Annotated in this window: 51 protein-coding genes, 2 pseudogenes and 1 riboswitch (1 of these 54 cut by a window edge); of the genes and pseudogenes, 38 read left to right on the forward strand and 15 right to left on the reverse strand. The window is 69.4% G+C overall.

Translation table 11 applies throughout. The annotated features are described in order from the left end of the window. Positions 1–40 precede the first annotated feature (40 nt). Positions 41–1,474 (reverse strand): argininosuccinate synthase, encoded by a 1,434-nt coding sequence (gene argG, locus JOF29_RS40345; protein ID WP_209699564.1) that lies wholly within the window; start codon positions 1,472–1,474, stop codon positions 41–43. 207 nt (positions 1,475–1,681) lie between these two features. On the opposite strand from argG, the pseudogene JOF29_RS45055 reads away from it, so the two are divergent. The 5 genes and pseudogenes from JOF29_RS45055 to JOF29_RS40365 form a co-directional block, all read left to right on the forward strand. Further along, positions 1,682–1,912, forward strand: a pseudogene (locus JOF29_RS45055) (metal-dependent hydrolase); the annotation flags it as partial. Between the two features lie 133 nt (positions 1,913–2,045). Next, the gene (locus tag JOF29_RS45060) at positions 2,046–2,474 is read left to right on the forward strand and encodes a metal-dependent hydrolase (RefSeq protein ID WP_307863943.1); all 429 of its coding nucleotides are present in this window, start codon (positions 2,046–2,048) and stop codon (positions 2,472–2,474) included. A 194-nt stretch (positions 2,475–2,668) separates the two neighbouring features. Further along, complete coding sequence (gene dapA, locus JOF29_RS40355; RefSeq protein ID WP_209699565.1) at positions 2,669–3,607, forward strand: 4-hydroxy-tetrahydrodipicolinate synthase; 939 nt, start codon at positions 2,669–2,671, stop codon at positions 3,605–3,607. Further along, positions 3,604–5,298 (forward strand): ribonuclease J, encoded by a 1,695-nt coding sequence (locus JOF29_RS40360; protein WP_209699566.1) that lies wholly within the window; start codon positions 3,604–3,606, stop codon positions 5,296–5,298. Before dapA ends, JOF29_RS40360 begins: the two co-directional genes overlap by 4 nt. A 36-nt stretch (positions 5,299–5,334) precedes the next feature. Then, positions 5,335–6,366: a LacI family DNA-binding transcriptional regulator gene (locus JOF29_RS40365; RefSeq protein WP_209699567.1), complete on the forward strand. Its 1,032-nt coding sequence runs from the start codon at positions 5,335–5,337 to the stop codon at positions 6,364–6,366. Here the strand turns inward: JOF29_RS40365 and JOF29_RS40370 are convergent. The 3 genes from JOF29_RS40370 to JOF29_RS40380 form a co-directional block, all read right to left on the reverse strand. Further along, on the reverse strand, positions 6,320–7,171 hold the full coding sequence (locus JOF29_RS40370; protein WP_209699568.1) for a DMT family transporter: 852 nt from the start codon (positions 7,169–7,171) through the stop codon (positions 6,320–6,322). The two genes, JOF29_RS40365 and JOF29_RS40370, sit on opposite strands and share 47 nt — an antisense overlap. A 21-nt stretch (positions 7,172–7,192) precedes the next feature. After that, on the reverse strand, positions 7,193–8,239 hold the full coding sequence (locus JOF29_RS40375) for a fatty acid desaturase family protein (protein ID WP_307863944.1): 1,047 nt from the start codon (positions 8,237–8,239) through the stop codon (positions 7,193–7,195). A 75-nt stretch (positions 8,240–8,314) separates the two neighbouring features. Continuing rightward, the gene (locus tag JOF29_RS40380) at positions 8,315–9,394 is read right to left on the reverse strand and encodes a fatty acid desaturase family protein (protein WP_209699569.1); all 1,080 of its coding nucleotides are present in this window, start codon (positions 9,392–9,394) and stop codon (positions 8,315–8,317) included. Between the two features lie 195 nt (positions 9,395–9,589). Here JOF29_RS40380 and JOF29_RS40385 point away from each other — a divergent pair, with 195 nt between their 5' ends. Both JOF29_RS40385 and JOF29_RS40390 read left to right on the forward strand, forming a co-directional pair. Then, positions 9,590–11,110: an alkaline phosphatase D family protein gene (locus tag JOF29_RS40385; protein ID WP_209699570.1), complete on the forward strand. Its 1,521-nt coding sequence runs from the start codon at positions 9,590–9,592 to the stop codon at positions 11,108–11,110. Between the two features lie 98 nt (positions 11,111–11,208). Then, positions 11,209–13,257: a prolyl oligopeptidase family serine peptidase gene (locus JOF29_RS40390; RefSeq protein WP_209699571.1), complete on the forward strand. Its 2,049-nt coding sequence runs from the start codon at positions 11,209–11,211 to the stop codon at positions 13,255–13,257. A gap of 27 nt (positions 13,258–13,284) precedes the next feature. On the opposite strand, the gene JOF29_RS40395 is transcribed toward JOF29_RS40390, so the two are convergent. Continuing rightward, positions 13,285–14,649, reverse strand: a complete 1,365-nt coding sequence (locus tag JOF29_RS40395; RefSeq protein WP_209699572.1) for an aminotransferase class V-fold PLP-dependent enzyme — start codon at positions 14,647–14,649, stop codon at positions 13,285–13,287. A 17-nt stretch (positions 14,650–14,666) separates the two neighbouring features. Continuing rightward, a riboswitch (SAM riboswitch) is annotated at positions 14,667–14,780 on the reverse strand. A gap of 96 nt (positions 14,781–14,876) precedes the next feature. Between JOF29_RS40395 and JOF29_RS40400 the strand changes: the two genes are divergently transcribed. From JOF29_RS40400 to pgsA, 8 genes are all read left to right on the forward strand, one after another. Further along, positions 14,877–15,392 (forward strand): DinB family protein, encoded by a 516-nt coding sequence (locus tag JOF29_RS40400; protein ID WP_209699573.1) that lies wholly within the window; start codon positions 14,877–14,879, stop codon positions 15,390–15,392. Between the two features lie 74 nt (positions 15,393–15,466). Then, positions 15,467–17,560, forward strand: a complete 2,094-nt coding sequence (locus tag JOF29_RS40405; protein ID WP_209699574.1) for a DUF6351 family protein — start codon at positions 15,467–15,469, stop codon at positions 17,558–17,560. Between the two features lie 18 nt (positions 17,561–17,578). Next, positions 17,579–18,352: a DUF4184 family protein gene (locus JOF29_RS40410; protein ID WP_209699575.1), complete on the forward strand. Its 774-nt coding sequence runs from the start codon at positions 17,579–17,581 to the stop codon at positions 18,350–18,352. 596 nt (positions 18,353–18,948) lie between these two features. After that, on the forward strand, positions 18,949–21,048 hold the full coding sequence (locus tag JOF29_RS40415) for a DNA translocase FtsK (RefSeq protein WP_443667604.1): 2,100 nt from the start codon (positions 18,949–18,951) through the stop codon (positions 21,046–21,048). Positions 21,049–21,052: 4 nt separating this feature from the next. Then, positions 21,053–21,619, forward strand: coding sequence for a hypothetical protein (locus JOF29_RS40420; RefSeq protein WP_209699576.1), 567 nt, complete (start codon positions 21,053–21,055; stop codon positions 21,617–21,619). A 109-nt stretch (positions 21,620–21,728) separates the two neighbouring features. Next, complete coding sequence (locus tag JOF29_RS40425; RefSeq protein WP_307863945.1) at positions 21,729–22,496, forward strand: helix-turn-helix domain-containing protein; 768 nt, start codon at positions 21,729–21,731, stop codon at positions 22,494–22,496. A 151-nt stretch (positions 22,497–22,647) separates the two neighbouring features. Further along, on the forward strand, positions 22,648–24,579 hold the full coding sequence (locus JOF29_RS40430; protein WP_245359899.1) for a MiaB/RimO family radical SAM methylthiotransferase: 1,932 nt from the start codon (positions 22,648–22,650) through the stop codon (positions 24,577–24,579). Next, positions 24,576–25,199, forward strand: coding sequence for a CDP-diacylglycerol--glycerol-3-phosphate 3-phosphatidyltransferase (gene pgsA / locus JOF29_RS40435; protein WP_209699577.1), 624 nt, complete (start codon positions 24,576–24,578; stop codon positions 25,197–25,199). Before JOF29_RS40430 ends, pgsA begins: the two co-directional genes overlap by 4 nt. 210 nt (positions 25,200–25,409) lie before the next feature. Here the strand turns inward: pgsA and JOF29_RS40440 are convergent, their stop codons facing one another. Beyond that, entirely contained in the window at positions 25,410–26,624 is a 1,215-nt protein-coding gene (locus JOF29_RS40440; protein WP_209699578.1) for a DUF2332 domain-containing protein, read from the reverse strand. Between the two features lie 228 nt (positions 26,625–26,852). On the opposite strand from JOF29_RS40440, the gene JOF29_RS40445 reads away from it, so the two are divergent. Beyond that, positions 26,853–27,347: a CinA family protein gene (locus JOF29_RS40445; RefSeq protein WP_209699579.1), complete on the forward strand. Its 495-nt coding sequence runs from the start codon at positions 26,853–26,855 to the stop codon at positions 27,345–27,347. A 163-nt stretch (positions 27,348–27,510) separates the two neighbouring features. Further along, a complete protein-coding gene (locus tag JOF29_RS40450; RefSeq protein ID WP_209699580.1) occupies positions 27,511–27,801 on the forward strand; it encodes a helix-turn-helix domain-containing protein in 291 nt (96 codons plus the stop codon). A gap of 8 nt (positions 27,802–27,809) precedes the next feature. On the opposite strand, the gene JOF29_RS40455 is transcribed toward JOF29_RS40450, so the two are convergent. From JOF29_RS40455 to JOF29_RS40465, 3 genes are all read right to left on the reverse strand, one after another. Continuing rightward, positions 27,810–28,295, reverse strand: a complete 486-nt coding sequence (locus JOF29_RS40455; RefSeq protein WP_209699581.1) for a DUF4262 domain-containing protein — start codon at positions 28,293–28,295, stop codon at positions 27,810–27,812. 74 nt (positions 28,296–28,369) lie between these two features. Further along, on the reverse strand, positions 28,370–29,155 hold the full coding sequence (locus JOF29_RS40460) for an Fpg/Nei family DNA glycosylase (protein ID WP_209699582.1): 786 nt from the start codon (positions 29,153–29,155) through the stop codon (positions 28,370–28,372). A gap of 4 nt (positions 29,156–29,159) precedes the next feature. Next, positions 29,160–33,782 carry an ATP-dependent helicase gene (locus JOF29_RS40465; protein WP_209699583.1) on the reverse strand — a complete coding sequence of 1,541 codons (4,623 nt, stop codon included), beginning with the start codon at positions 33,780–33,782 and terminating at the stop codon, positions 29,160–29,162. A 148-nt stretch (positions 33,783–33,930) separates the two neighbouring features. Between JOF29_RS40465 and JOF29_RS40470 the strand changes: the two genes are divergently transcribed. Together JOF29_RS40470 and JOF29_RS40475 are read left to right on the forward strand one after the other, a co-directional pair. After that, positions 33,931–35,025: an LppM family (lipo)protein gene (locus tag JOF29_RS40470; protein WP_209699584.1), complete on the forward strand. Its 1,095-nt coding sequence runs from the start codon at positions 33,931–33,933 to the stop codon at positions 35,023–35,025. Next, positions 35,022–35,216 carry a DUF3046 domain-containing protein gene (locus JOF29_RS40475; protein ID WP_209699585.1) on the forward strand — a complete coding sequence of 65 codons (195 nt, stop codon included), beginning with the start codon at positions 35,022–35,024 and terminating at the stop codon, positions 35,214–35,216. The genes JOF29_RS40470 and JOF29_RS40475 overlap by 4 nt, the downstream gene beginning before the upstream one ends. Positions 35,217–35,244: 28 nt before the next feature. On the opposite strand, the gene JOF29_RS40480 is transcribed toward JOF29_RS40475, so the two are convergent. Then, a complete protein-coding gene (locus tag JOF29_RS40480) occupies positions 35,245–35,805 on the reverse strand; it encodes a GrpB family protein (RefSeq protein ID WP_209699586.1) in 561 nt (186 codons plus the stop codon). 39 nt (positions 35,806–35,844) lie between these two features. Continuing rightward, positions 35,845–36,636 (reverse strand): hypothetical protein, encoded by a 792-nt coding sequence (locus JOF29_RS40485; RefSeq protein ID WP_209699587.1) that lies wholly within the window; start codon positions 36,634–36,636, stop codon positions 35,845–35,847. A 249-nt stretch (positions 36,637–36,885) separates the two neighbouring features. Here JOF29_RS40485 and recA point away from each other — a divergent pair, with 249 nt between their 5' ends. The 6 genes from recA (at position 36,886) to rny (ending at position 44,906) form a co-directional block, all read left to right on the forward strand. Then, positions 36,886–37,965 (forward strand): recombinase RecA, encoded by a 1,080-nt coding sequence (recA, locus tag JOF29_RS40490; RefSeq protein ID WP_209699588.1) that lies wholly within the window; start codon positions 36,886–36,888, stop codon positions 37,963–37,965. A 1,615-nt stretch (positions 37,966–39,580) separates the two neighbouring features. Then, a complete protein-coding gene (locus JOF29_RS40495) occupies positions 39,581–40,075 on the forward strand; it encodes a regulatory protein RecX (protein WP_307863947.1) in 495 nt (164 codons plus the stop codon). Positions 40,076–40,367: 292 nt separating this feature from the next. Then, a complete protein-coding gene (locus tag JOF29_RS40500) occupies positions 40,368–40,805 on the forward strand; it encodes a GNAT family N-acetyltransferase (RefSeq protein ID WP_209699589.1) in 438 nt (145 codons plus the stop codon). 9 nt (positions 40,806–40,814) lie between these two features. Beyond that, entirely contained in the window at positions 40,815–41,219 is a 405-nt protein-coding gene (locus tag JOF29_RS40505) for an MmcQ/YjbR family DNA-binding protein (RefSeq protein WP_209699590.1), read from the forward strand. Positions 41,220–42,015: 796 nt separating this feature from the next. After that, positions 42,016–42,675 carry an antitoxin gene (locus JOF29_RS40510; protein WP_209699591.1) on the forward strand — a complete coding sequence of 220 codons (660 nt, stop codon included), beginning with the start codon at positions 42,016–42,018 and terminating at the stop codon, positions 42,673–42,675. 590 nt (positions 42,676–43,265) lie between these two features. Beyond that, positions 43,266–44,906 carry a ribonuclease Y gene (rny, locus tag JOF29_RS40515; RefSeq protein ID WP_209699592.1) on the forward strand — a complete coding sequence of 547 codons (1,641 nt, stop codon included), beginning with the start codon at positions 43,266–43,268 and terminating at the stop codon, positions 44,904–44,906. 6 nt (positions 44,907–44,912) lie between these two features. Here the strand turns inward: rny and JOF29_RS40520 are convergent. The 3 genes and pseudogenes from JOF29_RS40520 to JOF29_RS40530 form a co-directional block, all read right to left on the reverse strand. Next, positions 44,913–46,089: pseudogene (locus JOF29_RS40520) on the reverse strand (acyl-CoA dehydrogenase family protein). A 45-nt stretch (positions 46,090–46,134) separates the two neighbouring features. Further along, positions 46,135–46,710 (reverse strand): DUF1707 SHOCT-like domain-containing protein, encoded by a 576-nt coding sequence (locus JOF29_RS40525; protein WP_209699593.1) that lies wholly within the window; start codon positions 46,708–46,710, stop codon positions 46,135–46,137. Between the two features lie 21 nt (positions 46,711–46,731). After that, a complete protein-coding gene (locus tag JOF29_RS40530) occupies positions 46,732–47,424 on the reverse strand; it encodes a type 1 glutamine amidotransferase (RefSeq protein WP_209699594.1) in 693 nt (230 codons plus the stop codon). Positions 47,425–47,504: 80 nt separating this feature from the next. On the opposite strand from JOF29_RS40530, the gene JOF29_RS40535 reads away from it, so the two are divergent. From JOF29_RS40535 to trxA, 7 genes are read left to right on the forward strand one after another with little or no spacing between them, the layout of a single operon-like run. Beyond that, positions 47,505–48,338, forward strand: a complete 834-nt coding sequence (locus JOF29_RS40535; protein WP_209699595.1) for an FHA domain-containing protein — start codon at positions 47,505–47,507, stop codon at positions 48,336–48,338. Positions 48,339–48,366: 28 nt separating this feature from the next. After that, on the forward strand, positions 48,367–49,587 hold the full coding sequence (gene dxr, locus JOF29_RS40540) for a 1-deoxy-D-xylulose-5-phosphate reductoisomerase (protein WP_209699596.1): 1,221 nt from the start codon (positions 48,367–48,369) through the stop codon (positions 49,585–49,587). A gap of 2 nt (positions 49,588–49,589) precedes the next feature. Continuing rightward, positions 49,590–50,897: a M50 family metallopeptidase gene (locus JOF29_RS40545; RefSeq protein ID WP_209699597.1), complete on the forward strand. Its 1,308-nt coding sequence runs from the start codon at positions 49,590–49,592 to the stop codon at positions 50,895–50,897. Positions 50,898–50,940: 43 nt separating this feature from the next. Continuing rightward, positions 50,941–52,083: a flavodoxin-dependent (E)-4-hydroxy-3-methylbut-2-enyl-diphosphate synthase gene (ispG, locus tag JOF29_RS40550; RefSeq protein WP_209699598.1), complete on the forward strand. Its 1,143-nt coding sequence runs from the start codon at positions 50,941–50,943 to the stop codon at positions 52,081–52,083. Beyond that, positions 52,080–52,628 (forward strand): nucleosidase, encoded by a 549-nt coding sequence (locus JOF29_RS40555; RefSeq protein ID WP_209699599.1) that lies wholly within the window; start codon positions 52,080–52,082, stop codon positions 52,626–52,628. The genes ispG and JOF29_RS40555 overlap by 4 nt, the downstream gene beginning before the upstream one ends. Before the next feature lie 56 nt (positions 52,629–52,684). Continuing rightward, positions 52,685–53,050, forward strand: coding sequence for a MerR family transcriptional regulator (locus tag JOF29_RS40560; protein WP_209699600.1), 366 nt, complete (start codon positions 52,685–52,687; stop codon positions 53,048–53,050). Beyond that, the gene (gene trxA, locus JOF29_RS40565; protein ID WP_209699601.1) at positions 53,047–53,382 is read left to right on the forward strand and encodes a thioredoxin; all 336 of its coding nucleotides are present in this window, start codon (positions 53,047–53,049) and stop codon (positions 53,380–53,382) included. The genes JOF29_RS40560 and trxA overlap by 4 nt, the downstream gene beginning before the upstream one ends. Here trxA and JOF29_RS40570 read toward each other — a convergent pair. Next, entirely contained in the window at positions 53,365–53,742 is a 378-nt protein-coding gene (locus JOF29_RS40570) for a nuclear transport factor 2 family protein (RefSeq protein WP_209699602.1), read from the reverse strand. The two genes, trxA and JOF29_RS40570, sit on opposite strands and share 18 nt — an antisense overlap. Positions 53,743–53,823: 81 nt before the next feature. Here JOF29_RS40570 and JOF29_RS40575 point away from each other — a divergent pair, with 81 nt between their 5' ends. From JOF29_RS40575 to JOF29_RS40600, 6 genes are all read left to right on the forward strand, one after another. Beyond that, a complete protein-coding gene (locus JOF29_RS40575) occupies positions 53,824–53,988 on the forward strand; it encodes a ribbon-helix-helix domain-containing protein (protein WP_209699603.1) in 165 nt (54 codons plus the stop codon). Continuing rightward, entirely contained in the window at positions 53,985–54,617 is a 633-nt protein-coding gene (locus JOF29_RS40580; protein ID WP_209699604.1) for a VOC family protein, read from the forward strand. Before JOF29_RS40575 ends, JOF29_RS40580 begins: the two co-directional genes overlap by 4 nt. After that, entirely contained in the window at positions 54,614–55,090 is a 477-nt protein-coding gene (locus JOF29_RS40585) for a GNAT family N-acetyltransferase (protein ID WP_209699605.1), read from the forward strand. The genes JOF29_RS40580 and JOF29_RS40585 overlap by 4 nt, the downstream gene beginning before the upstream one ends. A gap of 185 nt (positions 55,091–55,275) precedes the next feature. Continuing rightward, complete coding sequence (locus JOF29_RS40590) at positions 55,276–56,100, forward strand: GNAT family N-acetyltransferase (protein WP_209699606.1); 825 nt, start codon at positions 55,276–55,278, stop codon at positions 56,098–56,100. A gap of 10 nt (positions 56,101–56,110) precedes the next feature. Next, positions 56,111–56,470, forward strand: coding sequence for a DoxX family protein (locus tag JOF29_RS40595; RefSeq protein ID WP_209699607.1), 360 nt, complete (start codon positions 56,111–56,113; stop codon positions 56,468–56,470). Between the two features lie 88 nt (positions 56,471–56,558). Next, positions 56,559–57,671 carry the 5' portion of a proline--tRNA ligase gene (locus JOF29_RS40600; RefSeq protein WP_209699608.1) on the forward strand. It continues 651 nt past the right edge of the window, so 1,113 of the gene's 1,764 nt are visible here — the first part of the coding sequence; the start codon lies at positions 56,559–56,561; the stop codon falls past the right edge of the window.

Here is a 57,671-nt window from a genome sequence, read left to right on the forward strand (position 1 = left end):
GTGCCGGGCTGTGGCTGGGGTCCGGGTGGGGGCGCTGGGTTTAGTCGGTGCCGGATTCCATGGCGGCGCGGTCGAGGAGGGCTTCCTCCTCGGGGGCCTCGCCGCGGGAGGCGATCGCTTCGGCGCCGCCCGTCGAGAGTTCGCCGATCAGGTCGGTGGACGACGCGAGCGCGGCGTTCGACGAGCCGAACATGCCGAGACCGGCGTACTGCTCGAGCTTCGCGCGCGAGTCCGCGATGTCCAGGTTCCGCATCGTCAGCTGGCCGATCCGGTCGACCGGGCCGAACGCCGAGTCCACGATCCGCTCCATCGACAGCTTGTCCGGGTGGTAGCTGAGCGCCGGGCCGGTGGTGTCCAGGATCGAGTAGTCCTCACCGCGCCGGAGCCGGAGCGTGACGGTGCCGGTGACCGCCGTACCGACCCACCGCTGCAGCGACTCGCGGAGCATCAGCGACTGTGGGTCGAGCCAACGACCTTCGTACATCAGCCGGCCGAGCTTGCGGCCCTCGTTGTGGTAGCTCGCGATGGTGTCCTCGTTGTGGATCGCGTTCACCAGCCGCTCGTACGCCGCGTGCAGCAGCGCCATCCCGGGCGCCTCGTAGATCCCGCGGGACTTGGCCTCGATGACCCGGTTCTCGATCTGGTCGGACATGCCGAGCCCGTGCCGGCCGCCGATCGCGTTCGCCTCCAGGACCAGGTCGACCGCAGTACCGAACTCCTTGCCGTTGATCGTCACCGGCCGGCCCTGCTCGAAGCCGATCGTGACGTCCTCGGTGTCGATCACCGCGGCCGGGTCCCAGTGCGCCATGCCCATGATCGGGTCGACGGTCTCCACCCCGGTGTCGAGGTGTTCGAGGGTCTTCGCCTCGTGGGTGGCACCCCAGATGTTCGCGTCGGTGGAGTACGCCTTCTCGGTGGAGTCGCGGTACGGCAGGCCGTGCGCGACGAGCCACTCGGACATCTCCTTCCGGCCGCCGAGCTCGTGCACGAACTGCGCGTCCAGCCACGGCTTGTAGATCCGCAGCTGCGGGTTCGCGAGCAGGCCGTAGCGGTAGAACCGCTCGATGTCGTTGCCCTTGAAGGTCGACCCGTCGCCCCAGATCTGCACGTTGTCGCCGAGCATCGACTTCACCAGCAGCGTGCCGGTCACCGCCCGGCCGATCGGGGTGGTGTTGAAGTACGTCCGGCCGCCGGAGCGGATGTGGAACGCCCCGCAGGCGAGCGCCGCGAGCCCTTCCTCGACGAGCGCCGCGCGGCAGTCCACCAGCCGGGTGATCTGCGCACCGTACGCCGTCGCTCGCTCGGGCACGGAGGCGATGTCGGGCTCGTCGTACTGCCCGATATCCGCCGTGTACGTGCACGGGACGGCTCCCTTGTCCCGCATCCACGCAACCGCAACCGACGTGTCGAGACCACCCGAGAAGGCAATCCCGACCCGCTCACCGACCGGCAAAGAAGTAAGCACCTTGGACACAGGAATAGTATGCACCACCCTGAATGATTATGCAAAGCGCCACCGCCGCCACCCCGGCTGAGACTCTCTTTGGGACCCCACCAGCCGGATCCCGCGGCGGATTTTGGTTGGTGCGTGCTCAAAGACGGCCGGGGTGGTGCGTGGGGGTGATGGGGTTGATGGGGGAGGATGGGCGGGAGTGAGCGGAGGGGGGTGAGGCGCGGGATGATGGGGCGGTCGCATGCCTTGTCGGGGTGGTGCGCCGGGTTGGCGGTGGCGCCGTTGGTCGGGCTGACGTCGGTGGCCGAGGTGGTGCCGTTCGCGGCCGCGACTGCTGGGTACACGTTGCTGCCCGACCTGGATCACCCCGGCGCCAGCGCATCCCGGTTGCTGGGTCCGGTGACACGGTTGGTTTCAGGCGCCGTACGGGCGTTCTCCGGCGTGCTCTACAACCTGACCAAGGGCCCGCGGGACGAGGACGGCACCGGGAAGCACCGCCACGCGACCCACACCCTCGTGGCCGCCGTACTCCTCGGCTTCCTCGCCGCCGGCCCTCGGCGACCGCGGCAAGTGGGCCGTCCTCGCGGTCGCGGTGACCGGCCTGGTACTGGCCGCCGACGCGCTCGGAGACTGGATCGTCCTCGCGGTCCTCGCCGCAGCCGGCTGGTCGGTTGTAGGTGCCGGACCCGGCTCGGCGGCCGCCGACGCCGTACAAGCCGGCCTCACTCAGATCGGCGGCTGGATCGGCGCCGCAGTAGGCGTAGGTATGTTCGTGCACTGCCTCGGCGACAGCCTCACCCGCTCCGGCTGCCCGTGGCTCTGGCCGCTCCCGATCCGCGGTGAGACCTGGTACGAGATCCGCCTCCCGAGGCCCCTGCGCTTCAGCACCGGCCACTGGTTCGAGCATGCGGTGATCGTCCCGGTCCTCACGATCGGCGGCGTACTGCTGCTCCCCGGCGCCGTCGAGGTCGTGCAGCGGCTCTTCGACGCGACCTCCGTCTGGCTCGCCGGTCGGTCCTGAACATCGACAGAATGCGTTCATCTGCTCACGCAGAGTATCCGCAGAAGTTTTTCCGGACTTTTTCGCCAGAAGCTGTAACGACTACCTGGGTGGCCCCGATAGGACGAGTGAGCCTGGTGGCTGCCCGGACCCCCGAGCGGACAGCCACCAGGCCTACCCATTTCTTCAGGGTCGGGAGCGGTAATCTGAGGCCTATGTCCTCGCCAGCATCCACGCCCTCGTCGGCATCGTCCACGGCAGCCGCTGAAGCGCTGCCGTTCGGCCGCCTGACGACCGCGATGATCACCCCGTTCCGGCCCGATGGCTCCCTCGACCTGGCCGCCGTCCAGAAGGTCGCGACGTACCTCGTCGACGGCGGTAACGACGCCCTGGTGCTGAACGGGACCACCGGCGAGGCGCCGACCACGTCGGACCAGGAGAAGGTGCAGATCATCCAGGCGGTCCGCGAGGCCGTCGGTGACCGCGCCAAGATTGTCGCCGGGGTCGGCACCAACGACACCGCACACACCGTCGAGTGCGCCCAGCAGGCCGAGGCCGCGGGCGCCGACGGCCTGCTGGTCGTCACGCCGTACTACAACAAGCCTCCGCAGGCCGGGCTGCGCGCGCACTTCACCGCGGTCGCCGACGCCACCGGCCTGCCGAACATGCTGTACGACATCCCGGCCCGCGCCGGGGTGGAGATCACGACCGACACGCTGATCGAGCTCGCCACGCACCCGCGGATCGTCGCGGTGAAGGACGCCAAGGGCGACCTCGCCGGGACCACCAAGGTGCTGGCGAACACCGATCTGTTCTACTACTGCGGTGCCGACGAGCTGAATCTCGCCTCGCTGGCGATCGGCGCGGTCGGGATCGCGAGCGTGGTAGCCCATGTCGCGAGCCGGGAGTACCGGCAGCTGATCGACGCCGTGGTGGCCGGCGACCTCGCCACTGCACAACGGATCGACCGACGGCTGGTGCCCGCCGTCGAGGCGATCATGACCAGAACCCAGGGCGCCATCATGGTGAAGGCCGCGCTCCGGCTGGCCGGCGTCATCGAGCACGCGACGCTGCGGGCGCCGCTGCTCGAGGCGACGGCCGAGCAGACGGACTGGCTCACCACTGACCTCAAGACGGCAGGACTGATTGCATGAGCCATCCCCATCCAGATCTCGACGCGCCCGGACCTCTCGCTCCGGGCGCTTTGCGGGTCATCCCGCTCGGCGGCCTCGGCGAGGTCGGCCGCAATATGACCGTGTTCGAGTACGACGGCAAGCTGCTGATCGTGGACTGCGGCGTACTCTTCCCGGACGAGAACCAGCCCGGCGTGGACCTGATCCTGCCGGACTTCGAGCCGATCCGGGACCGGCTGGACGACGTGGTCGCGGTGGTTCTCACGCACGGCCACGAGGACCACATCGGCGGGTTGCCCTACCTGCTGCGTGAGCGGGGCGACATCCCGGTGGTCGGGTCGCAGCTCACGCTCGCGCTGCTCGAGGGCAAGCTGAAGGAGCACCGGCACCGCAACGTGCCGCAGCAGACCGTGGTCGAGGGCGAGAAGCTCCAGATCGGGCCGTTCGTCTGCGAGTTCGTCGCGGTCAACCACTCGATCCCGGACGCGCTCGCGGTCGCGATCAAGACGCCGGCCGGCGTCGTGCTGCACACCGGCGACTTCAAGATGGACCAGTTGCCGCTGGACAACCGGATCACCGACCTGCGCGCGTTCGCGCGGCTCGGCGAGGAGGGGGTCGACCTGTTCATGGTCGACTCCACGAACTCCGAGGTGCCCGGGTTCACCACCCACGAGCGCGACATCGCGCCGGTGCTGGACCGGGTTTTCACGAAGGCGAAGAACCAGCGCATCATCGTCGCCTGCTTCGCCTCCCACGTGCACCGCGTGCAGCAGGTGATGGACGCCGCGGTGAAGCACAAGCGCAAGGTCGCGTACGTCGGCCGCTCGATGGTCCGGAACATGGGGGTCGCCCGCGACCTCGGCTTCCTGAGCGTGCCCGGCGACACGCTGATCGACATGCGCGAGCTGGACAACTACCCGCCGGAGCAGGTGGTGCTGGTGTCGACCGGTTCGCAGGGCGAGCCGATGTCGGCGCTGTCCCGGATCGCGGCGAACGACCACAACGTCGTCCACCTGCAGCCGGGCGACACCGTCGTACTGGCGTCGTCGCTGATCCCCGGCAACGAGAACTCGGTGTACCGGGTGATCAACGGGCTGATCCGGCACGGTGCGAACGTGATCCACAAGGGCAACGCGCTGGTGCACGTGTCCGGGCACGCGAGCGCGGGCGAACTGCTGTACTGCTACAACATCGTCAAGCCGCGCAACGTGATGCCGGTGCACGGCGAGGTCCGGCACCTGCACGCGAACGCGGACCTCGCGATCCAGACCGGCGTACCGCGGGAGAACGTGGTCGTGGTCGAGGACGGCGTGGTCGTGGACCTGATCGACCGGAAGGCCGTGGTGGCGGGCAAGGTCGAGTGCGGGTACGTGTTCGTGGACGGCTCGACCGTCGGCGACATCACCGAGACCTCGCTGAAGGACCGCCGGATCCTCGGTGACGAGGGCTTCATCTCGGTGATCGCGGTGATGGACTCGGTGACCGGCAAGCTGACCGCCGGGCCGGAGATCCAGGCTCGCGGGTTCGCCGAGGACGACAGCGTGTTCGACGACCTGAAGCCGCGGATCGAGGCCGAGATCGAGAAGGCGATCGGCAGCGGGCTCGACGACATGTACCAGTTGCAGCAGGTGATCCGCCGGGTGGTCGGCAAGTGGGTCAGCGACACCCACCGCCGCCGCCCGATGATCATTCCAGTGGTCGTCGAAAGCTAGTACCCTCGGCGCGACGAGACGAAGGGTGGGCCGGCGATGAGTGGCAACGGGGTGAACGGGACGGGCCAGCGCCGGCCCACGATGAAGGAGGTCGCCGCCCGGGCCGGGGTCGCGCTGAAGACCGTGTCCCGGGTGGTGAACGAGGAGCCGAACGTCAGCCCCGAGCTGACCGCCAAGGTGCAGGCGGCGATCAAGGAGCTGAACTACACCCCGAACGAGTCGGCCCGGATGCTGCGCCGCGGCAAGACCGGGACGATCGCCGTGGTGATCCGCGACATCGGCGACCCGTTCTTCGCCTCGCTGGGCCGGGCGGTCGAGCTGTGGGCGCGGTCGTCCGGCTCGGTGGTGATGATCGGGCTGACCGACGAGGACCCGGAGCGGGAGCGGGACGTCTGCCTGGAGTTCGTTGCCCGCCGCCCCGATGCGCTGATCATGGCGCCGATCGGGGAGAGCCAGGAGTACCTCGCCCCGCACGTGGACGCCGGTATGGCGGTCGTCACGATCGACCGGCCGGCGCACGGCATCGAGGCCGACGCCGTACTCGCCGACAACGCGGGCGGGATCGACCAGGCGATCGACCACCTGGTCCGCCAGGGGCACCGGCGGATCGCGTACCTCGGCGACGACGAGCGGATCTTCACCGCCCGGGAGCGCGTGGTCGCGTACCGGGCGGCGATGGCCCGGCACCGGATCGACGTCGACGAGGACCTGGTGCATCTGTCCGAGCCGACCACCGAGGGCATCGGCATCACGCTGTCCGCGGTCCTGGACCGCGCCGAGCCCGCGACGGCGTTGCTGTCGGCAAACAACATGACGACCGCCGAGGTACTGCGGGGACTCGCCGGCCGGCGGGACCGGGTCGCGCTGGTGTCGTTCGACGACCTGGCCCTGGGCGATCTGCTCAGCCCCGGGCTGACCGCGGTCGCACAGTCGGCCGACGTGATGGCCCGGACCGCGATCCAGCTGATGACCGAGCGGCTGCCGGAGCCGCATCGCCCCAGCCGGACGGTCCGGGTACCGGTCAAGTTGACGATTCGCGGCTCGGGGGAGATCCCGCCGGCGCGCTGACCGCCTGTCCCGGTTCGCCGAACCGCGCAAGTACCAGGGCCGCGGCGACAGCAACAACGAATCCGCAAGCGGCCACGGCGGCGTAGCCGTGCCGTGCGCGGTCGTCGAGCAGCAGGAGCCCGACGAGAGCGGGAAAGACGGTCTCCCCGACGACCAGCATCGCGGTTGCTGTCGTGACGCCACCGCGCTGCAGAGCTGCCGCGTAGCAGAGCATCGCCAGCGCACCCCCGGCGACCGCGGTGTAGGCGGCGGGTTCGGTGATCAGGTGAGCCGGTGCCAGGCTGGGGATGATCCGCGCCGAGATCGCGACGACGCCGAAGCCGAGACCGGCGATCAGGCCGAGAAGCGGGCCGTGCAACCGGCGCGGCACCAGCTGGATCGACAGTCGTGCCAGCACGAGCACCGCCACGGCAGCGCCGAGCGCCCACCGGAAGCCGTGCCCGACGGCCGGGTTGCCCTCGCTGCCGGCCGACACTCCCAGCAGGCCGAGTCCGACGCAGACGCCTCCGACCGCGAGCCACTCCCGCCTGCCGAGCCGGACGCCCAGGACTCGTGCCGCCACGGCAGTGACCGCCAGACTGGCAGCAAGCGCCGACTGCACCACGAACAGCGGAAGCACCTGCAACGCCGCGACCTGTACGCCGAAGCCGACCGCGTCCAGCCCCATGCCGAGCACGAATCGCGGTTTGAATACGACGGCTTCCGCGCTCGCGTCCCGTGAACTGTCCGCGGCCGAGGCCTGCAGGATCGATGCCAGACCATACGCAACAGCTGCCGCCAACGCGCCCGCCAATCCCCACCACATGACGGCTACCTTAGAGCAGCGCTACTTCCGGTACTGCGTCACCAGCGGGCACTGGAACGGATCACGGGCGCCCAGGCCGACGTCGTTGAGGTGCTGGACGACGATCCGGTACGACGTGAACAGGCCGACCTCGGTGTACGAGACGCCGTGCAGCTCGCAGTACTCCCGGACGATCGGCTGCACGTGCCGCAGCGTCGGCCGGGGCATGCTCGGGAAGAGGTGGTGCTCGATCTGGTAGTTCAGCCCGCCCATCGCGAGGTCGGTGAACACCCCGCCGCGGATGTTGCGCGACATCAGCACCTGCCGGCGGAGGAAGTCGAGCTTCGTCCCGGCCGGCACGATCGGCATGCCCTTGTGGTTCGGGGCGAACGCGGCGCCGAGACAGACCCCGAACAGGGCGAGCTGCACCCCGAGGAACGCGGTCGCCTTGCCGGCAGGGAGCAGCAGGTAGAGCGCCGCGACGTACGCCGTGATGCGGGCCGCGACGACACCCGCGTCGATCCGGTCGGCGCGGCTCGCTCCACGGCGTAGCAGGTGCTTGAGGCTCGACGCGTGCAGGCCGACGCCCTCGAGCGTGAGCAGCGGGAAGAACAGCCAGCCCTGCCGCGCGGCTAACCAGCGGCCGAGCGGTCCGCGTTCGCCGACGGCCTCCGGGGTGAACGCGAGCACCTTGAGCTGTACGTCGGGGTCGCGGTCGGTCTGGTTCGGGGCGGCGTGGTGCTTGTTGTGCTTGGTGCGCCACCAGGTGACGCTCATCCCGAGCACGCAGCCGGCCAGGATCCGCGCGGTCCAGTCGTTGCGGGCGTTCGAGTGGAAGATTTGCCGGTGCGCGCTGTCGTGGCTGAGGAACGCGACCTGCACGAGCACCAGCGCGAGCGCGGCGGCGAGCCAGAGCTGGTGCCAGGAGTTGCCGAGCAGCACCATGCCCGCGACGATCCCGAGCAACAGGCCGAGCACGATGCTCATCCGGGTGTAGTAGTAGCCCTGCCGGCGCCGGAGCAGACCGAGCTCCCGCACGGTCCGGAGGAGGTCCGTGTAGCTACTCCCGTACTGCTGCTGGGCGCTCACGTCGGCCAGCGTGACGACGTGGCGTGACGCTGGGTGTGCGGCCAGGTGGCTCGGCGAGGTCGGTTTGGCAAAGTGCTAACTCCGGTACTTCGCCACGAGCGGGCACTGGAACGGATCGCGCGCTCGCAGACCGACGTTGTTCAGGTAGTCGACCACGATTCGGTACGACGTGAACAGGCCGACCTCGGTGTACGTCACCCCGTGGCGCTCGCAGTACTCGCGGACGATCGGCTGGACCCGTCGCAGGGTCGGACGTGGCATGTTCGGGAACAGGTGGTGCTCGATCTGGTAGTTCAGCCCGCCCATCGCGAAGTCGGTGAACACCCCGCCGCGGATGTTGCGCGACATCAGCACCTGCCGCCGGAGGAAGTCCAGCTTCATCGTCTTCGGGACGAGCGGCATGCCCTTGTGGTTCGGCGCGAACGATCCGCCAAGGCAGACCCCGAAGATCGCCAGCTGCAGCCCGAGGAACGCCCCGGCCTTGCCGATCGGCAGCAGCAGGAACAGCACGGTCAGGTATCCGGCCAGCCGGCTCACCACGATCGCGGCCTCGATCCGTTCGACCCTGGTCGCCGAGCGGCGGAACAGGTGCTGCACGCTCGCGACGTACAGGCTGAGGCCCTCGAGGGTCAGCAGCGGAAAGAACAGCCAGCCCTGGCGGCGGGTCAGCCACGCCTGGAAGCCGGTACGCCGGGCAGCGTGCTCGGGGGTGAAGGCGATGACGCCGATGTCGATGTCGGGGTCCTTCGCCAGCTGGTTCGGCGCCTGGTGGTGCCGGCTGTGCTTCGACCGCCACCAGTTGGCGCTGATGCCGATCAGCCCGCCGGCGAGCAGCCGCGCGGTCCAGTCGTTCCAGCGGGCCGAGTCGAAGATCTGCCGGTGCGCGCTGTCGTGACTCAGGAACGCGACCTGAACGAGCACCAAAGCGAGCGCACCCGCCATCAGCAGCTGGAGCCACGAGTTGCCGAGCAGACCGAAGCCGACCCAGACCCCGACGAACGCAGTCAGGACGAGCCCGATGCGAACGAAGTAATACCCGCGCCGCCGCCGGAGCAGTCCGAGCTCGCGGACGGTGCGCAGCAGGTCGGTGTACAGATGCGTGTGCTCGTGCTGAGCCCGTAACGGGTCATGGTCTTCGGCAAGCAGCTGTGTCATGAGCAACCCGTTTCCAGTAGTGCATCGGTCGATGCGCTACCAGGTCCAGGGCAGCGTCACGAGTACGTGCTGAGTGAGGCCAACGGAACCACGTCGGGTGGCCGCACACAAGCGCATGTCCGGGGCCGGGGCGATTTGACGCTCAGTTCGCCCCGCTTTCACCTGGCCGTCATCAGCGGAGCGCACCTTCGGGTCATGAAACTGAGTCGCCGCCAACTTCTTGCCGCAACCACCGCCGCCGGTGCGTCACTCGCCGTACCGGGGGTGGCCGCTGCGGCACCGAATCTGGTCCGTCGCGATCGGGCCGCGCTGCCGTCCGGCATCGCCAGTGCCGACGTGACGCCGTCGTCGGCCGTCGTCTGGTCGCGCACCGACCGGCCCGGCCGGATGATCGTGCAGCTGACCGGCCACGGCCGGTTCGACCGGGCGATCAGCCTGCGGGGCCCGAAGACGGACGGGAACGACGACTTCACGGCGCGGCTGCCGTTGCGCGGCCTGCGTCCGGGGCAGCGCTACGACTACCGGATCGGTTTCGAGGACGCGTACGGCCGGATCGGTGAGACGCTCGACGGCTCGTTCAGCACGCCGGGGCGCAACCGTCCGGTGTCGTTCGTGTTCACCGGCGACACGGCCGGCCAGGGGTACGGCATCAACCCCGAGCTCGGCGGGATGGTCGCGTACCGGGCGATGCACGACACCCGGCCCGACTTCTTCCTGCACTCCGGCGACAACATCTACGCCGACGGCCCGATGCAGGCCGAGCTGAAGGTTGCCGACGGCACCGTCTGGAAGAACGTGGTGACCGAGGAGGTCTCGAAGGTCGCCGAGACGCTGGCCGAGTACCGCGGCCGGTACAAGTACAACCTGCTCGACGGTAACGTGAAGTCGCTGTACGCCGACGTGCCGCTGGTCGCGCAGTGGGACGACCACGAGACGCTGAACAACTGGTACCCGGGCGAGATCCTGGACGATTCGCGGTACGTCGAGCGGCGCGTCGACGTCCTGGCCGCGCGGGCGAAGAAGGCCTTCCTGGAGTACCTGCCGATGGAGCACGTCGCGGGCCGGGACCGGATCTACCGCAAGGTGAGCTACGGTCCGCTGCTCGACGTCTTCTGCCTGGACATGCGCACGTACCGGGGTGCGAACCCGGTGCCGTCGACGGCCGGACCGGTCGCGATGCTCGGCGCCGAACAGGCCGCCTGGCTGGTCCGCGAGGTGGCGGCCTCGCGGGCGACCTGGAAGGTGATCGCCAGCGACATGCCGCTCGGCCTGCTGGTACCGGACGGCGACCTGATCGAGGCGGTCGCGAACGGTCTGCCGGGTGCACCCGGCGGCCGCGAGCTCGAGATCGCGTGGGTGCTGAGCCAGTTCAAGAAGCGCAAGGTGCGGAACGCGATCTGGCTGACCGCGGACGTGCACTACGCGGCCGCGCACCACTACGACCCGGCGCGCGCGGCGTTCACCGACTTCGACCCGTTCTGGGAGATCGTGGCCGGTCCGATCAACGCGGGCGCCTTCGGTCCGAACCAGCTCGACCCGACGTTCGGCCCGGAGGCGGTCTTCGTGAAGGCGGCCGACTTCCCGAGCCAGTCGCCGGCCAGTGGGAACCAGTTCTTCGGCCACACCCGGATCGACCCGCGCACCGGCGTCTTCTCGGTGTCGTTGCGGAACCTGTTCGGCAAGGTGCTCTGGAGCAAGGACATCAATCCGGCCTGACACCAGGCCCGTCGTACTCACCTGCTCCGGCGCCTGTGCGGGATGCCGCCCACCGGAGCGGGTGAGTACGACGCAGTCTTCGGGTTAGGTTTGTCCGCATGACCTATCCGGAAAGCCGCCGCGACGATGTGGTCGAGACGTTGCACGGGCGTGAGATCGCCGACCCGTATCGCTGGCTGGAAGACCCTGACTCGGCCGACACCCAGGACTGGGTTCGCAGACAGAATGAGTTCACCGAGGCCGAGTTGTCGGGCTATCCGGAGGGCCTGTGGTTCCAGCGCACGATGGCCGCGATCCTCGCGCGCCCCCGGGCCGGCGTACCGGCGAAGAAGTCCGGCTGGTACTTCGTCGGCCGCAACGACGGCACCCAGGCGCAGGACGTGATCTACGTGGCCGAGTCGCTCGACGAACTGTTGTCCGGCGGCCGGGTGCTGATCGACCCGAACACGTTGTCCGCGGACGGCACCGACTCGCTGGGGACGTTCACGGTGAGCCCGGACGGTAAGTACCTCGCGTACGGCATCAACGAGAGCGGCAGCGACTGGACGACGTTCCGGCTGCTCGACATCGCCACCGGCGCACAGGTCGACGACCTGGTGTCGGAGGCCAAGTTCAGCGAGGCCACCTGGCTCCCGGACAGTTCGGCGTACCTGTACCTGCACTACCCGACCAGCGGGCGGAGCGAGGGTACGGAGACCACGTCCCTGTCCGGCGGTCGGCTGATGCTGCACCGCGTCGGTACGGCGCAGTCGGACGACGAGCTGGTGCTGAGCTTCCCGGGCCACGACCAGTACTTCCTGGTGCCAGAGGTGTCCGACGACGACAGGTACCTCGTCGTCCACATCACCGAGGGCACGGACCCCAGCACGCGGCTCTGGGTGTACCCGGTCACCGGCGACGGGCTGGGCGAGCCGGTGAAGGTCGTGGACGAGTTCGCCGACGAGATCGCGTTCGTCCGGATGTCCGGCGACGAGCTGGTACTGCGGACCGACCGCGACGCCCCCCGCGGCCGCGTGGTGCTGTCGAACCTGGCCGGCGCGTTCACCGACCTCATCCCGGAGAGCGACTCCACACTGCAGGCAGTGCGCGCGACCGCGGACGGCCTCGCCACGCTGACGCTGGTCGACGCCCAGTCGGTGCTGACGCTCTACGCGCTGGACGGGTCCGATGCGCGCGGTGTCGACGTACCTGGCGGGGGAGTGGTCGGCTTCAACGCAGGACCGAAGTACGACGAGCTCTTCATCGGCCTGTCTACGACGACCGACCCCACGTTGTCGTACCGCGTGTCCACCGGTTCAGGCGACGTACGCCCGCTGCCGGAGCTGGTCCGCGGTGCTGACGGCTTCACACCGCCACGGGTCACCGTGACCCGTCGGAACGGCCCTGTCCCGTACTTCTTGATCAGCCGCTCCGATTTGGGTTTCGAAGAGCCACGCCCGACCCTCATGTGGGGGTACGGCGGGTTCCGCATCCCGATCCAGGCCGACTACCGCCCGGGCTGGCCCGCGTGGCTCGCTGCCGGAGGTGTGCTCGTCATCGCGAACCTGCGTGGCGGCGGCGAGTACGGGAGCGATTGGCACGACGCAGGGCGGCTCAAGAACAAGCAGAACGTGTTCGACGACTTCATCGCGGTCGCCGAGGACCTGCGGGACACCGGTGTGACCACACCGTCGCAGTTGGCGATACACGGTCGCAGCAACGGCGGTCTGCTCGTCGGAGCGGCCATGACGCAGCGGCCGGACCTGTTCGCCGTCGCACTGCCCGGTGTGGGTGTGTTGGACATGCTGCGGTTCCACTTGTTCACTGTGGGAGCGGCGTGGGCGTCCGACTACGGTCTGCCCAGTGACCCAGAGCAGTTCGAGGACCTGCTGGCCTACTCGCCGCTGCATCGGGTCAGCGACGGTACGGCGTACCCGGCGACTCTTGTCGTCACAGGTGATCACGACGACCGCGTGGTTCCGCTGCACAGTCACAAGTTCATCGCTGCGTTGCAGCATGCCCAGTCCGGTCCGCAGCCGGTCTTGACTCGGGTAGAGGTCAACACCGGCCATGGCTTCGGCAAACCTGCCGCGATGGTCGCGTCGGAGTGGGCGGACCTACTGGCGTTCGCTGCTCACCATGTAGGTCTCGTACCTCCTGAGCAGTAGGAGGGCTTGCCTGAAAATCAAACACAGCTACCAGATGTGCGGTGCCTGGAGGTCGCGGGGATCGTCGGCCGGCTGACAGCCGTGCGCGCTCTCCGCGTACTCCGTGCGCGGGCCTGTCGTGGTCAGCGTGCGTACGGCGTTGACGAGCCGGTCCACGTGCTCCCGCGTGGTCCCGAGGCCGAGGCTGGCGCGGACCGCCGTACCGTGCTCGGGGGAGTTCGCGAGCAGGTGCCCGACCAGCGGGTGTGCGCAGAACTTCCCGTCCCGGACACCGATGCCGTACTCCGCGCTCAAGGCCGCGGACACCAGCGTCGAGGTCAGGCCCTCGATCGTGAAGCACACCGTGCCGACACGGTCCGCCTCCTCGCCGAAGATCGAGTACGTCGTGACGCCGTCGATCTGGGCGAGCCCGGTGCGCAGCCGGGCCAGCAGGCTGCGCTCGTGCTGCTCGATGGCGTCGCGGTGCTTGGTGATCGCGGCGCAGGCGCTCGCCAGCGCGATGGCGCCGATGACGTTCGGGGAGCCGCCCTCGTGCCGCGCCGGGCCGGTCGACCAGACGACGGTGTCGCTGGTCACGGCGTGGGTCGCGCCGCCGCCGTACAGGTACGGCTCGGCGGCGTCGAGCCAGTCGGAGCGGCCGATCAGGGCGCCGGCGCCGTACGGGGCGTAGAGCTTGTGACCGGAGAGGGCGACCCAGTCGACGTCCAGGGTGGCGATGTCGACTGGGCGGTGCGGGGCGAGCTGCGCGGCGTCCAGGCAGACCCGCGCACCGTGCGCCTTCGCCACCTTGGCGATTTCGGCGATCGGGAAGATCTCACCGGTCACGTTCGAGGCGCCGGTGATCACGACGAGCCGCGGCCCCTCGGGCGCCTGGCGGAGCGCGTCGGCCACGGCGGTGACGGCCCCGGTCCGGCTGGCCGGCGCCGTGAGGCGAACGGTCCGCTCGGCCGGCCAGGGGAGCAGCGCGGCGTGGTGCTCGGACTCGAACACGATCACGGTCGCGTCGCCCGGCACCGCGTGCGCCAGCAGGTTCAGCGCGTCGGTGGTCTGGCGGGTGAAGATCACCTGGTCGTCCGTGCGGGCGCCGACGAAGGCGTGCACCTCGGCGCGGGCGCGCTCGTACCACTGGGTGGTGATCCGGGAGGCGTACCCGTTGCCGCGGTGCACCGACGCGTACGACGGCAGCGCCGCCTCGACGCTCGCCCGGACCGGCTCCAGGCACGGGGCACTCGCGCCGTGGTCGAAGTTCGCGTAGTCGGTGACCCGGCCGTCGGCCAGCGGGACCAGCAGGTCCGAGCCGACGGTGGCGGGGATGTTGCCGGTGAGCCGCCGGGCACCGGCCGGCCGCGAGGTCGTGGTGCTGGCCGGCTCGAGAATGGACAGGATCGACATGGATCTGCTCCCAGGAAAGTCCGCGCTTGCCGAGCGGCGTATCCGCACGGCCTGGTCTTCACCCGGGGCACCCCACCGCGGAGGAGGGTTGCCGGCCAGCGAGCCGGGGCTTGTCGCTGGCACTCATGACCTGCCGATTACGGTAACGAACGGGACACGGGCACCGCCAGTGCGTATCTCATGTGATGAGATAGCCGAACACATCGTGGGACGACGTGAGGATGACGATGACCTGGAGTGCACCTGCTGTCGAGCGGCCGGACGGTTCGCTGACGGCACCGGAACGTGAGCTGCTGCAAGGCTATCTCGACTTCTACCGCAGCACTCTGCTGTTCAAGTGTGCGGGGCTGACCGCGGAGCAGCTTGCCGAGCGGCCGTCGCCGCCGTCGAACCTCTCGCTGCTCGGCCTGATCCGGCACCTGACCAAGGTCGAGCGGATCTGGTTCCGTATCCACTTCGCCGACGACCCGGCCGCCCCGCTGTTCGCGCCCGAGCTCGGCAAGGACGCGGACTTCGAGCTGATCGATCCGGCCGCGGCGGAGGCGGCGTACGACGGTCTGATCGCCGAGTGGAAACTGTCCGACGAGGCCGCCGCCGGGCGCTCGCTGGACGACCGGTTCACGTTCAGCGGTACCGAGTCGACGCTGCGGATGATCTACATCCACCTGATCGGGGAGTACGCGCGGCACTGCGGGCACGCCGACCTGGTCCGCGAGCAGTTGGACGGGACGACCGGCGCCTGAGCTGCTCCGTTCCGGCTGGAAACCGATTACCACGAGCCCTTCCGGCACCGGACCTGCTGTGATCGACTCGTCGCATGAAGCGGCCGGCCGCCCTCGTTGCTCTTCTGACCGCGATGTTCGCGGCCGTCCTGGTGACCCCCGCCAAGGCGGCCTCCGACGTACGGATCGAGGTCTTGTCCACGCCTCGCGCCGACATGGTCAGCGACGGCAACGTGCTGCTCGGGATCACTGGGCGGCACCTGGACGACCTGAAGGTCCGGCTGAACGGGAAGGACGTCAGCAGCGCGTTCTCCCGTCAGCAGGACCGCCTCATCGGCGTCGTCCAAGGCCTCACGGACGGCTCCAACACGGTGACCGCCGCCTCGTCGCGGCTGGTGATCACCAACCATCCGCGCAGCGGACCACTCCTGGCCGGCCCGCACGAGACGCCGTACGTCTGCGGTACGGCGGACTTCGTCACGCTCGCCAAGGTCAAGCTCGGCCCGCCGTCCGACGCGAACTGCACGGTGCCGACCCGCGTCGACTACCTGTACCGCTCCACTGCCGACCGGTCGCTGAAGGTGCTGCCGGCGACGAAGCCGGCCGACCTGGCGACCACCACCACGTCCGACGGCCGCACGGTGCCGTACATCGTCCGTGTCGAGACCGGGGTCATCAACCGGTCGATCTACGAGTACGCCGTCCTCAACGACCCCGCGGGCGGTGAGCCGAGTGTGGTGAAGGCGCCGAGCGGGTGGAACGGCCGGCTGGTCTACACGTTCGGCGGCGGCTGCCCCGGCGGGTGGTACCAGCAGGGGAGCGAGACCGGCGGCATCAACGACGACGTACTGCTCGGGCAGGGGTACGCCGTGGCGTCGTCGAGCCTGAACGTGTTCGGCATCAACTGCAACGGGGTGCTCGCCGCCGAGACCATGTCGATGACGCGGGAGCACATCCTGGAGACCATCGGCGTACCGAAGCAGACGATCGGATGGGGGTGCTCCGGCGGCTCGTACCAGGTGTTCCAGATCGCCGACGACTACCCGGGGCTGCTGGACGGGATCTTGGCGTCCTGCGTGTTCCCGGAGGTCGGATTCGCGACGCTGCACACGATCACAGACGCGCTGCTGCTGGATCACTACTTCACCTCCGCGACCGGCTGGACCGACGAACAGAAACGGGCCGCCGCGGGCTTCGGCAAGGTCGGCACGATCGCCAACCTGGCCGCCGCCGGCCGCCGGATCGACCCGCGGGTCTATTGCCCTGCGCAACTACCCGTCGAGGACCGCTACGACCCGGTGAAGAACCCGAACGGCGCGCGCTGCGACGTCTACGACCACCAGGTCAACATCTGGGGCACGGACCCGGCCACCGGCGCGGCCCGGCGGCCGCTGGACAACGTCGGCATCCAGTACGGCCTGGACGCCCTGAACGCGGGCAAGATCTCGGTCACGCAGTTCCTCGACCTGAACAAGGCGGTCGGCGGCTTCGACACCGACGCCAACTTCGTCCCGGCCCGGACCGTCGCAGACCCGCGGGCGATCAGTACGGCGTACCGGACCGGGCAGCTGATCAACGGCGGCGGGGGACTGGCCGGTACCCCGATCATCGACTACCGGCAGTACTGGGACGAGCAGCCGAACGGCGACATCCACCTGATCTTCCACTCGTTCTCGCTGCGCGAAAGGTTGCGCAAGGCAAACGGTGACGCCGGCAACCAGATCATGCTCGTCCAGGCCGGCGACGCGCCGGGCGGTTTCAGTACGGCGAACCCGGTGCTGACCGACGCGCTCGCCTCCCTCGACCGGTGGATGGACGCGGTGGACGCGGACCACGGCCCGGGCACACCGCACGCGAAGCTGATGCGCAACAAGCCCGGGGCGCTCACCGACGCGTGCTGGAGCCCGACGAACCAGAAGATCGTCGAGACGCAGGTGGACGGCATCGGTACGACGAGGTGCAACACGTTCTACCCGGCGTGGCCGGCGCCGCGGCAGGTGGCCGGCGCGTCCGTTGCCAACGACATCATCAAGTGCCGCCTGCAACCGCTGAGCAAGTCCGACTACAAGGTCAAGCTGACGCCCGTGCAGTGGAAGGCGCTGCGGCAGACGTTCCCAAACGGTGTCTGCAACTGGTCGGCACCGGGTGTCGGGCAGCAGCCGCCGGCCGGCAGTTGGCCGACGTTCTGAACCAATAGGCTGCGGGGTGTGCCGTTCACCCTCGCCCACCCCGCAGCCGTCCTCCCGTTGGTCCGGCGCCCCTTCGTGGCGTCTGCGCTGGTAGCCGGTGCGGTGGCACCCGACCTGCTGTACGTCGGCCCGCTCTACCGGATCGCCACGCAGTACATCAACGGGAACTTCACACTGACGCTCACGCACAAGATCACGTCCGCGTTCTGGCTGGACCCGTTGCTGGCGTTGCTGCTGGTCGCAGTGTTCAACCTGGTCCTCAAGCGGCCTTTGGTTGCTCTCGCGCCGCCTGCACTGGCTGCGCGGCTGCCTGCTGTTGGCCGACTGCACCTGCCTAGCGCGTCTGTCCTGCTCTGGACGGTGGTGTCCGCCATCGTGGGCGCGTTGACCCACGTGGTGTGGGATTCCTTCACCCACAGCGACGGCTACTTCGTCCTGCGTTTCCCGGACTTCCTCGACGGCGTCAACCGCATCCTCCAGTACGTCTCCACGATCGGCGGCTGCGTGGTCCTCGCCGTCTGGCTCTACCGCTGGTATCGCCGTACTCCGCCATCGCTCACACAGGGTGACAGCCTCCCAGCATGGATCCGGTACGTCGTGCTGGGCGCGCTCGTGCTGTTCGCAGCAGTGGGCGCGGTCGTCGAGCTCAGCCGGGTGGAGGGTGGCCTGGCGGGGGAGACCGCCGTACGCGTGGTGCTCTCCGGGCTGGTGTACGGCGGGCTGGCCGCGCTCGGGTGGTACGTACTGCTGTGGCACGTCGGGCGGCTTCGGCGTACGAGTCGAGCGTCGTGATGCTACGGATGGGACCGTGTGATCGGCGTGTGACACGTGGGACTCGTGGGGTAGTCGGGGTAGCCTGATCAATATGGCGACCCGCACGTCTTCCCCGGCGCGGGCGCAGAAGTCGGCAGCCAAACGGCCGAGTACGGCCCGTTCGGCGGCTGGTGGACGCTCCCGTCCGTCCGGCGCCCAGAAGCGTGGGCAGAGCTCGAAACGCGGTGGAACCTCCGCCGCGCGGACCAGCACGCCCAAGAACAGCGGACCAGGCCCGTTCGCGGCCGCCATGCTGGCTCTCGGCCGTGGAGTGGTCAAGGTCTGGATCGGCATCGCGCACCTGCTCGGCAGCATGGTGCGGGGGATCGGCCACAGCGCCCGCGACCTGGAGCCTGAGCACCGCCGTGACGGTGCCGGCCTGTTCCTGATCGGCCTGGCGGTCGTCGTGGCCGCCGCGATCTGGTGGGACCTGCCGGGATCGGTCGGCGACGGCGTACGGACGGTCGTCGGCGGCAGCATCGGCATGCTCGGCTGGGCACTGCCGCTGATGCTGGTGGTGATCGCTGTCCGCACCCTGCGGCACCCGGACCGCAACGGCCCCGGCCGGACGGCAGGTGATCGGCTGGACGGCGATCTGCCTCGGTGTGCTCGGCCTGATCCACATCGCCAACGGCCTGCCCCGGCCGAACAACCCGGCCGACGGCCCGCTGCGCGACGCCGGCGGCGCGATCGGCTACTTCATCTCGTCGTTCCTGTCCGACCTGCTCACCCAGTACGTCGCCGCGCCGCTCCTGGTGCTGCTGTCGATCTTCGGCGCGCTGGTCGTCACCGGGACACCGGTGTACGCGATCCCGCTGCGGTTCCGCGCGGCGTTCGACGTACTGATGGGCCGGACCGAGCTGCCCGCGGACGCGCCGTCCGTGCAGGGCGCGCCGACCGACGACACCGTCCGGCTGACCCGTAAGCAGCGCCGCGCGAAGGCGGAGCTCGAGGACGACAACGACCCGACGGTCAAGCCGTACGACTCGCCGGTGCTGAAGGACGAGCCGAAACGCGGACGCAAGGCGAAGGCCAAGCCGATCGCGGAGGAGGAGCCGTACGACGTCGACGAGGCTGCTGCCGCCTTCGTCCCGGCGTCCGGGCCCGCGTTCGAGCCCCCGGCGCCGAGCAAGCAGCCCGAGCCGGCGCCCGAGCCGCCGCCGCACACCCCGCTGCCGCAGCGCGTCGAACAGCTCAGCCTGTCCGGCGACATCACGTACACGCTTCCGGACGGGCAGATGCTCAAGCCCGGCTCGGTGCACAAGCCCCGCACCAAGGCGTCCGACCAGGTCGTCGACCGGCTGACCGAGGTCTTCGACCAGTTCGGTATCGACGCCCAGGTCACCGGCTACACCCGCGGCCCGACAGTCACCCGGTACGAGGTCGAGCTCGGTTCGGCGGTGAAGGTCGAGAAGGTCACCGCGCTGTCGAAGAACATCGCCTACGCGGTGGCGTCGGCCGACGTACGGATCCTGTCGCCGATCCCGGGCAAGTCCGCGATCGGTATCGAGATCCCGAACACCGACAAGGAGACCGTCAGCCTCGGCGACGTGGTCCGGTCGGCGACCGCCCGCAACGACCACCACCCGATGGTGGCCGGCCTGGGCAAGGACGTCGAGGGCGGGTTCGTGGTCGCGAACATGGCGAAGATGCCGCACCTGCTGGTCGCCGGTGCCACCGGCTCCGGAAAGTCGTCGTTCGTCAACTCGCTGATCACCTCGGTCCTGATGCGCGCCACGCCCGACGAGGTGCGGATGATCCTGGTCGACCCGAAGCGGGTCGAGCTGAACAACTACGAGGGCATCCCGCACCTGATCACGCCGATCATCACCAACGCCAAGAAGGCCGCCGAGGCGCTGCAGTGGGTCGTCCGCGAGATGGACATGCGGTACGACGACCTCGCCGCGTTCGGGTTCCGGCACGTCGACGACTTCAACAAGGCGGTCCGCGGCGGCAAGGTGAAGCCGCCGCCGGGCTCCGAGCGGGTGCTGACGCCGTACCCGTACCTGCTGGTGATCGTCGATGAGCTCGCCGACCTGATGATGGTCGCGCCGCGCGACGTCGAGGACTCGATCGTCCGGATCACCCAGCTGGCCCGGGCCGCCGGTATCCACCTGGTGCTCGCCACCCAGCGGCCGTCGGTGGACGTCGTCACCGGTCTGATCAAGGCGAACGTGCCGTCCCGGCTGGCGTTCGCGACCTCGTCGCTGGCCGACAGCCGGGTCATCCTCGACCAGCCCGGTGCGGAGAAGCTGGTCGGTCAGGGTGACGGGCTGTTCCTGCCGATGGGTGCCAGCAAGCCGATGCGTATCCAGGGCGCCTGGGTCACCGAGAACGAGATCCGCGGCGTCGTCGAGCACTGCAGGGAGCAGCTGCAGCCGACGTACCGCGAGGACGTCACGGTGGCGCCGGGCCCGAGCAAGGACCTGGACGACGAGATCGGCGACGACCTCGACCTCGTCGTACAGGCGGCGGAGCTGATCGTTTCCACCCAGTTCGGCTCGACGTCGATGCTGCAGCGTAAGCTCCGCGTCGGTTTCGCCAAGGCCGGCCGGCTGATGGACATCCTGGAGAGCCGCGGCGTCGTCGGTCCCAGTGAAGGTTCCAAGGCCAGGGACGTCCTGGTCAAACCCGACGATCTAGAGGACTTCATCAGCACCCTCCGAGGAGAGTGAGACCGTGACCGCCGCGAGCGCACTGCCCAGGCAGGACCGATTCGACGCGAACCCAGGGCCGATGCCGTTCACCGTTCGGGCCTCCCAGAAGGTGCACGGCGGCCTCGCCGTCGGCGCCGCGCTGGTCGCGCTCGGCTTCGCGGCGTCCGGCTCGACCAGCCCGACCGGCATCCTGCGCTGGATCGTCGCGGCCGCGTTCGCCGTCCTCGCCGTGGTGTGCGCCCGCGTGCTCACAGTCGGGGAGATGCTCGTCGCCGACGACGTCGGCATCCGGCTGCGCATCGGGCACGAGTGGGTGGGTACCCGGTGGGAGGACATCGAAGAGGTGACGGTGCTGCAGCGGCGGCATCCGCTCGACGACGGGCGGATCGCCGTACATCTGCAGGATCCCGGGCCGATCCTCGGTGCACTGCCGAGTTCGACCCGCAAGACAACTGATGCGAACCGCCGACTGACGGGGTCGTCACTCGCGATACCGTTCGGGTTGACGGCTCGTCCGTCGAACGGGGAAGTGGTGCAGGCGCTGCACATGCTGGCCGACGCCAGGTGTCCGGTGAGGGAACAACTCTGACTCGTCCGTGACCCCGTCGTACCAAGGCCGTTGACATGTTGTTCAGAGGAATGCCGACGGTTCATCTGCCGATGACCTGCAGCGCGGAGAAGGAGAGGACGGTGGGGACGTGAGCATCGGCAGCGAGCTCACGGCGGCCCGCGAACGGGCCGACATGACGATCGAGCAGCTGAGCGCCGCGACCCGGATCAGAACCGGGTTGCTGATCGCCATGGAGGCCGACGACTTCTCCCGGTGCGGCGGGAACTTCTACGCCCGCGGGCACATCCGGGCGATCGCCCGGGTGGTGAAGGCCGACCCCGCCCCGCTGCTCGCCACCTTCGACGCCGAACACGCCGTCGAGGACGAGAAGTCGCGCCGCGAGGAACGCGCCGCGGTGAAGAGCCCGACGCTGCGCCCGGCACGACCGCGGTGGGCCCTGGTGGTCGGCGCGATCCTGGTGATCCTGATGGGCTGGGGGATGGTGCGGCTGTTCACGCTGCCCAGCGACATCGAGGCGAACGCGTCCAAGACCGCGACCACCTCCGCCACCGTCACCACACCGGCCCCGACGCCGACCGGCGCGCCGTCGGGCCGGCCGACCGCACAGCCGACGAAGAAACCGGCCAGCCCGAAGCCGCCGGTCCTGAAGACCGAGCTGACCATGACCGCGAAGGGCAACGGCACCTACCTGACGGTCCTCGACCGGACGGACCGCAAGATCTTCCAGGGCCGCCTCACTCCCGGCATAGCCCAGTCCGTCACCAGCGCCGGCGACATCCGCGTCCAGGTCGGCAACCCCACCAACCTCGTCGTAGTACTCAACGGCAAACGCGTCCCCACCAACCTCACCAAGTTCACCGCCCACCCCAATGGCACCCTCACCAAGTCCGCCTAGGTAGCGACGCTGGCCTCGTCGGGGTGGTGTGGGGGTGTGGGGTGGTGTGGTGTGGTGTTTGGTTCGGGTGGTCCTGCTTGGCCGAAACACTGGGTCCGGGTGTTGCTGTTGAGTTAGGTGCGGACGTGTACGGCGCGTCATACTCGTGGGGATGACTACGCCACCCACCACCGTCGCCCTGGTCACGCTGGGCTGTGCCCGCAACGATGTCGACTCCGAGGAACTGGCCGGCCGGCTCGAAGCCGGCGGTTTCCGCCTCGTCGACGACGCCGCCGAGGCGGACACGGTGGTGGTGAACACCTGCGGCTTCGTCGAGGCCGCCAAGAAGGACTCCGTCGACACTCTCCTGGCCGCCGCCGACTACAAGGACTCCGGCCGTACCCAGGCGGTAGTCGCCGTCGGTTGCCTCGCCGAGCGCTACGGCGAACAACTCGCCGAAGCCCTCCCGGAAACCGACGCCGTCCTCAGCTTCGACGACTACACCGACATCTCGGACCGCCTCCGCTCCATCCTCGCCGGCACCAAACACCAGTCCCACGTCCCCCACGACCGCCGCAAACTCCTCCCCCTGGCCCCCGCGGACCGCCACACCGCCCCCGCCGTCTCCCTCCCCGGCCACGGCGACCCAGCGACCGCCCGCACCGCGGACGCCACAGCCACCACCGCCACGACTGCCGCCACTACCGCGAAGGCCAACGGGACGACTGCGAGTGCGGCCACTACCGCGGAGACCATCGCGACGACTGCGAGTGCCGCTGACTCCGGCGGTCCCGCCTCGGCCGTCGGCACCACGGGGACCACCAGCGGCGTCGGCCGGGGGGATCACATCCCCGACGTACTCCGGCCGGCCGGCTCGCCCGCTCCCGCGGAGCTCAAGGGACGCTTCGTCACGGGCGCTCCGGAGGAGCTGAAGATCGACGCCCCGGACCTCGCCACCGCACCCGCGAGCGGCCCCCGCATCATGCGCCGCCGCCTCGACGGCGGACCGATGGCTCCACTGAAGCTCGCCTCCGGCTGCGACCGCCGCTGTGCGTTCTGCGCCATCCCGATGTTCCGCGGCGCCTTCATGTCCCGCCGCCCCGCCGAGGTGCTGCGCGAAGCCGAGTGGCTCGCCGACAACGGCGTCCGCGAACTCTTCCTGGTCTCCGAGAACTCCACCTCCTACGGCAAGGACCTCGGCGACCTCCGCCTCCTCGAAACCCTGGTCGGCGAGATCGCCAAGGTCCCGGGCATCACCCGCGTCCGCGTCTCCTACCTCCAGCCCGCCGAGATGCGCCCCACCCTGATGAGCGCGATGACCGCCACCCCCGGCGTCGTTCCGTACTTCGACCTGTCGTTCCAGCACGCCTCCGGCCCGCTCCTGCGCCGGATGCGCCGCTTCGGCGACGCCGAACGCTTCCTCGAACTCATCGCCCAGGTCCGCGCCGCCGCCCCCACCGCCGGCATCCGGAGCAACGTCATCGTCGGCTTCCCCGGCGAGACCGAAGACGACGTCGACATCCTCTGCGACTTCCTCTCCCGCGCAGGCCTGGACGCGATCGGCGTCTTTGGCTACTCCGACGAGGACGGCACCGAGGCCGAGACGTACGACGGCAAACTCGACGAGGACACCATCGCCGCCCGCCTGGACCGCGTCACCCGACTCGCCGAGGACCTCACCTCGGCCCGAGCCGAATCCCGCATCGGCGAACTCCTCGAAGTAATCGTCGAATCCCTCGACCCCACCGACACCCTCGACCCCACCGACACCCTCGACCCCACCGACACCCTCGCCGCCGCCCAGAACACAGCAGACCTGCACGAGGACACACCGGTCGCCGACCAGACTCCCGCGTCGCCGTCCGCCGGACAGGTGGCAGCGGAGACTCCCTCGGCTTCCTCCGGGATCGCCGAGGGGCGGGCTGCGCATCAGGGCCCCGAGGTGGACGGCGTCACCACGGTGACCGGACTCCCGGAGGGTGTCCGGGTGGGAGATCTGGTGTCCGCGAAGGTGGTGGCGAGCGACGGCGTCGACCTGATCGCCGAGTTCGCGGCACTCGTGAGCACGCCAGACACCCGCCCGGCAGTTAACCTGACCGCGTGACCAACCCGCCTTCGAACTCGGCGCCGCGCGCAGCCGGCGGACAACTCCACGCGCCCAGCGCCTGGAACGTGCCGAACGCGCTCACCGTGCTGCGGCTGGTCCTGGTGCCGCTGTTCGTCTGGCTCCTGCTCCGGGACGGCGGCCACGCGGCCGGCGACCGCCTGCTCGCCACCGCAGCGTTCGTGGTCGCGATCGTCACCGACCGCTTCGACGGTGACATCGCCCGCCGCTGGAATCTGGTCACGAACTTCGGCAAGATCGCCGACCCGATCGCCGACAAGGCCCTCACCGGAGCCGCCTTCCTCGGCCTCTCGTACCTGGGTGAACTCCCGTGGTGGGTGACCATCCTGGTCATGGTCCGCGAATGGGGCGTGACCGCCCTCCGCTTCTGGGTCATCCGCCACGGCGTCATGCCCGCCAGCCGAGGCGGCAAACTCAAAACCGTCCTCCAAGCGATCGCCCTCGGCCTCTACCTCCTCCCGTGGCAACACCTCGCGATCGTCCACTGGCCGGCCGTCGCCATCATGACCGCCGCCGTCCTGGTAACGGTCGTCACCGGCATCGACTACCTCTCCCGAGCTCTCCACCTCCGCGCCGCCGCCAAACGCCCCCTCCCATAACCCACCAGCCCACCTACCCCGCCCGGCCGCCAATCCCGCCAGCTCCGTTGCCCTGCCAGCTCGGTTGACGGGCCGGCCGTCTAATCCGCCAGCTTGTTAACTCGGCCGGGGCTCGTCGAACTCGCTGGCTCGGCCAACGGTGTCACCAGCCGCTCGAGGGGACGCTGGTCCTTCGCGGTGACAGCGGCCCGTCGCGGTGACCAGTTGTTGTTAGCGGTCTGCTGGGGACGATGTGCCTGCGAGCCAGGCGAGCATCTCGCCCCGTAGCCAGCACCGTCCGACCCCCGTCGCGTGCAGCGACGAATGCTCGAACACGCTCACCCCGAGAATGCTGTGCCCCGAAGCCCGCCGATCGCCGTACGTCGGAACCCCCGGCGCCACCCCAACCCCCTCCACCGACACCCACGCCACCGTTCGCCGTGTGGCCGCCTCGTCGAGCCGCTGCAGAAACCGCAACCGCTCCTCAAGATCCAAACTCGACAACACCCAGGTCGTCATCACCACCGGCAGCACGCCGTCCGGCACCCGCGCAATCGCCTCCGGCAGTACGTCGAGAACCGCACCCGGCACCATCACCGGCGGATCCGCCGCCGCCAACGCCAACTCGGCCTCGAGTCGCGCCAACCGCTCGACCTGATCCGGCGGCACACAAGCCCGCAACCACCGCGCCTCATCCGCGTCGGTGACATCAACCAGCTCATCACCAACCGCAACCCGAGCCATCACCTCCGGCATAGCCGTCGACGGCAGCAGCCCGCCCCTAACCACCGAAGCCGAAGCCTGCACTCCAGAACCCGCGTCACCGAACAACTGCCCGTTCCCGTACGAGATCCCGACTCGATCGACCACCAAGTTCAGCCCAGCCGACCGCCCAACATCGATCAACCCAACCGCACCCGCCCCGACTCGCCGCGCAACTTCGGCAACCGCCGGGTACAACACGGCATGCCGCCCACCCTCATCCCCCCGGACCTTCCGCCCCACCAACCGCTCCAGAACCAATTCCGCCATCCCGACCATCACCTCAACCGCCGCCTCCCCAACCGATCTCCCACCAGCACCGCGCCCCCTGCCGCGTGGACCCGTGACGGCGGCGCCGGAGACCCCGGTGCTGGTGGTGCTCTCGGTGCCAGGGGTCGGGTCAGGCGCGGCGGGCGGGGCCGTGAATGCGGAGGCGAGAGCAGGGGCTTGGCCTGCGAGCGCGACGTCGTGCAGAGCGGCAAGCACCAGCGTTGGGTTGCGTCGGCGGGCTGGTGCGGTCTCGATCACGCGCAGGGCTTCTTCGGAACTGCTCAGCGCGATCGCGATCTGCCCGTACAGAGGCGAGCCCTTCGCCTTCTCGGACTCGCCGAATCGGCGGTACACCTCGGCGAGCGCTCGCCCGCGCCCGCGAGCGCCTGCGGTCCCATCACTCGGCCCTGGCATTCAGCGAGTCTAGGTCCTGTTTGGTAATCCAGCGCCTACTGCGGGGCACTCGGCACGGCACCTCGGCACCGCACCGAGCACGTCCTCGCTATAGCGCTGGATTACCAGACAGGACCTAGTCACGCCCCACCCGAAGGCCGGGTATGGGTATGGCGAGAAGGCTGGTGGTGCATGGTCGTCAGGTCCTGGTGTTGAGTACGGGTACGGGTTGCGACGTGGAGGTGGCGGGTGGCTGAGGACGGGGTCGAAGCGGCGGTCGGTCGATTGGTGCAGCTGTTGCTGGAGCGTCGCGTGACGCTGGCCACGGCTGAGTCGTTGACCGGGGGGATGGTCGGTGCGGTTCTTACGGATGTGCCGGGAGTGTCGGCTGTGTATCGGGGTGGCCTGGTGGTTTACGCGACCGACCTCAAGGCCAAGCTCGCTGGTGTGCCGGACGAGCTGCTGGCCGCTGTGGGGCCGGTCCACCCGGACACGGCTGCCGCATTGGCCAGCGGTGTGCGGGAGCGTCTGGAGGCGGACTACGGCCTCGCCACGACCGGTGTGGCCGGACCCGAACCTCAGGCGGGTATCGCGGCGGGGACGGTGTACGTCGCGGCGGCCGGACCGCGCTCCGTACAGGTGCGGAAACTCCAGCTGTCCGGGGACCGGTCAGCTGTCCGGCGGGGGAGCGTCCAGGCCGTCCTGGAACTGGGCGCAGAAGTTGTGGCGGAAGAACTCGACTGAACGGGGTGTTAGGACCAGCATGGTGACAGGTAAGGCAGACTTGCGCGGCGCACCGAAGGTGGACATTGCGAGAGGTAGTGACCCAGCAACAGGTACCGTTGGTTCCTACGGTCGCGCTACCGTGCGAGTAGATGCGGCCGGACAGGCGGAAGGGAGAAACCTCATGGTGCTGGTTCGTGGCCTGCTGGGCGACGTGCTGCGGCGTAAGCGGCTGCGCCAGGGGCGCACTCTGCGCGAGGTATCCGCCGACGCCCGCGTGAGTCTCGGCTACCTGTCGGAGGTCGAGCGCGGCCAGAAGGAAGCCTCCAGCGAGCTGCTGGCGGCGATCTGCACGGCACTCGACGTGCCGTTGTCGAGGGTCTTCGCCGAGGTGAGCGAGGATCTGGCCCGCGAAGAGGCGCTCGTGCTGGCGCACCCGGCGATCGAGCCGGAGGTCGTGGCCTCGGCCGCTTGATCCGCCGCTCATCGGACACCTCGGTCGGGAGTCCGCCCGTTGCCAACGGGCTGGATCAGCGTGATGCGGCTCGGCCAGACGAGCTGGAGCGCAGGCAGCGGCGGCTGCCCTGGCCGGCGGTACATGGTGTTGGCCACATGCAGGTGCAGCTCGGAGTCGGGGAACCGCAGCAGCTCGGCAGTCTGCGGCGGCGGAAAGAATGCGGACAGGTCGTCGCCCTCGTCGAACTCGGTGCCGTCCAGGACCGCCCAGGCCAGTGGCTTGAGGCTGAGGTACGCGTAGCAGGGCTCGCTCTCGAAGACGATGATTTCCGGATGCTGGAACTGGCTGAGACCCACCGTGTACCCGAACGCAGGGTTCCGGCCGCCGTCGCCTGGGATGTATGTCATCGTCCAGCCGTACGTCTGGACGTTCTCCTCGATCCACCGCGAGTAGTCCTCGTCGGTCAGGTCACAGCACCTGATGCACATCGCCATCTCCTCTCGATCGAACATTTGTTCGATGCGCCAGAGAAGGTATCCGTGTTCTGCCGCCGCGGGGGAGTTGTCCACAGGGAAGTTTCGGCCGATCAGCCCTCGGGCTGGCAGGCGGGGCACCAGTAGGTGACACGTTGACGGGTCGGCTCGCCCAGGGAAGCGGTGCGAATCGTCGTACCGCATCGGCGGCACGGTTTGCCGGCGCGTTCGAACACCCAGGTGCGCTGACCGGGACGGTCCACCCCGGTGCTCACCTGAACGCCGTTCCGGACGCTGGCCTTCAGCAGTTTCCGGCTGAGATCGATCGCGGCCGGTACGTCGACGTCCGACACCGGGCGCCATGGATGCAGACCGAGCAGGAAGCAGACCTCGGTCCGGTAGAAGTTGCCGATCCCGGCGAGATTGCGCTGGTCGAGCAGCGCCTCGCTGATCGTCCTCCCGGGGTCGGACTCGACGTTGGCGACAGCCACTGCCCGCTCGAACGACGGTGAGAGCAGATCGGGACCGAGATGCCCGACGACGCTGTCCTCCTTGTCGGTCGCGACGAGATCGAGCACAGGCAGCTGGTACCCGACCGCGGTCCACGTCTCCGTCTCGAGCACTGCCCGGATCTCGTCCGTAGGCCCGCCACGCCAGCGTTCTCCGGGCCGGTAGAGGTGCCAGCTGCCGTCCATCCGGAAATGGCTGTGCAGGGTCAGCCCGCCGGACAGACGCATCAGAATGTGCTTGCCGCGCGCAACGACCTCCAGCATGCTCCGGCCGCTCAGATCGGTCGTCGCCAACGACGGCACCCGGAAGTCCGTTCGGACGAGCTCCTGCCCGGCAAGAGACTGGTTCAGCCGTTTGCATGCCCTCCAGACGGTGTCTCCTTCAGGCATCTCTTCACGCCCGGAGCCGCAGGCCGCGCGGGGTCGCGTGGAAGCCGGCCTTGGCCAGCGCGTCCCCGAAGGCTGTGTGCCGAACCTGTTCGCCGTCGGCCGTCTCCACGCTGAGCTTGCCCAGCTGACCGTCCCGGATCGCCAGCGCCAGCGCGTCGACGGCGGGCTGCAGCAGTCCGGAGTCCTCGGTGAAACTCAGCACGGTCCGGCCGCCGCGTTCGACGTACACGATCAGCCGACCGTCGACCATCACGACCAGCGCGCCGGCCTTCCGGCCCGGACGGTGTCCGCCGGCGTTGTCCCGCTCGGGCCACGGCAGCGCGGCGCCGTACGGGTTGGCCGGATCCGACGCAGCCAGTACGACGGCACGCGCGGTCAGCTCATCGTTCTTGCGGGTTCGGCCCGTTCCGCGTGCGCTGCCCGGCGGTCCGACCGTTCGTTCGGGCTCTGCTGGAGGAAACTCGGCAAGCGCTCGGAGCCGATCGACAGCGCCCGGCAACGCGAACTGCGCGGCTCCCAACCCCGCGACGAAGTATCCGCGCCGGCACCGCCCGGACTCCTCGAACGCACTCAGCACCTTGTACACCGCCGCGAATCCGCCAGGGGTCCGCTCGGTGATGACCGATCCACGCGTCACGATGCCGTAGCGGTCGAGCAGCGTCTCGGCCGCGGCATGCGCCCGCCGGGTCGTGTCCGAACTACGGGCCGGAAGCAACGACCACCGCCCGCCCGCTGTCGGCGGTCCGCCCCGCGACGGCATCGACGGCCGCCCCGGTCGAATCGGACGTCCCGGCCGCGCGCGCGGCGTCGTACGGCGGGCTCGATGACTGCCGCCGCCGCTGACGAGCGAGCGGACCGGCGTCAGCGTGTCGTTCGTGAGGTGACCGGCCCAGACGAGATCCCACAGGACGCTGACCAGCGCGACGTCCTCGACCACGCCGGAAGTCGACCCGATCACGTCACTCAACTGCCGGAAGAAGAACGCGCCACCACCTGACAAGGCGTCCAGCACCGCCTGGTGCGTGTCGCCCAGCTCGAACGCGGGATCCGGGTCCGGCAACGTCAGCTCGCAGTTGTCCGCCAGATGCAGCGACACCCACCCGTCCGTACCGGGCAGCGAGCCCGAGCCGGCCCACACCACCTCGCCGGTCGCCGTCAGCTCGTCCAGCATCGACGGCTGGTACCCCGGCACCCGCGAGGGCAGCACGATCGATTCCAGCGCCGAGGCCGGTACGGCGCAGCCGGCGAGCTGCTCGACCGCGCCGAGAAGTACGTCGTACCCGCGCCCGCGGCCGCTCGTGATCCCTTGCCACGCGGGCAGGAACCGGGCCAGCGCGGACGGGTCGACCGGCTCGACCTCCTTCCGCAGCGCGGCGAGCGAACGCCGCCGCAGCAGTCGAAGCACCTCGCTGTCACACCATTCGAGAGCGATGCCGCCCGGAAGGAACTCGCCCTCGACGACCCGCCCGGCCGCGCCCAGCCGACGCAGCGCCTCGCTCACGACCGCGACGCCGATCCCGAGATGCGTCGCGAGATCGATCGCCCGGAACGGCCCGTGCGTCCGGGCGTACCGCGACACCAGATCACCCAGCGGATCCGCGACGGGCTCTGCGTGGGCCTCTGCCACCCCTGGCGGCAGCGGCACGCCGAGAGCGTCGCGCAGCCGCGCGACATCCTCGACGACTGCCCACCGGTGCTCGCCCGCGATCCGCACGCGTACGACACGACGGGCCGCCGCGAGCGACGTCAACCATGTCTCCGTGTCCGAACCGTCGACGCAGCGCTGGCTCGCTTCCGACAAGGACAGCGGCCCGACGATCCGCAGTACGTCGAACAGACCCTCGGCGTCGCGTGCCCGGCGGTCCTCGGCCAGGCGTTGCAGCTCGGCCTCGGTGCGCAGTACGACTTCCGCGTCCAGCAGCTCGCGGAGCTCGGTCCGCCCGAGCAACTCGGCCAGCAGGCTCTGGTCCAGCGCGAGCGCCGCCGCACGCTTCTCGGCGAGCGGGCTGTCGCCCTCGTACATGAACGCGCCCACATAGCCGAACAGCAAGGACTTCGCGAACGGTGACGCCTCGGTCGTCTCGACCTCGACGACAGAGATCCTGCGCTCGCTGATCCCGGTCAGCAGATCCTTCAGCGCGGGCAGGTCGTACACGTCCTGCAGGACCTCGCGCAGCGTCTCGAGCACGATCGGGAACGACCCGAACTTGCTTGCCACACTCAACAGTTGCGAAGCCCGTTGCCGCTGCTGCCACAACGGTGATCGCCGCCCCGGATTGCGCCGCGGCAGCAGCAACGCCCGCGCCGCGCACTCCCGGAACCGGGCCGCGAACAGCGCTGACCCGCCGACCTCGGTGGTCACCAGGTCCTCGATGTCCGCCGGATCGAACAGCACCAGATCCGCACCCGGCGGCGCCTCGTCCGTCTCCGGCAGCCGGAGCACGATCCCGTCGTCACCCGACACCGACTGCGCATCCATTCCGTACCGATCGCGGAGCCGTGCCGCGATCGCCAGCGCCCACGGGCCGTGCACCTGACCGCCGTACGGCGAATGCACGCAGACCCGCCAGTCGCCGAGCTCGTCGCGGAACCGCTCCACCACGATCGTCACGTCGTCCGGCACCCGGCCGGTCGCGTCGCGCTGCTCGGCGAGGTACGACACCAGGTTGTTGGCGGCGTACTCGTCGAGTCCCGCGGTGCGCGCCCGCTCGACCGCCTTGCCGGTCGGCAGCGACGCCATCTTGCGGACGAACGCGCCGGTCGCGGCGCCCAGCTCGGCCGGACGCCCGACCGCATCGCCCTTCCAGAACGGCAGCCTGCCGGGCTGACCCGGCGCGGGGGAGACCAGCACCCGGTCGTGGGTGATGTCCTCGATCCGCCAGCTCGACGCACCGAGCGTGAACACGTCGCCGACCCGCGACTCGTACACCATCTCCTCGTCCAGCTCACCGACCCGGTGATTGGTCGACTCGCCGACCAGGAACACCCCGAACAGACCGCGATCCGGAATCGTCCCGCCGCTCGTCACGGCGAGCCGCTGGGCGCCTGGCCGGCCCGAGATCTCGCCGCTCACCCGGTCGAACACGATCCGCGGCCGCAGCTCCGCGAACTCGTCCGACGGATAGCGGCCGGACAGCATGTCGAGCACCCCGTCGTACGCCGATCTCGGCAGCGTGGCGAACGGGGCGCAGCGGCGGACCAGGGCGAAGAGTTCGTCGACGTCGACCGCGTCGAGGGACACGATCGACACGATCTGCTGGGCGAGCACGTCAAGCGGATTCGCCGGGATGTGCAGGCTCTCGATCAGACCCTCGCGCATCCGCTGCACGACGACTGCGGTGTCGATCAGATCGCCGCGGAACTTCGGGAACAGCACGCCCCGGGACACCGCGCCGACCTGGTGACCGGCACGACCGACACGCTGCAGACCACTCGCGACCGAAGGCGGCGCCTCGACCTGGATCACCAGATCCACAGCACCCATGTCGATGCCGAGCTCGAGGCTGCTGGTGGCGACCACGCAGGGCAGGCGCCCGGACTTCAGGTCTTCCTCGATCAGCGCCCGCTGCTCCTTGCTGACCGAACCGTGATGAGCGCGGGCGATCAACGGCGGCGCTGCCAGCGAGCCGCCGGACTGCGCCATCAGCTGGGCGGGCGACCCGAGCTCGGGCAGTTCCAGCTCGGCACGCTCGGCGGCGATCTCGTTCAGCCGGGCCGTCAATCGCTCGGCCAGGCGGCGCGAGTTCGTGAAGACGATCGTCGAGCTGTGCTGAGTGATCAGGTCGAAGACCTGCTCCTCCACATGCGGCCAGATCGAGGCGTGCTGCTGCGGCCCGGCCGCCGACCCGGACGTCTCCACCTCGGTCGCGGCCAGCTCCGCCATGTCCTCGACCGGCACGACGACGCTCAGCTCCCACTGCTTCGTGAACTTCGGCTGCACCACCGTGACCGCACGCTCGCCGCCCAGGAACCGCGCGACCTCCTCGACCGGACGCACGGTCGCGGACAGGCCGATCCGCTGTGCCGGCTTGGGCAGCAGCTCGTCGAGCCGCTCGAGCGTCAGGGCCAGATGCGCGCCGCGTTTCGTCCCGGCAACCGCGTGCACCTCGTCGACGATGACGGTCTCGACGCCGCGCAAAGACTCGCGGCCTTGCGAGGTGAGCAGCAAGAACAAGGACTCGGGCGTGGTGATCAGTACGTCGGAAGGTCGCGTCGCGAACCGGCGCCGCTCGGCCGCGGGCGTGTCACCGGACCGCACGGCGACCTCGACCTCGACCGGTGCCTCACCGAGCCGGCGTGCGGTTTCGCGGATGCCGATCAGGGGCGCGCGGAGGTTGCGCTCCACGTCGACGGCGAGTGCCTTCAGCGGCGACACGTACAGCACCCGGCAACGCAGCTTCGGATCGTCCGGCGGTGACGTCGTGGCCAGCCGGTCCAGCGCCCACAGGAAAGCGGCCAGCGTCTTGCCTGATCCGGTCGGGGCAACCACCAGCGCGTCCCGGCCCGCCGTGATGGCGTCCCACGCCTCGAGCTGGGCCGGGGTGGCCGCCTCGAAGACGTCGCCGAACCACGCCCGGGTCGCGGGCGAGAACCGGCTCAACGCGCTGGTTTTCTTCACGCCGACCATCTTGCCGGGTGCCGCCGACAGTTTTCACGCGGCTGCTTCACACCACTGCTTCACACGCCGATGCCTGCTCGGCGCCGGTCGCCCGCTGTGAGCACCCGCTTTCCGTCCGGTGCGCAGGTTGTCCCCGTCGTCTGGAATGATCGGCGACATGATGAACCGCGTACGCGCAGCCCTCGTCGTCGTGGCCTGCCTGATCGGATTGACCGGGTGCGTCAAGATCGACGGCGACCTGAAGGTCGGGTCGAACGAGACGGTTTCGGGCTCGATGAAGATCGGCGTGGACAAGCAGCTGCTGCAGTCCAGCGGCCAGTCCCTGGACAAGATCCGCCAGGAGATCGAGAGCAGCATCAAGTCGTCCGCGACCGAGGGCGTCACGTGCAAGTCCTACGAGGACAGCAAGTTCGTCGGCTCGGACTGCAGCTTCTCGAACGTGCCCTTCAGCAAGATGGGCGGCGCGAGCCAGGACGGCATCGCCTTCAGCAAGAACGGCGACAAGGTCAAGGTGGCTGTGAACGGCGGCACCGTCGGCAGCAACCTGCCGTCGGGCGGCAGCCAGCCGGAGGTCAACCTCAAGATCACCATGCCGGGCAAGATTCTCGAGCACGACGACGGCGCCAAGGTCAGCGGCCGGACGGCGACGTACGACAGTCTCGACAAGCTGGGGAAGATCTCGCTGACCTCCGAGGCCGGCGGTGGGTTCCCGGGCTGGGCGCTGATCCTGATCATCGTGGTCGTGCTGCTGGTGATCGCCGCGGCGGTGTTCTTCGTCCTGCGTAGCCGTAAGGGCAAGGGACAGCAGGGCTACGGCCAGCCGTTCCCGGGGCAGTATCCGGGACAGCCTGGTCAGTACGGCGGTCCGGGGCAGTATCAGGGGCAGCAGTACGGGCAGCCTGGTCCCGGTGGGCAGTACCCGGGACAGCCGCAGCAGTACGGCGGTCAGCAGGGTCAGCCCGGTCAGTACGGTGGCCAGCCGGGGCAGTACCCGGGCCAGCCGCAGCAGGGCCAGCCCGGGCAAGCGCCGTACGGTGGTCAGCCGGGTCAGCAGTCGCAGTACCCTGGGCAGCCGCAGCAGGGTCAAGGGCAGTGGGGCTCGCCTCAGCCGGGTCAGCAGCCTGGCCAGCCGCAGCAGGGTCAGCAGCCGCCGCCGCAAGGTGGCTGGGGCCAGCAGGGTGGTCCGTCAGCGCCTCAGCAGGGGCAGCAGGGCGGTTGGGGACCGCCGAAGGACAATGACGGGCAGGCATGAGACTGACTGAATTCTGGGCCCGGATGGATCACCATCTCGGTACCGCCTACGCACGGACCTGGGCGGAGACCCAGGTGGTCCAGGAGCTCGACGGCCGTACGGTCGTCGAGGCCTTGGGCGACGGTGAGGCCGCCAAGGTCGTCTGGCGCGCCGTGTGGGCGCACCTCAACCTCCCGCCCAGCGAACGCTGACGCCCACCAGCACGCAGTACGCCGCCCGTTAACCGGCCCATCCGGTGCGGGCGGCCCATTCCTCGGCCGGCAGGTAGACGAGATCGCAGACCGGGTCCTTGAGGTCGCTGTAGTCGCCGATCTCCAGCCCGAGCGCCGCGGCATGCTGCTTGAACGCGCCGTACGCCCGAGCCGTCTGCGGATGCGCCCGCAGGTAATCACGGAACAGGAGCGCATAGCGCTGGTTGGCGCGGCCCGCCACCCGGACGTGCAGGTTGACCCGGCGCCGGTACATCGGTTCGACGAGCATGCGCTTCACCCACTGACCCTCGTCCGTGGGCAGGCCCGGCACCGGGTGGTCGCGCCGCGGCGGGCGAAGTTCCCAGTCCGCGGCGACCATCCGTTCGGCCACAGCGGCAAGCTCGGGTTCGGCGGCTACCGTGACCTGGATGTCGAGAACGTCCTTGGCGGGCAGGCCGGGTACCGAGGTGGACCCGATGTGGTCGATCCGCTGCGCCGGCCCGCCGAGCTCGCCGCCGATCGCGTAGGCGATCTTCTGGTACTGCGCGGGCCAGGTCTCGTCCGGCGTCACGATGACGATCTCAGTCATGCGCAGATCCTCTCAGTACGGCGGTGTGCCGCCCAGCGATCAGATCGGTTTGACCCGGAAGGTGCTGTTGGTCAGCAGTTCGCCCGCCTCGTACGCCGCCTTCCGGATGCCCGTGCGTTCGTCGAAGAACCCGCCGACGACGCCGACACCGGGGAGCTTGCCGATGAACCGGGCGCCGAGGCTGCCGCGTGGCCGCTCCTCGAACACCTCGCTGAGGCCGCCGAACAGCTTGCTGAGCCGCCAGACCAGCCGAACGCCCTTACGCAGACCCATGTCGGTCGAGACCTCGTCGAGCCCGAGCTCCTCGGCGACGTCGTCGCCGGCGACCACCGGGTCGTCGTACTCGAGCACCTCGTCCGGGGTGATCGGGCGGCCGGTCAGCACCCGGATGATGACCGCCGTACGGTCGGCGTGCGCCTCGACGCCGTACTCACGGCAGACCGCGCCGATCACCATCGCCTGCACGGCCGCGCCCAAGGTGTCCTTCATCGGCAGCCGGTCCGCCGCCGCGCCGCTGAGCCGGGGGAGTCCGGCGACGATCGCGGCGAATCCGCCGAGGCGCTCGACCCACCAGTCGCAGCGCTTGGCGAGCGGGAGGGCCGGCCACTCCTCGTGCCCCGGGACCTTCATCTGGAGCAGCCGGTCGATCGCGAGGATCAGGCCCTTCTCGGCGAGGTTCGGCTTCTCCTGCTCGGAGTACTCGGTCAGGTAGCTGCGGATGCCGAACGGGTCCTGGGTACGGAGCGCGTCGAGGACGTGGTCGATCCCGAGCTCCACCCGGCTGATCGCGAGAACCACCGCGGAATCGGGGACGTCCGGCCGGTCTGTCACGCCCGCAAGAGTAGAGATCCGGTGGGTCAGGGTGTCGCTGGGGCAGGCTTCGGCGTGTCAGTTGTGATTCGAACACGTGTTCGGGATACTTTGGTCCCCGGAAGGTGCTGGGACGGCCGAGTTGTCCACAGATTCGAAGTGGCGGCGAAAACTGTCCGAGGCAACGAATACCTTCTCTGGCGACAACGAACTTCTTTCGGGCGGCCGGGTGGCGGCCCCGGATTATCAGATGGGTCAGGTGGCAGTCACATGGCGGGTGCAGCGAGTGCGACGAGCGCGGAGCGCGCGGCGGCCGATCGCGAGAAGGCGCTGGCGACCGCGCTGACGCAGATCGAGCGGCAGTGTGGCAAGGGTTCGGTGATGCGCCTTGGGGAGCAGAACAGGCCTCCGATCGAGGTCATCCCGACCGGGTCGATCGCGCTCGACATCGCGCTCGGGATCGGCGGTCTGCCGCGCGGTCGCGTGGTGGAGATCTACGGTCCGGAATCCTCCGGTAAGACGACCGTCGCCCTGCACGCGGTCGCGAACGCTCAGCGGGCCGGTGGGATCGCGGCGTTCATCGACGCCGAGCACGCCCTCGACCCGGACTACGCGCGGAAGCTGGGCGTCGACACCGACGCGCTCCTGGTCTCGCAGCCCGATTCCGGTGAGCAGGCGCTGGAGATCGCCGACATGCTGGTCCGCTCCGGCGCGATCGACATCGTCGTGATCGACTCGGTGGCCGCGCTGGTGCCGCGCGCCGAGATCGAGGGCGAGATGGGCGACAGCCACGTCGGTCTGCAGGCCCGGCTGATGAGCCAGGCGCTGCGGAAGATGACCGGTGCGGTCAGCGGGACGAACACGACCGCGATCTTCATCAACCAGCTGCGCGAGAAGATCGGCGTGATGTTCGGCTCCCCGGAGACGACGACCGGTGGTAAGGCGCTGAAGTTCTACGCGTCGGTGCGGCTGGACGTTCGCCGGATCGAGTCGCTCAAGGACGGCACCGACGTGGTCGGTAACCGGACCCGCGTCAAGGTCGTGAAGAACAAGGTGGCCCCGCCGTTCAAGCAGGCCGAGTTCGACATCATCTACGGCCAGGGCATCAGCCGCGAAGGCAGCCTGCTCGACCTCGGCGTGGAGCAGGGCTTCGTCCGCAAGGCCGGCGCCTGGTTCACGTACGAGAGCGACCAGCTCGGCCAGGGCCGGGAGAACGCGCGGAACTTCCTGCGCGACAACCCCGACCTGGCGAACGAGCTGGAGAAGAAGATCATGGAGAAGATGGGCATCGGTCCGACCCTGGACCAGCCGGCCGACAAGGCCGCGGCCGAGGTCGATGTCGACTTCTGACCGACCCTCCGCGGGCGGCAGCGTCCCCCGGCAGCCCATAGCTGCCGAGGACGCCGCCCCCGCGGCGCTGTCCCTGCCCCACGACGAACGCCTGGCCCTGGCGCGCAAGCTCCTGGCCGAAGGCGCGTCCGGGGCTGCGACGGCCTCTGCGAGTGAGCCCGCCGAGAGCACGTCGTACCGTCGTACGGCGTCTCGACGGGTGGCCGACCAACGCGGTACGACGCAATCGGATGACGGTCCGCCCGAAGCTTCGACGCGCCGGGGGCAAGGAAGTCGCCCGAGTGCGCGCGGTCGTGGTGCGGACGGGAGCCGGGTGGACTCGGACGAGATCCAAGAAGAGGGCGAGTGGAGTGCGGCGCGTCGACGCCCGGGCTCTATTCGCCGGACTGCCGGCACGGTGGACCCTTGGGACGAGCCCTCACCCGACGAGACTGACCCGACAGACGCCCGGGCCGAACGGAAACCCCGGCGACGGCAGGATCCTGCTCAGCCAGACACCGAAACATTCCGCGCGGAGCCACAGGCGGCCCGGCCGGCGACCCGCCGCAGTACGCCACGTCCACCCGCGAAGGTCGTTGACCCGTGGGGCGACGAGGACAAGCAAGTAACCCGAACCTTCAAGGCCCAGGCCGACAACCGGCTGGCCGAAGCCCGCGCCTTCGCCGCCGACGAACCCTCCTCGTCCACTGCGGACCCACACCTGCCGCCCACCGCCGACGAACCCTCCTCACACACCGCCCCGGGTCGCCGCGCCACGCCTCGGACCACTCATTCCCCCGAGACCACCCCCGAGCCCGAGACCACTCCCGAGCCCGAGCCCGAGACCACGCCTGAACCCGAGGCCGAGACCACCCCCGAGCCCGAGACCACGCCTGGGTCCGAGACCACGCCTGGGTCCGAGACCACGCCTGGGTCCGAGACCGGGCCTGGGTCCGAGACCGGGCCTGGGTCCGAGACCACGCCTGGGTCCGAGACCACACCAGAGCCCACGCTTCAGGCCAGGCGTGAGCCCGGGACCGCGCGACCCGCCGACGGCGGGAGAGGTCGCTCTACGCCGCCGCTCGAACCTGAGCCGTCGCAGGCGACCCCGGGAGCCGATCTCGTCGGCGCCTTTCCCTTCGATCCGTGGGCAGAACCAGACGATCCGGCTGAGACCGCTGAGCCACCGGCCGACGACAATCGTGCGGTTCCCGATCGTGCGGTTCCCGATCGTGCGGTGATGGATGGTGCTGCGGGGGTGGCAGTTGATCCTTGGGGGGAATCGGGGGATGAGATTGGGGCGGGTGGGAGTTCAACTGCCTCGGGCGGTGGTGGGGTGCGCCGTTCTCGTGCGCAGACGCCGGCGGCGACCGGCGGAGTCTCCCGTGGTGGGCGCGATGAGAGTTTGAGTGGGTCTACCGGCTCCGTACGTCCGGCACCTGTTGACCAGACTCCCCCGGGTCGCGACCGTGCTTCGGCGGCTTCGGCGGCTTCGGCGGGGAGTGGTGCGGGGGCGCGGGGGGAGCGGCGGCGTCGGGTGGGTGGTGGGGGGTTTGGGCGGTCGCGGAAGCGGCGGGTGGATGGCGAGCCGGGGGCGGCGGATCCGGGGGTTGATCAGGATGCTGATCCGTATTCGGTGGCTCGGACGATCCTGCTGGACAAGTTGACGGGGCAGCCGCGGACGCGGGCCGAGTTGGCGGATGTGCTGGCGGATCGGGAGATTCCGGATGAGGTGGCCGACGAGGTGCTGGATCGGTTCACCGATGTCGGGCTGATCGACGACGCCGCGTTCGCGAATGCGTGGGTGGAGTCGCGGCATCGTGGGCGCGGGTTGGGGAAACGTGCGCTGGCGCAGGAGCTTCGGCGGCGCGGGGTGGACGACGAGCTTGCGCGGGATGCGCTTGAGGAGCTTGATTCCGAGCAGGAAGAGCAGACCGCTCGGGAGCTGGTACGACGGAAGCTGCGGTCGATGCGTTCCCTCGAACGCCAGGTGGCGATGCGACGCCTGCTCGGGATGCTTGCCCGCAAGGGGTATTCGGGCGGCCTGGCGATGAGCATCGTGAAGCAGGAGCTCGACGCGAGTCACGACGAGTTCCCACTGCTGGACTCGTCCGGGTTGGAAGCCGAGTAGCCCCGTCGCGGCTGCTTGGAGCCGACACCTCGTCCGGAGCCCGCGCCTCGTCCGGAGCAGGAGTTGCGGTGGCTTGATAGGACCAGGGCCAGCTGGTCAGTTTCTGCATGGGGCAGGCCGCTCGGACGGGGGCATGCCTGCCTGGCTCGCGTACCGGAGGCCGTCTCTGGACGATCAGCGCAGTCGGACGGCGGCGACCTTGCGGACAGCGTTCGCTCGGGGTGCATACTCAACGTTTCGCCGGGGCACGCGGGGCGGAGAATCTTGGGGTGTACGCGGGATGGAGAGTGCGGTGACCGGCAGGCCCGGGCGCGGGTTTGTTGTGCGTGACGGTGCGGCTGAGGACCGGGTGGGGATCCGGCGGTTGTTGCGCGAGCTGCACGGTGATGTGGCTGAGTCGATGACGCTGCCGGTTGTGCGGCAGGAGGCGCGGACATTCGTTGCTGTCGACGGCCTTGAGTTGGCCGGCGTGGTGGTCGGGACGTTCGTGGACTACGGGCGCGAGCCGTACGGGACCATCGAGGAACTCGTTGTGGCGCCAGGGTGGCGTGGGGCTGGGATCGGGACTGCGTTGCTGGACGAGTGCCGGGGATGGCTGGCGGGAACTGGCGCCGAGGTGGTGTTCGTTTCGGCGGTTGGGGATGCGGCTGCGGAGTTCTATTTGCGGGCGGGGTTTGTTCGGTGTGTTGGGTCCTGGTTGTGGGGTGGGACTGCGGTGGGGCGGGAGTAGGTTGGGAGGATGGTGGGTTTTGGGGACGTCGAGCGGGTGGTTGCGGGGTTGCCGGGGACCGTTGAGGCGGAGCGGCATGGGATGCAGACGTGGACGGTCGGGGGGAAGGCCTATGCGTGGGTTCGGCCGTTCAGTAAGGCCGATTTGAAGCGGTTCGGGGAGGAGACGCCGCCGGAGGGGCCGATTTTGGCGTTGACGGTTGAGGATCTGGCGGAGAAAGAGGCTGTGCTCGCGGCGCGGGCGGGGGACGGGTTCTTCACGATTCCGCATTTCGACGGGTATGCGGCGGTGCTGGTTCAGCTCGACAAGGTGTCGGAGCGGGTGCTGGAGGAGGCGTTGCTCGACGCGTGGTTGGTGCATGCGCCGGCGGACGTCGCGAAAACCCACCTGGGCCAGGGCTATCCGCTCAGGTAGACCAGAAGGCGGCACTCGCTGGGTCGTGCGGCAACGCCCAGGCCGGCCCTCGGGCGCAGGCCTCAAGTTGGGTGCACAGAGGGTTTGAGTAGGTAGTGCGGAGGCTCAGGTAGGGGGGTGGGGGTGCTCGGGCAGGTCGTGCGGGAGGCGCTCAAAGTAGGTAGTGCGGAGTCGCTCGGTCACGCGAGCAGAGCGCTCTGGTAGGTAATGCCGAGGTGCTCGGGCAGGACCGGGTGGAGGCGCTCGAGTGGGGCGTGCGGAGGATGCTCACGTACGCGGTGCGAGGTGCTCCGGTGGGGCGTGCGGAGGAGGTTCATGTACGCGGTGCGGCGGCGCGGTGGGTTGTGGGGAGGCTGTGCACGGTGTCAGTAGGGCCGGGTAGATGGCCCGGGTGTAGGGCGCGGGGTGTGCGGAGGTGAGGGTGTGTGAGGTGCGCGGCCGAGGGGTGTGCGAGGTGCGGAGTCGACCGGTGCGTCGGGTGCGGGTTGACGGGTGCGTGGGGTGCGGAGTTGACGGGCGTAGGGGTGCGGGGTTGACGGGTGTGTGAGGTGCGGGGGCTGAGGGGGTGTGAGGTGCGGGGGCTGAGGGGGTGTGAGGTGCGGGGCTCACGGGTGGGGATTCGGCAGTATTAGGGGTGTGGGGTTACGGAGGGTTAGGGGGTTGGGGGAGTGGGGTGCGGCGAGGGGCGTTGACGGGTGGGGCGTGACGGTGTGTTATCCGAGGTAGGACCGGTATTTGGGCTGGTCCGTAGGCTGTGGTTTTCCGTCGATCCGCCCCAGACACCGCGGAGGGTGCAATGAACGATTTCCAGGAACAGGCGAAGAACTGGCTCCGGAATGTCGTCAAGCAGAACCCGGACAAGATCAAGGCCGGGGTCGAGAAGGCCGGCGACTTGATCGACAAGCAGACTGGCGGGAAATACGCGGACAAGGTCGACGCGGTCCAGCAGAAGGTCGGCAGCTTCGTCGACAAGCAGAATTCCGAAGACACCTCGACCCGGTCGGCGGGCGAATCCGAGCAGGCCAGCGAGCCCGCCGCCGCAGCGGATCCGACCCGCGCCGCTGAGCCCACCACCGCAGCAGCGGACGGGAGCTACGCTGCCGAGTCCACCACAGCAGCCGAGTCGACCGACGCTGCTGAGCCTGCCGCAGGAGCCGAGTCGGCCCACGCCGCTGAGCCCGCCGCAGGAGCCGAGTCGGCCCACGCCGCTGAGCCCGCCGCAGGAGCCGAGTCGGCCCACGCTGCTGAGCCTGCCGCAGCGGCCGAGTCGGGCCGCGCCGCTGAGTCCGGCGCGGGAGCGGAGTCGAGCCGCGCCGGTGAGGCTGCCGTGGGAGTGGAGTCGTCTCACGTTGGCGAGTCTGCCGGAGTACCGGAGACTGCTCAGGCTGCCGCCGAGTCGGAGAGCGCAGCGGGCCCGTCCGATGCCGTCGGATCGTCAGGGAGTCAGGCGCAGTAGGCGCGCGAAGCCAGGTGCGGCCCGTGAGGGGAGCTGTCGCGGGTCGTGCCGGCGAACCGGGAGCGGACAGCGCCTCGTCGACGGACGACGCCCGTACGTCGCGGTACCAGATCACAAGGTGGTCTTGTGGGGAGATCCGGGTCCGCGTGGGCGAGTGTCCGTCTTGACCGGCCGGTAGGCCGCGCTTAGCCTCGGCATCAGGAAGGGATGAATCCACCGGGTTCGGTGGCGGACATGAGACGGTGGGCCGGTGAAACGGCCGGCCGGACGAGAACGCAATCACGCTCTGCGGAGCTGAAGGAAGGGCGACGGTGCCGAAGTGTGCCGTCGGATAGGCAGGACCGCCGTAGTACCGCGCGTAGTGCCCGGCCGGGCCGACGAGCGGAGTTCCCGAAACCGGGACGTACGGTGCGGGTGTCCAGAACGACGGCGGACGGGGGTCCGCGGATCGTGAGTACCCGCGGCCGATCCGAAACACCGGCGCTGACACCGGCCGGTTCGCCGTACCCGCGATGCCGCCGTACCTGCGGATTCCCTTCGACCGATGGCCACAGTCCCTTGCCGGGACTCGACGGAGAGGGGAGACGCCGATGACCGCGATGTCCGTTGGCCTGGCCCTGATCGGACTGCTGATCGCCGGACTGCTGGCCTGGATCGGCATCACCCTCTCCCGCCGGAAGGCCGTCGAGACCGCAACCGCCCACCACGAGGTCGAGGCTGCGGCCGAGCAGGTCCGCCGGCAGGCTGAGGAGGAGGCCGCCGTACTGCGGTCCCGCGCCGCGACGGCGGAGCATCGCGCCGAGGAGGTGCGGCGTACCGCGGAGGACCGGGCGTCGGAGGTACGGCGGGACGCGGAGCAGCGGGCGTCCGACGTACGGCGGGAAGCCGAGGCGGAGGCGCAGTCGATCCGGGACGACCTGCGCGAGCAGCGCCTGGAGATGGAGCGCCGCGACCACCGGCTGACCGAACGCGAGGAGCGGCTCGACGAGCAGCACCGGGCGATCGAGGAACGGCAGACCGAGCTGACCGCGCAACTCGCCGAGCTGGCGCGGCGCGGCCAGGAGATCAAGGACCTGGAGGACGAGCGCCGGCGGATCCTCGAAGGGGTCGCGAACCTGACCGCCGAGCAGGCGAAGGCCGAGCTGGTGGCGGCGATCGAGGACGAGGCGAAGCGGCACGCGCACTCGACCGTCCGGGACATCGAGCGGCAGGCGCTCGACGAGGGCGAGACGAAGGCGCGCAAGATCATCACCGGCGCGGTGCAGCGGCTCGCGTCGGAGCAGACGAGCGAGTCCGTCGTGTCCGTCGTGCATCTGCCGAGCGACGACATGAAGGGCCGGATCATCGGCCGCGAGGGCCGCAACATCCGGTCGTTCGAACAGACCACCGGCGTGAACCTGATCATCGACGACACCCCGGAAGCCGTGCTGCTGTCGTGCTTCGATCCGGTACGGCGGGAGACGGCGCGGCTGACGCTGGACTCGCTGGTGCTGGACGGCCGGATCCACCCGAGCCGGATCGAGGAGATCTACGAACGCAGCAAGGGCGAGGTCGCCGAGCTGTGCGAACGGGCCGCCGAGGACGCGATGGCCGAGGTCGGCATCACCGAGCTGCACCCCGAGCTGGTCCGCACGATGGGCCTGCTGCGGTACCGGACGTCGTACGGGCAGAACGTCCTGAAGCACCTGGTCGAGTCGGCGCACCTCGCCGGGATGATGGCCTCCGAGCTCGGGCTGGATCCGAAGCTGTGCAAGCGTGGTGCGTTCCTGCACGACATCGGGAAGGCGCTGACGCACGAGTCCGAGGGCAGTCACGCGATCGTCGGCGCCGAGCTGGCGAAGAAGTACGGCGAGAACGACGACGTCGTGCACTGCATCGAGGCGCACCACAACGAGGTCGAGGTACGGACCGTCGAGGCGGTGCTGACGCAGGCGGCGGACGCGGTCAGCGGTGGACGGCCGGGTGCGCGGCGGGAGTCGCTGGAGGCGTACGTGCAGCGGCTCGAACGGCTGGAGGAGATCGCGATGCACCACGACGGCGTCGAGAAGGTGTTCGCGATGCAGGCCGGACGGGAGATCCGGGTGATGGTGCTGCCGGACGCCGTCGACGACATCGCGGCGCAGGTGATGGCCCGCGACATCGCCAAGCAGGTCGAGGAGGAGCTGACCTATCCCGGTCAGATCCGCGTCACCGTGGTTCGCGAGTCGCGGGCGACCGAGGTCGCGAAGTAGCTGGTCTCAGCGGAACGCGGACTGCCCGGTCAGGGCCCTGGCCGATGACGAGCTGGTGGACCTCGGACGTGCCCTCGTAGGTGAGCACCGACTCGAGGTTGTTGGCGTGCCGCATGATCGGGTACTCACCGCTGATACCGTTCGCACCCAGGATCGTCCGGCACTCGCGGGCGATCGCGATCGCCTCGCGGACGTTGTTGAGCTTGCCGACCGACACCTGTTCGGGGCGCAGCGTGCCCTTCTCCTTCAGGCGGCCGAGGTGGACGGCGAGCAGGATGCCCTTGTTGAGTTCGACCGCCATGTCGGCGAGCTTCGCCTGGGTCAGCTGGTACGCCGTGAGCGGCTTGTCGAACACGATCCGCTCCCCGGCGTACGCGATCGCAGTCTCCAGGCAGTCCCGGGCCGCGCCCATCGCGCCGAAGATGATGCCGAACCGGGCCTCGTTCAGGCAGCCGAGCGGACCGGACAGACCACGGGCCTCGGGCAGCATCGCGGTCGCCGGGAGGCGTACGTCGTCGAGTACGAGCTCGGCGGTGACGGAGGCGCGCAGCGACATCTTCTGCTTGATCTCGGGCGCGGAGAAGCCGGGCGTCGAGGTCGGTACGACGAAACCGCGAACGCCGTCGTCGGTGCGCGCCCAGACGACCGCGACGTCGGCGACGGAACCGTTGGTGATCCACATCTTCGAGCCGTTGAGGATCCAGTCGTCCGTGGCACTGGAACCGTCGCGGCGGGCGCTGGTGCGCATGCCGGCCGGGTTGGAGCCGAAGTCGGGTTCGGTCAGGCCGAAGCAGCCGATCGCCTCGCCGGCGGACATCCGGGGAAGCCACTCGTTCTTCTGGTCGTCGCTGCCGTACTTCCAGATCGCGTACATCGCCAGCGAGCCCTGCACGGAGACGAGTGAGCGCATGCCGGAGTCGGCCGCCTCGATCTCCAGGCAGGCGAGCCCGTACGCGACCGGGCCGAGTCCGGCGCAGCCGTACCCGGTCAGGTGCATCCCGAGGAACCCGAGCGCGCCGAGCTCCTTCGCCAGCTCCCGCGCCGGAATCGACGCCGTCTCGAACCACTCCGGCAGGGCAGGCCGCAACCGCTCATCGGCAAACCGCCGCGCCGCCGCCCGCACGTCGACCTCGTCCGCCGTCAACAGCGAGTCGACATCCACCAGATCCAGAGAAGCACCCATGTGCTCACGCTAGCCGGTGCCACCTCGACCGGGCTGTGCAGCAGCTCACTTGCGGTACCAGGGCCACCACCAGTGGGGTTTGCGGGGGTGGCGGATGACGATGCTGCCGTGGCGGGCTTCGCCGGTCACCCGGAGGCGGGTGCCGCCGGGGCGGGGTTGGACTGCCTTGTTCCTGGCGCTGCTGTGGACCATGTCGACCTGATCGATGTCGACGCTCCAGCCTTCCGGGACGACCATGACGACGGAGCTGTGGACGGCGTGGGCGTCGACATGGATCTCGGCCCACTGGACGAGCGCGTCGGTGAAGTCGAGCTTGACCGACGAGTGTTCCGCGATCGCGGTGAGGCGTTCGGGGACGGTCCACGCGCCTTCGCGCTTCTGCGCGCTGTGGCGGGCCCGGAGTGTCAGTTCCTGGGCGCTGCCGTGCGCTACCGGCACCAGGTCGGCGGTCGCGTTGCGGAGCTCCAGCTGGGTCTTGGCCGAGTAGATCTGGGTCAGCCGCTCGTCAAGTTCCTCGAAGTCCAGCCGCCCGTCGGTGTGCGCTTCCTGGACCACGGCGGCGGCACGCTCACGGTCGTTGTCGGACGCCCGGTGACCGGGCGGCGGCTGCTCCAGACTCATGCCCCCAAAGGTAGCGCCGCATCAGCCGACGAGGGACAGGAACCGGCCCACCACCGTCGACCAGGTCTTGTCGAGGTCCCCGGCGTACCGTTCCGCGTCCGCCACCACCTCGTCGGGGTCGAACCCGAGCGAACGCAGCCGCTCCGGGTTCCACCGCCGTACCCGGGCCGCCCCCACTTCCGGATGGAACTGGACGCCCCAGCTCTGACCGATCCGCAGCATCTGGTGCGGGCAGCGCTCGCTGGACATCAGCAGCACCGCGTCCTCCGGCAGCCGCGTGATCTGGTCCTGGTGACTCTCCACCGCCCACACAGAAGAAGGCAGCCCAGCCAGCAGTACGTCGTCCGCAGCGGCCGGGAGCACCGTCAGCGACGTCACGCCCTTCTCCGGCAGCCCGTACTTCCCCTTGACCTCTCCACCGAACGTGTGGGCCAGCAACTGTCCACCGAGACAGATGCCGAGCACAGGCACCTTGCCGTGCGCGTCACGTAGCAACAACCGCTCAGCCGGCAACCAGGGCGACCGTTCGTCCTCGTCCGGCAGCATCCCGCCGCCGAGCAGGATCAGGGCCGCATGCCCGTCGACCTGAAGGGGCACTGGTTCGCCGTCCCAGGCCCGGACGACGACCGGGGAGATCGCCCGAACGTCCATCCATTCCAGGAGGCGCCCGGGGCCGCTGTCCCGGTCGTTCTCGATGATCAGCACAGTCGTCACCCGGGCAACGGTACGGCGGCACACCGGGCGCCGGCGTACCGAAGTCGCGATTCCTGGATACTGATGCACTGGGGGTGCCGATGGAGCCTGTCAGTGGATTCGTGCGCGCCGTTGTCGGAGACGTGGCCTTCGTCTTCGGCAAGGGCATGGTGAGCGCGTACCTGCTCGCCCGCCGCAACGGGTGGCCGCGCCCGCAGCTGGACGTCCTGGTGCGATCGCACGGCCAGTACGTGCCGCTGTCCGTCCCCACGGGCACCGTGCCGGTGATTGGCCGGCTGGTCGGGCTCGACGAGATCGGCCCGGCGCCGACGATCACCGTCGAGTTCACCCCGGGCGACACCGGCGCCGAAGCACACCTGACTGCGAACAACCCGGTGCTCATCACGATCACCGACGTCAGTCACCGCGAGTACGACGCGGTAATACTGACCACGTCGCTCGGCTCCGCGGCGTACGCACAGCTGCCGCCGGGGTACTACCACGTGTCCGCAGTGGTCGTTGATGAGTACGGCGACCTGCTGCAGGGGTATGGCGCCCAGCACAACCTGCACGTGGACAAGGGGGACGACGTGATCGTCTCGCTGTCCATCCGGACCGCGGGCGTCGCGGAGATCGCTGCAGCGCTGGAGACCGGCCCGCAGCCCGCACTGGTCACTCAAGCCGGTGACGTCGTACCGCTGCTGGACTTGGTGCGCATCGGCCGCGCACCCGACTGTGACCTCATCCTGGACCGCCAGGAGATCAGCAGGCACCACGCGGAGCTCCTGCGCATCGACGCGACCAGCTACGAGCTACGGGACCTGGGATCGACCAACGGAACACAGGTGAACGGCGTACCGATCCAGACCGCAATGGTCGGTCACGGCGACGAGATCCGGCTCGGTGGGCTCCCGTTCCGCCTGCTGGTGTCCTGACCTGGAACTTACCTGGAAGAATGGCGCCGTGAACACGCGCAGCGTCGTCATTCTCGGCTCGACCGGCTCGATCGGTACGACAGCGCTCGAGCTGATCGGACGGAACCGGGACCGCTTCCGTGTGCTCGCGCTGTCCGCCGGCGGTGACAACGTCACGTTGCTGGCAGCGCAGGCGCTCGAGTTCGGCGTTGAGGTCGTGGCGGTCGCGAAGGCCACGGTCGCGCAGGACCTGCAGCTCGCGTTCTACGCGGAGGCGCAGCGCAAGGGGTACGCGAGGGGCGAGTTCCGGATCCCGAAGATCCTCACCGGGCCGGACGCGTCGAGCGAGCTCGCGGCGATGCCGTGTGACGTAGTACTCAACGGCATCAACGGATCGGTCGGTCTGCACGCGACGCTGGCGGCGCTGGACGCGGGGAACACGCTCGCGCTCGCCAACAAGGAGTCGCTGGTGATCGGCGGGCCGATCGTCACCCGGCGCGCCAAGCCCGGCCAGATCGTCCCGGTCGACTCCGAGCACAGCGCGATCGCGCAGTGTCTGCGCGGCGGTACGCCGGACGAGGTCCGCAAGCTGCTGCTGACCGCGAGCGGCGGGCCGTTCCTCGGCATGCCGCGCGGCGAGCTGGCGAACGTCACGGTCGAGCAGGCCCTCGAGCACCCGAACTTCGCGATGGGCCCGGTCGTCACGATCAACTCGGCGACGCTGGTCAACAAGGGCCTGGAGCTGATCGAGGCGCACCTGCTGTTCGGTATCCCGATGGACCGGATCGACGTGGTCGTCCACCGGCAGCAGGCGATCCACTCGATGGTCGAGTTCACCGACGGCGCGACCATCGCGCAGGTCGGGATCCCGACCATGACGGTACCGATCGCGCTCGCGCTCGGCTGGCCCGGCCGGATACCGGACGCGACCCGGCCGTGGAGCTTCGCCGAGGCGAGTACCTGGACGTTCCAGCCGGTCGACACCGCGGAGTTCCCGGCGGTCGAGCTGGCCCGGGAGGTGGGGACCCGGGGCGGTACCGCCCCGGCCGTGTTCAACGCCGCCAACGAGGTCTGCGTGCAGGCGTTCCGGGACGGCCGGCTGCCGTTCACCGGGATCGTCGACACGGTCGCCCGGGTGGTGACCGATCACGACGTACCCTCGTATGAGGAACTGTCCGTGGACGACGTGCTCGCCGCGGACGCGTGGGCCCGGACGAGGGCCCGTGAGATTACCGCCAGGACTACCGACAACGGCCAGGAGACCCACTAGGCATGAGCGTGCTTCTCACCATCCTCGGCATCGTGGTGTTCGTGCTCGGGGTGCTGATCTCCGTGGCGCTGCACGAGCTCGGCCACATGCTCCCGGCGAAGGCGTTCGGGATGAAGGTCACGCAGTTCTTCGCCGGATTCGGGCGCACCCTGTGGTCGGTGCGGCGCGGCGAGACCGAGTACGGCATCAAGGCGATCCCGGCCGGCGGTTTCGTCCGGATCATCGGCATGATGCCGCCCGCGAAGGGCCAGGACCCGAGCAAGGTCCGGAAGGCCAACACCGGCGCGATCCAGTCGATGGTGGAGAACGCGCGCACCGCGGAGTACGAGACGATCGCGCCCGAGGACGACGGCCGGCTGTTCTACCAGAAGGTGTGGTGGAAGAAGCTGATCGTGATGGCGTCCGGGCCGCTGGTCAACGTCCTGATCGCGACGGTGCTGTTCACCGGCCTCTACACGCTGTACGGCGACCGGGTGCCGCAGACGACGATCTCCACCGTGACCGACTGCGTGATCCCGGCCAAGCAGGCCACGCCGAACCGGAAGTGCCAGGACGGGGACAAGGAGTCGCCCGCGAAGCTCGCCGGGTTCCACGTCGGGGACAAGGTCGTCTCGTTCAACGGCACCCAGATCTCCAGCTGGGACCAGCTCACCCCGCTGATCCGCGCGAACACCGACAAGCCCGCGACGATCGTTGTCGAGCGCAACGGTCAGCAGCTCACCCTGCAGACGAAGACGATCGTCAACCAGGTGCTCGACACGCCGGGGTCGGACAAGTACGTCTCGGTCGGGTTCCTCGGCGTCTCACCGGTGAACAAGCTCGAGCGGCAGAGCGTCGGCTACGCACTGGACAAGATGGGCACCTACACGGTCAGCACGGTGCAGGCCCTCGGCCGGTTCCCGGAGAAGCTGGTCGGCGTCGCGCAGTCGATCGTCGGCGGCAAGCGCGCGCAGGACAGCCCGATGAGCGTGGTCGGTGCGAGCCGGGTCGCGGGCGAGATCGCGGCCAGTGACCTCGGCGTCGGCGACAAGGCCGCCACGCTGATCCTGCTGCTCGCCTCGCTGAACCTGTTCCTTGCCCTGTTCAACTTCATCCCGCTGCTGCCGCTCGACGGTGGGCACATGGTCGGCGCGATCTGGGAAGGCATCCGGCGCGGCCTGGCCAAGCTGTTCGGCCGGCCGGACCCCGGGTACGTCGACGTGGCCAAGCTGCTGCCGATCGCGTACGTCGCGGCCAGCGTGATCGTGGTGATGGGCGTGCTGCTCGTCATCGCCGACATCGTGAACCCCATCAAGCTGTTCAACGGATAGCTGTTCAGCGGATAGTCAACGGATAGTCAACGGACAAGGACACATGAGCATCAACCTGGGCATGCCCGCGCTGCCGCCGCCGACCCTCGCGCCGCGCCGCAAGACCCGCCAGATCAAGGTCGGCAGCGTGCTGGTCGGCGGCGACGCGCCGGTGTCGGTGCAGTCGATGACGACCACCCCGACGAACGACGTCAACAAGACGCTGCAGCAGATCGCCGAGCTGACCGCGGCCGGCTGCGACATCGTCCGGGTCGCCTGCCCGCGGCAGGAGGACGCGGACGCGCTGGCGGAGATCGCGCAGCACTCGCAGATCCCGGTGATCGCCGACATCCACTTCCAGCCGGGCTACGTGTTCGCGGCGATCGAGGCCGGGTGTGCCGCCGTCCGGGTGAACCCGGGCAACATCCGCAAGTTCGACGACCAGGTCAAGCAGATCGCGCAGGCGGCGAAGGACCACGGTACGTCGCTGCGGATCGGGGTGAACGCCGGTTCGCTGGACAAGCGGCTGCTGGAGAAGTACGGCAAGGCGACGCCCGAGGCACTGGTCGAGTCGGCCGTCTGGGAGGCGTCGCTGTTCGAGGAGCACGACTTCCACGACTTCAAGATCTCGGTCAAGCACAACGACCCGGTCGTGATGGTGCAGGCGTACGAGATGCTCGCCGAGCGGGGCGACTGGCCGCTGCACCTCGGGGTCACCGAGGCCGGGCCGGCGTTCCAGGGCACGATCAAGTCGTCGGTCGCGTTCGGGGCGCTGCTGTCGAAGGGCATCGGTGACACGATCCGGGTGTCGCTGTCCGCGCCGCCGGTCGAGGAGGTCAAGGTCGGCCTGCAGATCCTGCAGTCGCTGAACCTGCGGGAGCGCAAGCTCGAGATCGTCTCCTGCCCGTCCTGCGGCCGTGCGCAGGTGGACGTGTACACGCTGGCCGAGCAGGTGACCGCGGGGCTGGAGGGCATGGAGGTTCCGCTCCGGGTCGCCGTGATGGGCTGCGTCGTGAACGGTCCGGGCGAGGCCCGGGAGGCCGACCTCGGCGTCGCGTCCGGGAACGGCAAGGGCCAGATCTTCGTGAAGGGCGAGGTCATCAAGACCGTCCCCGAGTCGGCGATCGTCGAGACCTTGATCGAAGAAGCCATGCGCATCGCCGAACAGATGGGTGAGACCGGCGAGCCCACCGTCAGCGTCGGATGACGCAGTACCTGGTTGTCAGTGCGATTGCCGGTGAGGCGCGGTACGTGCCGGAGGGGATTCCGGTGCTGCTCACCGGGGTCGGTAAGACTCCGGCGGCGGTCGCTGTCAGTCGGGCGTTGGCGGAGCGTGACACGACCGATCTGGTGGTGCTGAACGTCGGGACCACCGGGGCGCTGCGTGATGGTCTGTCCGGGTTGTTCCTGCCGAGCATGGTCATCAACCACGACGTGAACGCGGACGCCGTACGCGCGATCGGGCTGGATCCGCAGGACGAGCTCCGGATCGAGGGCGGCGACGGCACGGTCCTCGCGTCCGGCGACGTGTTCGTGGCCGATCCGGTCGTGCGCGGCCGGCTGGCGGAGCGGGCGCACCTGGTGGACATGGAGGCGTACGGCGTGGTGTACGCGTGCCGGGCGTACGGCGTACCTGTCCGCGTCGTGAAGCACGTGTCGGACTCGGCGGACGCGGCGGCGCTGGACTGGCCGGCGCTCGTGGACGACAGCGCCAAGGTGCTGGGGGAGTGGGTCCGGGAGAATGCCGTCTGAGCCGGCTTGACCTTGACCCTGGGGGCAAGGTTTAGCCTGGGGGTGAAGGAGGCGGGATGCGGATCAGTGATCTGGCGGCCGAGGCCGGGGTGACGGTCAAGGCGGTGCGATACTACGAGTCGCAAGGGCTGCTCAAGCCGCGCCGGGAGGCCAACGGGTACCGGGCGTACGACGCGGACGACGTGCTGGTGGTGCGTGAGGTGAAGGCGTTGCTGAGCCTCGGGCTGACGGCCGAGCAGACGTATCCGTTCATCGAGTGCCTGCGGGCCGGCAACGCCCGCGCGGACGTCTGCCCGGCGTCGCTGACGGCGTACCGGACCCGGATCGCCGACGTGGACCGGCGGATCGCCGAGCTCACCGACCTGCGGGCGCGGCTGACCGACCTCCTGACCGATGCCGAGAGCTGGAGGAAGAACCCATGACCGACCTGCGGAGCGTTGACCAGACCACGTTCAGGGACCAGGTACTGCGGTCCGAAAAGCCTGTCCTGGTGGACTTCTGGGCGCAGTGGTGCCCGCCGTGCCACCAGATCGCGCCGGTGCTCGCGCAGATCGCCGCCGAGCGCGCGGACCAGCTGACCGTGGTGAAGCTCAACTCCGACGAGAACCCGACGATCGCCGCGAACTACCGGGTGATGGCGCTCCCCACCCTCGCCCTGTTCCACCGCGGCGAGCTGATCTGGTCCGTCGTCGGCGCCCGCCCGAAGCACAAGCTCCTGAAGGAACTCGACGACGCGCTACTGACCGCCGTATAACGCCGTCTGCTGGTGGAAGGCGACCAGCCACTCACCGGATCGGTTGGTCCAGACGGTGCTCGCGTACGACGGTGCCTGCACTTCGTTGCCGTCGACAAGCACCGTCACGGCGACGTGGTACGTGACGATCGCCGTGTGCTCGTCCACGACGACCACCCGCTCCTCGGTACGATCCGTCGTCAGGTACGGATTGTGGTTGGCCGTGATCCCCGGGACCGCGGTGGCCTTGTCGATGATCCCGAACCTGGTGACCGCGATCGCGTCGTCCCGCAAGTACCGCTGGTAGAACCCACCGTCCCCCTCCCGGTTCGCCTTCCACAACAGTTCCTCGAGCTCCGAGAGCTCCTCGTTCGTCGACATGCCCCCACTCTGACTGCTTCTTAGGACAGCCGCCGCCCTAAGCATTGACTGGTAGCTGTCTAGGATGCTAGCAATATAGCCATGGTGGACGATGTGGGCAAGAAGGTGCAGTTCAACGTGTACTTGCCGCCAGGGCTGGTGCGGCGGGTGAAGCACAAGGCGATCGACGACGGCGCGAGTCTGTCGGCGTTGGTGGAGCAGGCGTTGGCGGAATATCTGGACAACCATGGGGAGGCCCGGGGATGACCGGCGTGGTGATCAGGCCGTTGCGGTTCACGGACGACGTGGACGCGATGCGGGCGTTCCTGGAAGGGCTCGGACTGCGGTCGCGGATCGAGTCAGAGCGGGGTGGGTGGGTGGACATGCAGGCGGGGCGCGGCATGGTCGCGTTGCACGATGCGGCGTCGAGCTCGACCGGTGGGCAGGCGGGGCAGACGTCGTTGACGTTCGAGGCGGAGAAGCTCGACGAGTTGGTCGAGCGGCTGGAGCAGGCCGGGTTCGGCGACGCGTCGGTGTTCGACGAGGCGTACGGCCGGGTGCTGTCGGTCACCGGCCCGGACGGAGCCGTGATCTGGGTCGACGAGCGTAGCGAGGACATGTACGGCTACAAGCTGTACGACGCGCGCCCGGACGACCGGCTGTCCGTGACGCCGTACCTGGCTGGAGCCGACGAGCCCGCGTGGCGCGCGTTCCTGGCGGCGATGGGCGTGGATGCGACGGTCCGGTTCGGCCCGGGCGCCGAGTTCGCCGTACGCCTCGACCTGTCCACGACCGAGGACCTGGCCGACGTACAGGAGCGCGTCCGGGGCATCCGCACCGAGGCCGGCCTGGAGATCACCGACCCGGACGGTCAGCTCGTCGTGGTGCACGGATGATCCGCCGGGCCGAGCTGTCCGACGTCGACGCGGTCCGCGCGATCGGTGTGCGGACCTGGCCGGTCGCGTACGGCGGGTTGGTCGCGGACGGGTTCATCACCGACGGACTCGCGCAGTGGTGGTCCCGCGAGACGGTCGAGCGCGGCATCACGACCGGCGTCACCCTGGTCGCCGAGGACGGTGACGAGCTCGTCGGCATGACCGGGCTCGGCCGCCAGGGCGACTTCTGGGTGATGTGGAAGCTGTACGTCCTGCCCGGGCACCAGGGCAGGGGGATCGGCAAGGCCTTGCTCGACGCGGCGGTCGCGGCGCTCCCGGAAGGTACGCCGGAGCTGCTGCTCGACGTTCTCGTGACGAACGAGAAGGCGATCGGCTTCTACCGCTCGCAGGGCTTCGGCGAGCCGCGCCGGGTGCCGGACCGTGAGCTCGGCGACGACCTGATGTGGATGAGCCTTGACCTCGACCGCACCTGAGGTTGCAGGATCCCTGAAGCGGATGCCGCCCGCGGCGATCACGCTGTACGCACTGCCGGCGTCCGCGCTGATCGGCGTACTCGCGCCGCTGTCGCCGCGCAGGATCGCCGCCGGCCACGACCCACAGGCGGCCTGACCCGGCCCCGTTGCATACGAACCTGCTGATGATCCGCTAGGTTCTGCGCGTGGGCGTACGGGTTCTCGGTCCTCGCGACCTCGCGGCGGCGCGTGCGGTCATCGCCCGCGATCCGGTGGTGAACGTGTTCGTGGACAGCCTCGTACAGGCGTCCGGACTCGATCCGCGGCGCGGTGCCGAGGTCTGGGGGTACGTCGAGAAGGGTGCGCTCGAGGCGCTCTGTCATGCCGGCGGGAACATGGTTCCGGTCGGCGCGGACGATGCCGCGCTGCGGGCGTTCGCGGCGTACGCGCTGCGGCGTGGGCGGAACTGTTTCCAGATCCTCGGGCCGGCCCGCGCGGTCGACCAGCTGTGGACGGTCCTGGAGCCGCACTGGGGCCCGGCCCGCGACGTGCGCGACGACCAGCCGTTCATGGTGATCGAGGGCGCGCCGGCCATCGCGCCGGATCCGCTGGTCCGCGCGGTGGAGCCGGTCGAGCTGCCGATCCTGTACCCGGCGTGCGTCGCGATGTACACCGAGGAGGTCGGCGTACCGCCGCAGACCGGGCCGGACGGGACGTTCTACCGGTCCAGGGTCGCGGAGCTGATCCGCGCCGGGCGGGCGTTCGCTCGGATCGAGGACGGGCGGGTGGTGTTCAAGGCCGAGGTCGGCTCGGTCGGCACCGGGGTCTGCCAGATCCAGGGCGTCTGGGTGGATCCGGAGTACCGCGGCCGCGGGCTCGCCGCGCCCGGGATGGCCGCCGTCGTGGAGCTGGCCCGGCAGATCGCGCCGGTCGTGACCCTGTACGTGAACGCCTTCAACCTGCCGGCCCGGGCGGCGTACGAACGGGTCGGCTTCCGCACCGTCGAGACCTTCGCCACCATCCTGTTCTAAGCTCGCACGCATGGCATCGCGCAGTACGAAAGGTCTGGCCGCTCTGTTCGGCGTGCTCGGGACGCTGCATTTCGTCAAACCCGAGCCGTTCGAGGCGATCGTGCCGAAGGTGCTGCCGCGGAAGAAGGAGCTCGTCTACGCGTCCGGCGTGGCGGAGCTGGCATGCGCGGCGGGGCTGCTGCACCCGCGGACGCGGCGGCTTGCCGGGCTGGCCAGCGCCGGGCTGCTGGTCGCGGTGTTCCCGGCGAACGTCCAGATGGCCGCGGACCTGCGCACGAAGGGGTCCCGGACGGCTCAAGCGATCGCTTTCGCGCGGCTGCCCTTGCAGCTGCCGCTGATCCGGTGGGCGCTGAAGGCTGCCCGCGAATGACCTGTGGATAACGTGGTACGACCATCACCGGCGGACCGATATTCTCTCTGATGTCCGGTACTCGACTTTTGCACGCTTGGAGACTCCCGTGATTTTGCGTATGTCGTCGTTGTTCCTCCGCACCCTTCGCGAGGACCCGGCGGACGCGGAGGTCCCGAGCCACAAGCTGCTCGTCCGCGCCGGCTACATCCGCCGTACGGCGCCCGGTATCTACACCTGGCTGCCGCTCGGCCTGCGGGTGCTGCGGAACGTGGAGCGGATCGTCCGCGAGGAGATGGACGCGATCGGCGCGCAGGAGCTGGTGTTCCCGGCGCTGCTGCCCCGTGAGCCCTACGAGGCGACCGGCCGCTGGACGGAGTACGGGCCGAATCTGTTCCGGCTGAAGGACCGCAAGGGCGCGGACATGCTGCTCGGCCCGACGCACGAGGAGATGTTCACGCTGGTCGTGAAGGACCTCTACTCGTCGTACAAGGACCTGCCGCTGTCGATCTACCAGATCCAGAACAAGTACCGCGACGAGGCGCGGCCGCGGGCCGGCGTGCTGCGCGGGCGCGAGTTCGTCATGAAGGACTCGTACTCGTTCGACGTCGACGACGACGGGCTCGCCGCGTCGTACGAGCTGCACCGCTCGGCGTACATCAGGATCTTCGACCGGCTCGGGTTCGACTACGTGATCGTGCAGGCGATGTCCGGCGCGATGGGCGGGTCCCGGTCCGAGGAGTTCCTGGCGATCGCGCAGAACGGTGAGGACACCTTCGTCCGTTCGCCGGGCGGGTACGCCGCGAACGTCGAGGCCGTCGTGGTGCCGCAGTCGGCGCCGGTCGACGCGTCCGCCGTACCGGCCGCCGAGGTCGTCGACACGCCGGACACGCCGACCATCGACACGCTGGTGGACGCGCTGAACGCGAAGCACGGCCGCACCGACGGGCGCGAGTGGACCGCTGCGGACACGCTGAAGAACGTGCTCGTGATGCTGCTGCACCCCGACGGCACCCGCGAGCCGCTGGCGATCGGCGTCCCCGGGGACCGCGCGATCGACGAGAAGCGGCTCGGTGCGCAGGTGGAGCCGGCCGAGGTGGTGGCGTTCGAGGAGGCGGACTTCGAGAAGTACCCGTCGCTGGCGAAGGGGTACATCGGCCCGGGTGTGCTCGGCGCCGACAACACCTCGGGGATCCGGTATCTGCTGGACCCGCGGGTGGCC

This window comes from Kribbella aluminosa (assembly GCF_017876295.1).
GTDB lineage: Bacteria > Actinomycetota > Actinomycetes > Propionibacteriales > Kribbellaceae > Kribbella > Kribbella aluminosa.

Coding starts and splice junctions, on each gene's coding strand:
- dapA (WP_209699565.1), top strand. CDS start 2,669: ATGTCCTCGCCAGCATCCACGCCCTCGTCGGCATCGTCCACGGCAGCC.
- JOF29_RS40360 (WP_209699566.1), top strand. CDS start 3,604: ATGAGCCATCCCCATCCAGATCTCGACGCGCCCGGACCTCTCGCTCCG.
- JOF29_RS40365 (WP_209699567.1), top strand. CDS start 5,335: ATGAGTGGCAACGGGGTGAACGGGACGGGCCAGCGCCGGCCCACGATG.
- JOF29_RS40370 (WP_209699568.1), bottom strand. CDS start 7,171: ATGTGGTGGGGATTGGCGGGCGCGTTGGCGGCAGCTGTTGCGTATGGT.
- JOF29_RS40380 (WP_209699569.1), bottom strand. CDS start 9,394: ATGACACAGCTGCTTGCCGAAGACCATGACCCGTTACGGGCTCAGCAC.
- JOF29_RS40385 (WP_209699570.1), top strand. CDS start 9,590: ATGAAACTGAGTCGCCGCCAACTTCTTGCCGCAACCACCGCCGCCGGT.
- JOF29_RS40390 (WP_209699571.1), top strand. CDS start 11,209: ATGACCTATCCGGAAAGCCGCCGCGACGATGTGGTCGAGACGTTGCAC.
- JOF29_RS40395 (WP_209699572.1), bottom strand. CDS start 14,649: ATGTCGATCCTGTCCATTCTCGAGCCGGCCAGCACCACGACCTCGCGG.
- JOF29_RS40400 (WP_209699573.1), top strand. CDS start 14,877: ATGACCTGGAGTGCACCTGCTGTCGAGCGGCCGGACGGTTCGCTGACG.
- JOF29_RS40405 (WP_209699574.1), top strand. CDS start 15,467: ATGAAGCGGCCGGCCGCCCTCGTTGCTCTTCTGACCGCGATGTTCGCG.
- JOF29_RS40430 (WP_245359899.1), top strand. CDS start 22,648: ATGACTACGCCACCCACCACCGTCGCCCTGGTCACGCTGGGCTGTGCC.
- JOF29_RS40440 (WP_209699578.1), bottom strand. CDS start 26,624: ATGCCAGGGCCGAGTGATGGGACCGCAGGCGCTCGCGGGCGCGGGCGA.
- JOF29_RS40450 (WP_209699580.1), top strand. CDS start 27,511: ATGGTGCTGGTTCGTGGCCTGCTGGGCGACGTGCTGCGGCGTAAGCGG.
- JOF29_RS40455 (WP_209699581.1), bottom strand. CDS start 28,295: ATGTTCGATCGAGAGGAGATGGCGATGTGCATCAGGTGCTGTGACCTG.
- JOF29_RS40460 (WP_209699582.1), bottom strand. CDS start 29,155: ATGCCTGAAGGAGACACCGTCTGGAGGGCATGCAAACGGCTGAACCAG.
- JOF29_RS40465 (WP_209699583.1), bottom strand. CDS start 33,782: ATGGTCGGCGTGAAGAAAACCAGCGCGTTGAGCCGGTTCTCGCCCGCG.
- JOF29_RS40470 (WP_209699584.1), top strand. CDS start 33,931: ATGATGAACCGCGTACGCGCAGCCCTCGTCGTCGTGGCCTGCCTGATC.
- JOF29_RS40475 (WP_209699585.1), top strand. CDS start 35,022: ATGAGACTGACTGAATTCTGGGCCCGGATGGATCACCATCTCGGTACC.
- JOF29_RS40480 (WP_209699586.1), bottom strand. CDS start 35,805: ATGACTGAGATCGTCATCGTGACGCCGGACGAGACCTGGCCCGCGCAG.
- recA (WP_209699588.1), top strand. CDS start 36,886: ATGGCGGGTGCAGCGAGTGCGACGAGCGCGGAGCGCGCGGCGGCCGAT.
- JOF29_RS40505 (WP_209699590.1), top strand. CDS start 40,815: ATGGTGGGTTTTGGGGACGTCGAGCGGGTGGTTGCGGGGTTGCCGGGG.
- JOF29_RS40510 (WP_209699591.1), top strand. CDS start 42,016: ATGAACGATTTCCAGGAACAGGCGAAGAACTGGCTCCGGAATGTCGTC.
- rny (WP_209699592.1), top strand. CDS start 43,266: ATGACCGCGATGTCCGTTGGCCTGGCCCTGATCGGACTGCTGATCGCC.
- JOF29_RS40525 (WP_209699593.1), bottom strand. CDS start 46,710: ATGAGTCTGGAGCAGCCGCCGCCCGGTCACCGGGCGTCCGACAACGAC.
- JOF29_RS40535 (WP_209699595.1), top strand. CDS start 47,505: ATGGAGCCTGTCAGTGGATTCGTGCGCGCCGTTGTCGGAGACGTGGCC.
- JOF29_RS40545 (WP_209699597.1), top strand. CDS start 49,590: ATGAGCGTGCTTCTCACCATCCTCGGCATCGTGGTGTTCGTGCTCGGG.
- ispG (WP_209699598.1), top strand. CDS start 50,941: ATGAGCATCAACCTGGGCATGCCCGCGCTGCCGCCGCCGACCCTCGCG.
- JOF29_RS40555 (WP_209699599.1), top strand. CDS start 52,080: ATGACGCAGTACCTGGTTGTCAGTGCGATTGCCGGTGAGGCGCGGTAC.
- JOF29_RS40560 (WP_209699600.1), top strand. CDS start 52,685: ATGCGGATCAGTGATCTGGCGGCCGAGGCCGGGGTGACGGTCAAGGCG.
- trxA (WP_209699601.1), top strand. CDS start 53,047: ATGACCGACCTGCGGAGCGTTGACCAGACCACGTTCAGGGACCAGGTA.
- JOF29_RS40570 (WP_209699602.1), bottom strand. CDS start 53,742: ATGTCGACGAACGAGGAGCTCTCGGAGCTCGAGGAACTGTTGTGGAAG.
- JOF29_RS40575 (WP_209699603.1), top strand. CDS start 53,824: ATGGTGGACGATGTGGGCAAGAAGGTGCAGTTCAACGTGTACTTGCCG.
- JOF29_RS40580 (WP_209699604.1), top strand. CDS start 53,985: ATGACCGGCGTGGTGATCAGGCCGTTGCGGTTCACGGACGACGTGGAC.
- JOF29_RS40585 (WP_209699605.1), top strand. CDS start 54,614: ATGATCCGCCGGGCCGAGCTGTCCGACGTCGACGCGGTCCGCGCGATC.
- JOF29_RS40595 (WP_209699607.1), top strand. CDS start 56,111: ATGGCATCGCGCAGTACGAAAGGTCTGGCCGCTCTGTTCGGCGTGCTC.